Annotated in this window: 57 protein-coding genes (1 of these 57 running past the window's edge); 20 read left to right on the top strand and 37 right to left on the bottom strand. The window is 46.5% G+C overall.

Translation table 11 applies throughout. The features are described 5' to 3' along the window. From AACT23_RS03590 to AACT23_RS03530, 13 genes are all read right to left on the bottom strand, one after another. Positions 1-462, bottom strand: partial view of a ParB/RepB/Spo0J family partition protein gene (locus tag AACT23_RS03590; protein ID WP_017044113.1) — the 5' portion only. Its footprint begins 420 nt before the window's first position; only the first 462 of its 882 coding nucleotides appear in the window; its start codon is at positions 460-462; its stop codon lies off the left edge, out of view. A gap of 24 nt (positions 463-486) precedes the next feature. Beyond that, on the bottom strand, positions 487-1,260 hold the full coding sequence (locus tag AACT23_RS03585) for a ParA family protein (RefSeq protein WP_013855586.1): 774 nt from the start codon (positions 1,258-1,260) through the stop codon (positions 487-489). A 14-nt stretch (positions 1,261-1,274) separates the two neighbouring features. Next, positions 1,275-1,907 carry a 16S rRNA (guanine(527)-N(7))-methyltransferase RsmG gene (gene rsmG / locus AACT23_RS03580; protein WP_010319958.1) on the bottom strand — a complete coding sequence of 211 codons (633 nt, stop codon included), beginning with the start codon at positions 1,905-1,907 and terminating at the stop codon, positions 1,275-1,277. Continuing rightward, positions 1,904-3,802, bottom strand: coding sequence for a tRNA uridine-5-carboxymethylaminomethyl(34) synthesis enzyme MnmG (gene mnmG / locus AACT23_RS03575; protein WP_017047816.1), 1,899 nt, complete (start codon positions 3,800-3,802; stop codon positions 1,904-1,906). The genes rsmG and mnmG overlap by 4 nt, the downstream gene beginning before the upstream one ends. Before the next feature lie 481 nt (positions 3,803-4,283). Continuing rightward, on the bottom strand, positions 4,284-4,718 hold the full coding sequence (mioC, locus tag AACT23_RS03570) for an FMN-binding protein MioC (RefSeq protein WP_017044116.1): 435 nt from the start codon (positions 4,716-4,718) through the stop codon (positions 4,284-4,286). Positions 4,719-4,761: 43 nt separating this feature from the next. Further along, positions 4,762-6,123 carry a tRNA uridine-5-carboxymethylaminomethyl(34) synthesis GTPase MnmE gene (mnmE, locus tag AACT23_RS03565; protein ID WP_026028517.1) on the bottom strand — a complete coding sequence of 454 codons (1,362 nt, stop codon included), beginning with the start codon at positions 6,121-6,123 and terminating at the stop codon, positions 4,762-4,764. A 112-nt stretch (positions 6,124-6,235) separates the two neighbouring features. Continuing rightward, complete coding sequence (gene yidC, locus AACT23_RS03560) at positions 6,236-7,858, bottom strand: membrane protein insertase YidC (RefSeq protein WP_017046370.1); 1,623 nt, start codon at positions 7,856-7,858, stop codon at positions 6,236-6,238. Between the two features lie 2 nt (positions 7,859-7,860). Beyond that, entirely contained in the window at positions 7,861-8,121 is a 261-nt protein-coding gene (gene yidD, locus AACT23_RS03555; RefSeq protein WP_010319953.1) for a membrane protein insertion efficiency factor YidD, read from the bottom strand. Next, positions 8,088-8,444, bottom strand: a complete 357-nt coding sequence (gene rnpA / locus AACT23_RS03550) for a ribonuclease P protein component (protein WP_026027667.1) — start codon at positions 8,442-8,444, stop codon at positions 8,088-8,090. Before rnpA ends, yidD begins: the two co-directional genes overlap by 34 nt. Positions 8,445-8,456: 12 nt before the next feature. After that, the gene (rpmH, locus tag AACT23_RS03545) at positions 8,457-8,594 is read right to left on the bottom strand and encodes a 50S ribosomal protein L34 (protein WP_010319951.1); all 138 of its coding nucleotides are present in this window, start codon (positions 8,592-8,594) and stop codon (positions 8,457-8,459) included. A gap of 196 nt (positions 8,595-8,790) precedes the next feature. Then, the gene (locus tag AACT23_RS03540) at positions 8,791-9,540 is read right to left on the bottom strand and encodes an amino acid ABC transporter ATP-binding protein (RefSeq protein ID WP_013855580.1); all 750 of its coding nucleotides are present in this window, start codon (positions 9,538-9,540) and stop codon (positions 8,791-8,793) included. After that, the gene (locus AACT23_RS03535; protein WP_010319949.1) at positions 9,537-10,208 is read right to left on the bottom strand and encodes an amino acid ABC transporter permease; all 672 of its coding nucleotides are present in this window, start codon (positions 10,206-10,208) and stop codon (positions 9,537-9,539) included. The genes AACT23_RS03540 and AACT23_RS03535 overlap by 4 nt, the downstream gene beginning before the upstream one ends. Before the next feature lie 75 nt (positions 10,209-10,283). Next, a complete protein-coding gene (locus AACT23_RS03530) occupies positions 10,284-11,033 on the bottom strand; it encodes an amino acid ABC transporter substrate-binding protein (RefSeq protein WP_026027668.1) in 750 nt (249 codons plus the stop codon). 309 nt (positions 11,034-11,342) lie between these two features. Here AACT23_RS03530 and dnaA point away from each other — a divergent pair, with 309 nt between their 5' ends. The 6 genes from dnaA (at position 11,343) to AACT23_RS03500 (ending at position 19,196) form a co-directional block, all read left to right on the top strand. Next, positions 11,343-12,746: a chromosomal replication initiator protein DnaA gene (dnaA, locus tag AACT23_RS03525; protein ID WP_010319947.1), complete on the top strand. Its 1,404-nt coding sequence runs from the start codon at positions 11,343-11,345 to the stop codon at positions 12,744-12,746. A 73-nt stretch (positions 12,747-12,819) separates the two neighbouring features. After that, complete coding sequence (gene dnaN / locus AACT23_RS03520) at positions 12,820-13,920, top strand: DNA polymerase III subunit beta (protein ID WP_017046368.1); 1,101 nt, start codon at positions 12,820-12,822, stop codon at positions 13,918-13,920. Positions 13,921-13,929: 9 nt separating this feature from the next. Then, positions 13,930-15,009 carry a DNA replication/repair protein RecF gene (gene recF / locus AACT23_RS03515; RefSeq protein ID WP_019281696.1) on the top strand — a complete coding sequence of 360 codons (1,080 nt, stop codon included), beginning with the start codon at positions 13,930-13,932 and terminating at the stop codon, positions 15,007-15,009. A gap of 19 nt (positions 15,010-15,028) precedes the next feature. Continuing rightward, positions 15,029-17,446, top strand: a complete 2,418-nt coding sequence (gene gyrB / locus AACT23_RS03510) for a DNA topoisomerase (ATP-hydrolyzing) subunit B (protein ID WP_013855574.1) — start codon at positions 15,029-15,031, stop codon at positions 17,444-17,446. A 506-nt stretch (positions 17,447-17,952) separates the two neighbouring features. Beyond that, entirely contained in the window at positions 17,953-18,222 is a 270-nt protein-coding gene (locus tag AACT23_RS03505; protein ID WP_094127391.1) for a GreA/GreB family elongation factor, read from the top strand. A gap of 536 nt (positions 18,223-18,758) precedes the next feature. Continuing rightward, a complete protein-coding gene (locus tag AACT23_RS03500) occupies positions 18,759-19,196 on the top strand; it encodes an Hsp20 family protein (RefSeq protein ID WP_094127399.1) in 438 nt (145 codons plus the stop codon). Positions 19,197-19,264: 68 nt separating this feature from the next. Here the strand turns inward: AACT23_RS03500 and AACT23_RS03495 are convergent, their stop codons facing one another. The 3 genes from AACT23_RS03495 to glyQ form a co-directional block, all read right to left on the bottom strand. Beyond that, positions 19,265-20,512, bottom strand: coding sequence for a valine--pyruvate transaminase (locus AACT23_RS03495; protein WP_010319942.1), 1,248 nt, complete (start codon positions 20,510-20,512; stop codon positions 19,265-19,267). Positions 20,513-20,725: 213 nt separating this feature from the next. After that, complete coding sequence (gene glyS, locus AACT23_RS03490) at positions 20,726-22,807, bottom strand: glycine--tRNA ligase subunit beta (protein WP_094127389.1); 2,082 nt, start codon at positions 22,805-22,807, stop codon at positions 20,726-20,728. 1 nt (position 22,808) lies between these two features. Next, complete coding sequence (glyQ, locus tag AACT23_RS03485; protein WP_013855568.1) at positions 22,809-23,726, bottom strand: glycine--tRNA ligase subunit alpha; 918 nt, start codon at positions 23,724-23,726, stop codon at positions 22,809-22,811. A 414-nt stretch (positions 23,727-24,140) separates the two neighbouring features. Here glyQ and AACT23_RS03480 point away from each other — a divergent pair, with 414 nt between their 5' ends. Both AACT23_RS03480 and AACT23_RS03475 read left to right on the top strand, forming a co-directional pair. Beyond that, positions 24,141-24,695 carry a TMEM165/GDT1 family protein gene (locus AACT23_RS03480; RefSeq protein WP_017046363.1) on the top strand — a complete coding sequence of 185 codons (555 nt, stop codon included), beginning with the start codon at positions 24,141-24,143 and terminating at the stop codon, positions 24,693-24,695. 155 nt (positions 24,696-24,850) lie between these two features. Further along, positions 24,851-25,111: a hypothetical protein gene (locus AACT23_RS03475; RefSeq protein ID WP_010319938.1), complete on the top strand. Its 261-nt coding sequence runs from the start codon at positions 24,851-24,853 to the stop codon at positions 25,109-25,111. Positions 25,112-25,218: 107 nt separating this feature from the next. Here AACT23_RS03475 and tusA read toward each other — a convergent pair whose 3' ends face one another. After that, positions 25,219-25,467 (bottom strand): sulfurtransferase TusA, encoded by a 249-nt coding sequence (gene tusA, locus AACT23_RS03470; RefSeq protein ID WP_010319937.1) that lies wholly within the window; start codon positions 25,465-25,467, stop codon positions 25,219-25,221. A 133-nt stretch (positions 25,468-25,600) separates the two neighbouring features. Here tusA and AACT23_RS03465 point away from each other — a divergent pair, with 133 nt between their 5' ends. Further along, positions 25,601-25,786: a hypothetical protein gene (locus AACT23_RS03465; RefSeq protein WP_010319936.1), complete on the top strand. Its 186-nt coding sequence runs from the start codon at positions 25,601-25,603 to the stop codon at positions 25,784-25,786. 156 nt (positions 25,787-25,942) lie between these two features. Continuing rightward, positions 25,943-26,887 carry a LysR family transcriptional regulator gene (locus AACT23_RS03460; protein ID WP_094127387.1) on the top strand — a complete coding sequence of 315 codons (945 nt, stop codon included), beginning with the start codon at positions 25,943-25,945 and terminating at the stop codon, positions 26,885-26,887. Positions 26,888-26,933: 46 nt separating this feature from the next. On the opposite strand, the gene acuI is transcribed toward AACT23_RS03460, so the two are convergent. The 6 genes from acuI to ilvG form a co-directional block, all read right to left on the bottom strand. Continuing rightward, on the bottom strand, positions 26,934-27,914 hold the full coding sequence (gene acuI / locus AACT23_RS03455) for an acrylyl-CoA reductase (NADPH) (protein WP_094127385.1): 981 nt from the start codon (positions 27,912-27,914) through the stop codon (positions 26,934-26,936). 147 nt (positions 27,915-28,061) lie between these two features. Then, on the bottom strand, positions 28,062-29,600 hold the full coding sequence (gene ilvA, locus AACT23_RS03450) for a threonine ammonia-lyase, biosynthetic (protein ID WP_094127383.1): 1,539 nt from the start codon (positions 29,598-29,600) through the stop codon (positions 28,062-28,064). 3 nt (positions 29,601-29,603) lie between these two features. Further along, positions 29,604-31,445, bottom strand: a complete 1,842-nt coding sequence (gene ilvD / locus AACT23_RS03445) for a dihydroxy-acid dehydratase (protein ID WP_088731330.1) — start codon at positions 31,443-31,445, stop codon at positions 29,604-29,606. Between the two features lie 16 nt (positions 31,446-31,461). Further along, the gene (gene ilvE, locus AACT23_RS03440) at positions 31,462-32,400 is read right to left on the bottom strand and encodes a branched-chain-amino-acid transaminase (RefSeq protein WP_010319931.1); all 939 of its coding nucleotides are present in this window, start codon (positions 32,398-32,400) and stop codon (positions 31,462-31,464) included. Between the two features lie 12 nt (positions 32,401-32,412). Beyond that, complete coding sequence (gene ilvM, locus AACT23_RS03435) at positions 32,413-32,697, bottom strand: acetolactate synthase 2 small subunit (protein WP_010319930.1); 285 nt, start codon at positions 32,695-32,697, stop codon at positions 32,413-32,415. Beyond that, entirely contained in the window at positions 32,697-34,343 is a 1,647-nt protein-coding gene (ilvG, locus tag AACT23_RS03430) for an acetolactate synthase 2 catalytic subunit (RefSeq protein WP_094127381.1), read from the bottom strand. The genes ilvM and ilvG overlap by 1 nt, the downstream gene beginning before the upstream one ends. 477 nt (positions 34,344-34,820) lie before the next feature. Here ilvG and AACT23_RS03425 point away from each other — a divergent pair, with 477 nt between their 5' ends. Beyond that, positions 34,821-36,344, top strand: a complete 1,524-nt coding sequence (locus tag AACT23_RS03425; protein WP_094127379.1) for a YifB family Mg chelatase-like AAA ATPase — start codon at positions 34,821-34,823, stop codon at positions 36,342-36,344. Positions 36,345-36,349: 5 nt separating this feature from the next. Here AACT23_RS03425 and AACT23_RS03420 read toward each other — a convergent pair whose 3' ends face one another. The 5 genes from AACT23_RS03420 to AACT23_RS03400 all read right to left on the bottom strand — a co-directional run bounded on the left by AACT23_RS03420 (position 36,350) and on the right by AACT23_RS03400 (position 41,159). Continuing rightward, positions 36,350-37,309, bottom strand: coding sequence for a DUF2860 domain-containing protein (locus AACT23_RS03420; RefSeq protein ID WP_017048695.1), 960 nt, complete (start codon positions 37,307-37,309; stop codon positions 36,350-36,352). Between the two features lie 232 nt (positions 37,310-37,541). Beyond that, complete coding sequence (locus AACT23_RS03415) at positions 37,542-38,141, bottom strand: thiol:disulfide interchange protein DsbA/DsbL (RefSeq protein WP_026028316.1); 600 nt, start codon at positions 38,139-38,141, stop codon at positions 37,542-37,544. A gap of 30 nt (positions 38,142-38,171) precedes the next feature. Continuing rightward, on the bottom strand, positions 38,172-39,158 hold the full coding sequence (locus AACT23_RS03410; protein WP_026028515.1) for a serine/threonine protein kinase: 987 nt from the start codon (positions 39,156-39,158) through the stop codon (positions 38,172-38,174). A gap of 46 nt (positions 39,159-39,204) precedes the next feature. Beyond that, positions 39,205-40,623 (bottom strand): cytochrome c oxidase accessory protein CcoG, encoded by a 1,419-nt coding sequence (ccoG, locus tag AACT23_RS03405; protein ID WP_017046352.1) that lies wholly within the window; start codon positions 40,621-40,623, stop codon positions 39,205-39,207. A gap of 269 nt (positions 40,624-40,892) precedes the next feature. Continuing rightward, the gene (locus AACT23_RS03400) at positions 40,893-41,159 is read right to left on the bottom strand and encodes a YihD family protein (RefSeq protein WP_094127377.1); all 267 of its coding nucleotides are present in this window, start codon (positions 41,157-41,159) and stop codon (positions 40,893-40,895) included. Positions 41,160-41,868: 709 nt separating this feature from the next. On the opposite strand from AACT23_RS03400, the gene trhA reads away from it, so the two are divergent. Continuing rightward, on the top strand, positions 41,869-42,528 hold the full coding sequence (gene trhA, locus AACT23_RS03395; protein WP_094127375.1) for a PAQR family membrane homeostasis protein TrhA: 660 nt from the start codon (positions 41,869-41,871) through the stop codon (positions 42,526-42,528). On the opposite strand, the gene AACT23_RS03390 is transcribed toward trhA, so the two are convergent. The 6 genes from AACT23_RS03390 to def all read right to left on the bottom strand — a co-directional run bounded on the left by AACT23_RS03390 (position 42,525) and on the right by def (position 48,794). Beyond that, positions 42,525-43,070, bottom strand: a complete 546-nt coding sequence (locus AACT23_RS03390) for a DUF3157 family protein (RefSeq protein WP_094127373.1) — start codon at positions 43,068-43,070, stop codon at positions 42,525-42,527. The genes trhA and AACT23_RS03390 overlap by 4 nt on opposite strands. Before the next feature lies 1 nt (position 43,071). Then, positions 43,072-44,517, bottom strand: a complete 1,446-nt coding sequence (locus tag AACT23_RS03385; RefSeq protein ID WP_017043680.1) for a TrkH family potassium uptake protein — start codon at positions 44,515-44,517, stop codon at positions 43,072-43,074. 12 nt (positions 44,518-44,529) lie between these two features. Next, positions 44,530-45,906 (bottom strand): Trk system potassium transporter TrkA, encoded by a 1,377-nt coding sequence (gene trkA / locus AACT23_RS03380; protein WP_026027554.1) that lies wholly within the window; start codon positions 45,904-45,906, stop codon positions 44,530-44,532. Positions 45,907-45,980: 74 nt separating this feature from the next. Continuing rightward, positions 45,981-47,261 (bottom strand): 16S rRNA (cytosine(967)-C(5))-methyltransferase RsmB, encoded by a 1,281-nt coding sequence (gene rsmB, locus AACT23_RS03375; RefSeq protein WP_094127371.1) that lies wholly within the window; start codon positions 47,259-47,261, stop codon positions 45,981-45,983. 59 nt (positions 47,262-47,320) lie between these two features. Then, positions 47,321-48,268: a methionyl-tRNA formyltransferase gene (gene fmt / locus AACT23_RS03370; RefSeq protein WP_094127369.1), complete on the bottom strand. Its 948-nt coding sequence runs from the start codon at positions 48,266-48,268 to the stop codon at positions 47,321-47,323. Positions 48,269-48,284: 16 nt separating this feature from the next. Next, positions 48,285-48,794, bottom strand: a complete 510-nt coding sequence (gene def, locus AACT23_RS03365; RefSeq protein ID WP_038148727.1) for a peptide deformylase — start codon at positions 48,792-48,794, stop codon at positions 48,285-48,287. Positions 48,795-48,934: 140 nt separating this feature from the next. Between def and AACT23_RS03360 the strand changes: the two genes are divergently transcribed. The 4 genes from AACT23_RS03360 to AACT23_RS03345 are packed head-to-tail and all read left to right on the top strand — an operon-like array spanning position 48,935 to position 52,253. Continuing rightward, a complete protein-coding gene (locus AACT23_RS03360) occupies positions 48,935-50,065 on the top strand; it encodes a LysM peptidoglycan-binding domain-containing protein (RefSeq protein WP_094127367.1) in 1,131 nt (376 codons plus the stop codon). Then, entirely contained in the window at positions 50,065-51,174 is a 1,110-nt protein-coding gene (dprA, locus tag AACT23_RS03355) for a DNA-processing protein DprA (RefSeq protein WP_088728520.1), read from the top strand. Before AACT23_RS03360 ends, dprA begins: the two co-directional genes overlap by 1 nt. Positions 51,175-51,176: 2 nt before the next feature. After that, on the top strand, positions 51,177-51,653 hold the full coding sequence (locus AACT23_RS03350; RefSeq protein WP_013855530.1) for a DUF494 family protein: 477 nt from the start codon (positions 51,177-51,179) through the stop codon (positions 51,651-51,653). Between the two features lie 27 nt (positions 51,654-51,680). After that, a complete protein-coding gene (locus AACT23_RS03345) occupies positions 51,681-52,253 on the top strand; it encodes a DNA topoisomerase family protein (protein WP_176428631.1) in 573 nt (190 codons plus the stop codon). A gap of 57 nt (positions 52,254-52,310) precedes the next feature. On the opposite strand, the gene AACT23_RS03340 is transcribed toward AACT23_RS03345, so the two are convergent. After that, a complete protein-coding gene (locus tag AACT23_RS03340) occupies positions 52,311-53,465 on the bottom strand; it encodes a 5-(carboxyamino)imidazole ribonucleotide synthase (RefSeq protein WP_094127363.1) in 1,155 nt (384 codons plus the stop codon). Positions 53,466-53,469: 4 nt separating this feature from the next. Then, entirely contained in the window at positions 53,470-53,955 is a 486-nt protein-coding gene (gene purE, locus AACT23_RS03335; RefSeq protein ID WP_010319910.1) for a 5-(carboxyamino)imidazole ribonucleotide mutase, read from the bottom strand. 200 nt (positions 53,956-54,155) lie between these two features. On the opposite strand from purE, the gene AACT23_RS03330 reads away from it, so the two are divergent. From AACT23_RS03330 to AACT23_RS03315, 4 genes are all read left to right on the top strand, one after another. Next, a complete protein-coding gene (locus AACT23_RS03330) occupies positions 54,156-54,713 on the top strand; it encodes an L-threonylcarbamoyladenylate synthase (protein ID WP_017043689.1) in 558 nt (185 codons plus the stop codon). A gap of 20 nt (positions 54,714-54,733) precedes the next feature. Next, positions 54,734-55,648, top strand: a complete 915-nt coding sequence (gene hemF / locus AACT23_RS03325; RefSeq protein WP_010319908.1) for an oxygen-dependent coproporphyrinogen oxidase — start codon at positions 54,734-54,736, stop codon at positions 55,646-55,648. Between the two features lie 64 nt (positions 55,649-55,712). Next, a complete protein-coding gene (gene aroE, locus AACT23_RS03320) occupies positions 55,713-56,543 on the top strand; it encodes a shikimate dehydrogenase (RefSeq protein ID WP_017046340.1) in 831 nt (276 codons plus the stop codon). A gap of 2 nt (positions 56,544-56,545) precedes the next feature. After that, positions 56,546-56,812: a DUF1488 family protein gene (locus AACT23_RS03315; RefSeq protein ID WP_010319906.1), complete on the top strand. Its 267-nt coding sequence runs from the start codon at positions 56,546-56,548 to the stop codon at positions 56,810-56,812. On the opposite strand, the gene AACT23_RS03310 is transcribed toward AACT23_RS03315, so the two are convergent. After that, positions 56,813-57,361, bottom strand: a complete 549-nt coding sequence (locus AACT23_RS03310) for a gamma carbonic anhydrase family protein (protein ID WP_069212092.1) — start codon at positions 57,359-57,361, stop codon at positions 56,813-56,815. Positions 57,362-57,671 lie beyond the last annotated feature (310 nt).

Genomic DNA, 57,671 nt, shown 5'->3' with positions numbered 1-57,671 from the left:
AGTGAGCTTAAATTCGTCTTGCAACCGCTCTAAAGCTTGTGCTTCTTCAATCGCATTCAAATCTTCGCGTTGAATATTTTCTATCAGTGCCATCGCAATCGCAGCGCGATCTTGGACATTTTTGATCAAACAGGGCACTTGCTTTAAACCTGCTTGTTTTGCAGCGCGCCAACGGCGTTCACCTGCAATAATTTCATAGCCGCCAAGCTCTAAACGTCTTACCACGATCGGCTGGATAATACCTTGCGATTGGATAGACGCAGATAGCTCTTCCAACGCTTCTGCCGACATATCTTTACGTGGTTGATACATGCCAGGTTTCAAATTTGATACCGCGATATCCATTAATTCGCCATCAGAAGAGAGTGCTTGGCTATGTGAGGCGGCTTGCTCCTTTTCACGAGCAAGAGAACTGGTTGCGAGCAATGCATCCAATCCTTTTCCTAAACCACGTTTAGTCATGTAGACGAATTCCTTTAGTTGAGATTATGCGGGTATTTCTTCTCGACGAAGCATTTCGCCAGCTAAGGCGAGATACGCTTTTGCCCCAGCTGAATACTTGTCGTAGTACATTGCTGGCTTGCCATAACTTGGCGCTTCAGCAAGACGGACATTACGAGGAATAACGGTGCGATAGACTTTGTTTCCAAAGTGCTTTTTCAGTTGATCGGATACTTCATTGGCTAGGCGATTACGCGGATCGTACATCGTTCGAAGTAACCCTTCGATTTTCAGGTTTTCGTTGACTACCGCGGCTAACTTGCTGATGGTATCCATTAACGCCGTTAAACCTTCTAATGCAAAATACTCACATTGCATTGGCACTAACACAGAATCCGCTGCGGCCATGGCGTTGATTGTAAGAAGATTTAAAGAAGGAGGACAATCAATAAAGATGAAATCATAGTTATCACGAACTGGCGCGAGGGCATTTTTCAAACGCACTTCGCGAGCAAAGACTTCCATTAATTTGATTTCAGCGGCTGTCACGTCTCCGTTCGCCGCAATCAAATCGTAGTGTCCCGTTGTTTTGCGACACACGACTTCATCAAAAGGGGTGTCTTCGACCAACAATTCGTACGCGGTTGCATCTACTTGATACTTATCAACACCACTGGCCATCGTTGCATTGCCTTGTGGGTCGAGATCGATCACTAAAACTTTACGCTTAGTCGCCGCCATAGAGGCCGCTAAGTTAATGCACGTTGTTGTTTTTCCTACGCCACCTTTCTGGTTGGCGATTGCTACGATTTTGCCCACGGTATGCCTCGCTGTTATCCCTTGCGAGATAAGATTACAAGATGACGGTCACCTTCCAACTCAGGAACTTTCAAAGCTTTGACATCAGTCACAGAACACCACTCAGGTAGTGTGGCTATTTCCTCATCTGGCCGTTGTCCTTTCAGGGCTAAAAATCGGCCCGATGTTTCTTTTGGTAAATGGTGACACCATTCCACCATATCGAGCATTGAAGCAAACGCACGGCTCAGTACGCCATCAAATTTTACTTCAGGCTGAAACTCTTCGACTCGACTTTGAATCGTGGTCACATTTTTAATACCAAGCTCATGCAGAACTTGTTTAATAAAACGAATGCGCTTACCTAAACTATCGAGTAAGTAAAAGGTTTTATCAGGATTCATGATAGCGAGAGGTATACCAGGTAAACCAGGCCCAGTACCAACGTCGATAAAACGCTCACCCTGTAAGTGAGGACTTACCACTATACTATCTAAAATATGTTTCACCAACATATCCATAGGATCGCGCACTGAGGTGAGATTGTAGGCTTTGTTCCATTTATTCAGCAGTTCCACGTAACCGACTAATTGGCTACGTTGCTGCTCATTGACCTCGAGATCGGTTTGACCAATTAAATCATCGAGACGCGTTCTTAACTCGCTCATGCGGCGTCTTCCCCTTTCTTCAGTACACCTTGCTTTTTCAAATAAACCAATAAGATAGAAATAGCAGCAGGTGTAATACCAGAAATACGAGAGGCAATACCAACTGTTTCAGGCTTGGCATTGTTAAGCTTAAGGATCACTTCGTTGGACAAGCCTTTGACCTGTTTATAGTCAAGATCCAGCGGCAATTTAGTGTGCTCATGGCGCAATGATTTGTCGATCTCATCTTGCTGACGCTGAATATAACCATCGTATTTGATTTGAATTTCAACTTGCTCAGCCGCTTCACTATCGTTCAATGCTGGTGCAAATGACTCAAGCGACGTGAGCTGTTGATAGGTGATTTCAGGTCGACGTAGTAGATCTTCACCACTTGCTTCACGAGACATGGGTGTTTTGAGCAACGCATTCAGTGCATCAACACCAACGGAGTTCGGGTTCATCCACGTTTGTTTCAAACGTTGACGCTCGATTTCCATGTTTTCCATTTTTTGATTAAAACGCGCCCAGCGCACATCATCGACTAAACCTAACTCTCTGGCTTTTTCGGTTAAACGCAAATCGGCGTTATCTTCGCGTAGCAGTAAGCGATATTCAGCGCGAGAGGTAAACATGCGATAAGGTTCTTTGGTACCCATAGTGGAAAGATCATCGATCAACACGCCCATGTAAGCTTGATCACGGCGTGGACTCCAGCCTTCTTTTTCTTGGCTAAATAAGCTTGCATTCAAACCAGCCATTAACCCTTGCGCTGCCGCCTCTTCGTATCCGGTGGTGCCGTTGATTTGACCAGCAAAGAACAAACCACTGATGAATTTGGTTTCATAGGTTTGTTTTAAATCTTGTGGATTGAAAAAATCGTACTCTATGGCGTAACCCGGACGAACAATATGTGCGTTTTCAAACCCTTTCATTGAGCGAACGATCTGCACTTGTACATCAAACGGTAAGCTGGTGGAAATACCGTTAGGGTAGAGTTCTGTCGTGGTCAAACCTTCAGGCTCGATAAAAATTTGATGGCTATTTTTGTCGGCAAAACGCATAACTTTGTCTTCGATCGATGGGCAGTAGCGTGGGCCGATACCTTCGATGACACCTGCGTACATCGGACTACGATCAAGATTGGCACGGATCACATCATGCGTTTTATCGTTGGTATGCGTGATGTAGCATGGTATTTGACGTGGATGCTGTTCACGTTGTCCCATGAAGGAAAAAACAGGCGTTGGGTTATCACCGTGTTGTGTTTCTAACACTGAGAAGTCCACGCTACGGGCATCGATCCTTGGTGGCGTACCCGTTTTTAAACGATCGACTCGAAACGGCAGTTCACGTAAACGTTGCGCTAATGCGATCGATGGAGGATCTCCTGCGCGGCCTCCTGAGAAGTTTTCAAGACCAATGTGGATCTTTCCACCAAGGAAGGTGCCTACCGTCAATACTACCGCTTTGGCGTGGAATTTGAGGCCCATTTGAGTCACAACGCCCATTACACGATCATTTTCAACGATAAGATCATCGACCGCTTGTTGGAACAAAGTTAAGTTTGGCGTGTTTTCAAGCACATCACGCACATACGATTTGTAAAGCGCACGATCTGCTTGGGCTCGAGTCGCTCGAACCGCTGGCCCTTTTGAGGCATTGAGTGTTCTAAATTGAATACCTGCATGATCAATCGCTTGTGCCATTAGACCGCCCATGGCATCGACTTCTTTAACCAGATGTCCTTTACCAATTCCGCCAATCGCAGGATTGCACGACATCTGTCCTAGAGTCTCAATGTTATGGGTAAGCAATAGCGTACTTTGACCAGTACGAGCTGCAGCGAGAGCGGCTTCCGTTCCAGCATGGCCACCACCGACCACAATGACGTCAAATTTTTCGTGATAAAGCATGAACCGACCTCAGGTATTCAATGAAGCATGGACTGACAAAAGAGGCGTATTCTACCTGCTTTCCACTGGCTAGAAAATCGCTTTTCTGCTTTTTTAATCTGAGCTTGGTAAGTTAATAATATATAAGATCTATATAGAGATCTTTTATTAGATCTATTATTAGGATCGAGCATATCTGTGGATAACCGATAAATGATCAACAAGATCATGGTTTTTAAGAGGATCACAAGCTGTGATCCTGACATGATCTAATCGTGTATTAGCTGGGATCAAAAAGGCTAGTTATGCACAGGGTCGTAAAATTCATAAGTTATTAATTGGATAACTATAGGTTAATCACCGAATAACAGCATAGTTATACACATTAAAATATTTTAAATGGACTTAACTTTTCTATGGCGAGTATTGAGACAGTTATACACAGAGCTTAAGGGTACAAAAAAAGCGGCTCACAGGCCGCTTGGTGACTTTATGCCATTCGCTAGAATTGTTCGATGTGCTGTTTGAGCCATACTTCAGCGGCATCTTCAGGAACGGAATATTCTAATATATCTATGGTGAAACAGTCGCTAATTGGCGTTGCACCTATATCCTCAAGCAGTTGATATGCATGCTTACCTGCTGCGCAAAACGTGTCATAGCTTGAATCGCCAAGTGCTACCACGGCATATTTTAACTCGCTCGTATTCGGTGGTGTTGATTGCAAAGAAGCGATAAAAGGTTGGATATTGTCTGGGTAGTCACCCGCTCCATGCGTGGAGGTGACAATGAGCCAAGTCCCTTGTGAGGGTATATCACTTAAGTTGGGTTGGTTGTGGATAGTCGTAGTATAACCTTGCTCTTGCAGTAGATCGTTGAGATGATCGGCGACATATTCAGCGCCTCCTAAGGTGCTGCCAGTGATGATATGGATCATGAGATATTCCTATAATTAAGAGTGATCAAGCTTCTCACTGCGATCATTTGCCGATACAGAACGACGAAAAGATGCGCCCTAACAAGTCATCGGAGCTAAATTCGCCCGTTATCTCGTTTAGATGTTGCTGCGATAAACGCAGTTCTTCCGCTAAGATTTCACCAGCCATGTAGCCTTCGAGCTGCTGCTGACCAATCATGAGGTGCTGTGCGGCGCGCTCTAGCGCGTCCAAATGGCGTCGTCTGGCCATAAAGCCGCCTTCATTGCCCCCAGCAAAGCCCATGCACTCTTTGAGATGAGTACGCAGAGCATCAACTCCCTCTCCAGTTTTTGCCGACAGGCGGATTAAGGTTGGAGAATTAACATGACAGATACCGAGTGATTCTTTGGTTTGATCGACTTTGTTGCGGATCACCGTCATGCCGATGTTTTCAGGCAATCGATCGACAAAATCTGGCCAGATTTCTTTCGGATCGGTGGCATCTGTGGTGGTGCCATCAACCATAAAGAGCACACGATCTGCTTTTGCTATTTCATCCCAAGCACGCTCAATACCTATTCTTTCGACTTCGTCATTGGCATCACGTAGGCCAGCGGTATCGATGATATGCAGTGGCATGCCATCGATGTGGATGTGCTCTCTCAGTACGTCACGCGTGGTTCCTGCGATGTCGGTGACGATTGCTGAGTCTTTGCCTGATAAGGCATTAAGTAAACTTGATTTGCCCGCGTTAGGACGCCCTGCTATCACCACTTTCATCCCTTCGCGTAAAATGGCCCCTTGATTGGCCTCTTTGCGCACGGCGTCTAAGTTGTCGATGATATTTTGCAGATCTGCGGCAACTTTACCATCGGCAAGAAAATCGATCTCCTCTTCAGGAAAATCAATCGCTGCTTCAACGTAAATTCGCAGGTGGATTAGGGAATCGACCAAGGTGTGAATGCGTTTGGAAAATTGACCTTGCAATGAATGCAGAGCGGATTTGGCCGCTTCTTCAGAGCTGGCATCAATCAAATCGGCAATCGCTTCCGCTTGGGTTAAATCCATTTTGTCGTTTAAAAACGCACGCTCAGAAAATTCACCCGGGCGCGCTGCGCGCAAGCCACTGATAGCCAAAATGCGTTTGATCAGCATATCCATGACGACCGGGCCACCGTGTCCTTGTAGTTCGAGCACATCTTCGCCGGTAAAGGAGTGAGGGTTAGGAAAATAGATCGCGATGCCTTGGTCAAGTTCGGTGCCATTTTGATGCTTAAAAGGCAAGTATTCCGCATAACGAGGTTTCAGTGTTTTCCCGGTTACTTCAAGCGCGACTTGAGCGGCTTTCGGGCCTGAGACGCGAATAATCCCCACGCCACCTCGGCCTGGAGCGGTTGCTTGAGCAACAATGGTGTCTGTAGACATAAGGGTACCTAACATAGGGGTGTATGAGCGCAATTGTAATCAGCCAAAAACAAAAAGGCGACCAAAAGGTCGCCTTTGTTTCACTTGTCAGTGTGACTTCTTGCTGAAGTGGCTACTTAGAGTGTAAGCCTTTTTTCTCCAGCGCTTTGTAAATCAAGGTTTGCTGGATCAAAGTAACGATGTTCGATACCAACCAGTAAATCACTAAACCTGATGGGAAGAACAAGAAGAAGAACGTAAACATAACCGGCATAAAGGTCATGATCTTCTGTTGCATCGGATCAGTGACTGTCGTCGGGCTCATTTTCTGGATCATAAACATACTCACACCCATCAGCAGTGGCAAGATGTAGTATGGGTCTTGTGCTGAAAGGTCATGAATCCAACCAAAGAAAGGTGAATGACGCAGTTCAACCGATTCCATTAATGACCAGTAAAGCGCAATGAAGATAGGCATTTGCAGGAAGATAGGTAAACAACCACCGAGTGGGTTTACTTTCTCTTTCTTATACAGCTCCATCATTTCTTGGCTCATGCGTTGGCGGTCATCGCCGATGCGCTCACGCATTGCTTGCAGCTTCGGTTGCAGCATGCGCATTTTTGCCATAGAGGTGTATTGTGCTTTGGTCAGTGGGTACATAGCACCGCGAACAATGAAGGTTAAGCAGATGATTGCTACACCCCAGTTGCTAACGAAGCTTTGAATGAATGAAAGCAACATGTGTAGTGGTTTTGCAATAAACCATAACCAGCCGTAGTCGACAACTAGATCAAGATTTGGCGCAACTGCAGCCATCTCATCTTGTAGTTTTGGACCGACCCAAAGTGTGGCTAAGAATGTCGCTTTTTCACCGTTGGCGATGGTTTTATTTGGCATGCGAACACCAATATCACCTAAGTTGCCAATCACGCGAGTGTATAAGTTTGACCCTGCTGCATCACGTGGGATCCACGCGCTGGCAAAGTAGTGTTGGATCATCGCCGCCCAACCTTCACCGTTAACTAAAGGCAGTGACAAGTTACGATCTTGCATATCATCGAAACTGTATTTCTTATAACGTGTATCTTGTGTTGAGTAAGCACCGCCACGGTAAGTTGGCATAGCCAAGCTGCCACCAGCGTCCAATAAATTTTGGCGTAGGTGTGCATACATACCCAGTGTCGCGTTATTACCAGATTGGTTGACTACATCAAATTCAACATCCAAGGCGTAGCTGCCACGTTTAAGGATGAAGGTTTTGGTGTATTCAAGGCCATTGGCTTGATAAGTCATGGGAATGCGCAGTTCGTCTTGACCATCCGCTAGAGCAAAGGTGTCGGCGCTAACAGTATAGTTTGGACGATTGTTGCTGCTTAAATCGATCCCTTGCGGTCCCACTAAACCACTTTGCGCGATAAACTGGTGACCAGGAATGTCTTTAAGTAGCACAAATGGGTCTTCTGAATTGAGTTCAGCATCGTACTTATTCAGCTCGGCCTTCACTACATCACCACCTACCGTGTCAATTGACAGAGTCAGTACATCAGTCTTGACGGTGATGGTTTTTGCAGACGCATTGGTTACTGCTGGTGCTGGGTCTAACTCATCAGCCATAGATGGTGCAGTTAAAGTGCTGCTATTTTGTGCCTGCTCAACCGCTTGAGGTGCTGGGTTCTTTGCTACTTGCCATTGCTGGAAAAGTAAAAAAGAAACGAGTGCCAAGGCGATTAACAGGATATTACGTTGAGAATCCATCGTTAATTATCTCTGTCTTGTTTTTGGACTGGTGGCGGAACGGGGTCAAAACCCCCTTCGTTCAAAGGGTGGCATTTTAATAGACGTTTGCCTGATAACCAACACCCTTTTACAAAACCGTGAGCTTTCAACGCTTCTATCGCATAGTTTGAACAGGTTGGAGTAAAACGACAGCGTGGTCCAAGCAGAGGACTGATGATTCCTTGGTAAAGACGGACGAATCCTATTGCTAACCACGCGAAGGGCGAGACAGGCGATGCCATAATTTTTCAAATAGTTTGAACATTTCTTCATTGCTTAAATCTTGCGCGCTCTTTTTCGCAATCACAACAAAATCTTTGTTAGGAAGTTGATGCTGTTTATTACGGAAGCTTTCGCGAGCGAGGCGTTTGAAGCGATTACGGCCAACAGCAGTTTTTATCTGTTTTTTGGGGACGGCCAACCCTAACCTTGGGTGGGTAAGAGCGTTTTCGCGAGCAATGATAGTGAAATGGGGGGAGCCTGCGCTGTGCGCTTGCTGGAAGACTTTTTTATAATGTTCGGGAGTTAACAAACGTAACTCCCGATTGAACGCGTACGTATTCAAAATAATCGCGAATTATTTTGACAGGCGCGCGCGGCCTTTAGCACGACGTGCATTAATAACCTTACGGCCATTCTTAGTTGCCATGCGTGCACGGAAACCGTGAGTACGCTTGCGCTTTAGAACGGTAGGTTGAAAAGTGCGTTTAGACATGTGTAATTACCTTACTGATCAGTAGTTTTTAGGTTCAAATAAACCCGGCGTGGGCATATTTTCGCTTCTTTAATAGAAAGAAAGGAATCCGACGCCTCTCAACAAAGAGGCGGAATTGTAATCACTGTCACAATAAGTGTCAACGATTGGGTTCACTAAAATTCCGGTCGGGGGATTATACGCAGTCTCCTTTAAATCACAAGGATCCTTCGTCGATCCCCACCTGATTTAAAAATTTCTTGAGCTTAGGATCCTGTGGATTACCAAAGATATCCTGTGGAGAGCCTTGCTCTACAATTTGCCCATCGGCCATGAAGATCACGCGATCGGCTACCTCTTTTGCAAACTGCATCTCATGGGTAACCACCAGCATTGTTTGGTGATGAGTAGCTAATTTCTTCATTAAAGCAAGCACTTCGCCAACCCATTCAGGATCGAGTGCTGACGTAGGTTCATCAAATAGCAGCAATTCTGGTTGTAGCGCCATCGCACGACCGATCCCAACGCGCTGCTGCTGGCCACCAGAAAGCGCTGCGGGATAACTCTCTCCTTTATCCCCAAGACCGATGTCATCCAAAATCTGCTGTGCGCGGGTCAGGGCGAGATCTTTTTTCCAACCGTGCACCGTAATGAGCCCTTCGGCGACATTTTGCCTCGCTGTCATATGAGCAAACAGCGCGTAGTTTTGGAAAACAAAGCCTGTTTTTCTGCGCAGTGCTAATACATCTGCTTTGGTCTGTTGCTGGGTGTCGACGGTGACATCATCAATAGTAATGGAGCCTTGGTCTGCGCGTTCTAGGAAGTTGACGCAGCGCAGTAAGGTCGATTTACCTGTACCGCTTGAGCCAATAATGACGATGATTTCACCTTTTTCTATTGCTAAGCTGATGCCTTTGAGCACTTCAGTATCGCCAAAGCGCTTATGAATATTATCGAGTTTAATCATCGTACATACGCCTTATTGAGTCTCTCTTCAGCCCAAATTTGTACCCGAGTCAGTACCACCACTACGGCCCAGTAAATTAATGCAACGGCGAGGAAAGCTTCAAAGAAGCGAAAGCTTGACGAAGCTTCCATCTGCGCTCTGGCCATGATCTCAGCGACTCCTAATGTAAAAGCTAATGAGGTCGATTTGATCATATCAATGAAGTAATTCATTAATGATGGCAACGCTATACGCGTAGCTTGCGGCAAAATAATGCGGCGCATTGCTTGGCTTGTGGTCATACCCACAGACAAACTCGCTTCCATTTGGCTGCGATCAATACCCAAAATGGCGGCGCGAATACTTTCTGCCATATAAGCGGCGAAGTGAAGAGTTAGCCCGATCACCGCGGCGCTAAATGCATTTAAACCGACCATCCACGGTAACACTTGCGGCAGACCATAGTAGAGTAGAAATAGTTGTACCAGCAGGGGAGTACCGCGGAAAAAGCTGATGTACAGCTGGCTTAGCGGATCCAAAATGGGCACTTTGAACACACGAATATTGGCTAAAATGACCGACAGGATCAAAGCAAACACTAAGCCCCAAGTCGCCATCTCCATGGTGGTGCCTAAATACCTGAGCAGTATTGGCATCAGCTCAAGCATATAGTGAAAATCAAATCCCATCGGCTTACCTTTTTAAAACAAAAAAGGTGGAATGTGTGGTTCCACCTCAATCCTATCTTTTGATAATAGGGGAATTTACTTATTGGTGATATCGGCAGCAAACCATTTTTCAGAAATCGCACTCAGTGTGCCATCAGCGCGCATCGAGGCTAACGCTTGATTCACTTCAGCTTGCAGTTTTTGGCCTTGCTCGTTGTTAACAAACGGCCAAGCGTTTTCAATGGTTTCAAAAGGGTGACCAGCCAATTGTAACGGTAAGCCCGTTGTTTTAATCAATTCCAGAGCCGAAAGGCGATCCATCACAAACGCATCGGCACGGCCAAGAGCAACGTCATGTTCAATGCCAGTATCGTAAGTTTTGATGATAATTTTATTGTCTTTGTCAAAGCTGCGCAGTAGCTGCTCGAAGTTTGAGCCTAAATTGACCGCGACCGTTTTGCCGGCAAGATCGTCAATCCCTTTAATGCTGTCATTACCTTTGCGAACGGTAATTTGTGCACCGTCGATGACATACGGGTCAGCAAATAAGTATTTCGCTTTACGTGCTTCTGTGACGGTGATTTGGTTTGAAATGGTGTCAATTCGGCCAGTTTCAAGCAGGCCAAAGAGACCGGAGAAATTAGCAGTAACATATTTTACATCGTAATCATTGCGTTTACCTATCTCATCCCAAACATCCACTTCAAAGCCTTGCAGCTTGTCTTGTTTGACAAAAGTGAATGGAAAATAGCGCCCTGACATGCCGACTTTTATTTCCGTTGCCGCGTGTACGCTTGCAGCGGATAGTGCAATTGCAGTAATGGCGACTTTAACCCAGTTTTTCATCTTGAAACTCCTTATATTTATAGAGAGGGATGTTACTGGTAAAGCACTCAATAGAATAAATAACCAGTAGTTATTAACCATAACCGAACATAGTGACACAATTGGGGATAAGTATAGAGGATCCTTGTATATGTGGATCATCGTGTGGGTAAAGTGGTGCTAATTGTGAAGATCGACAAAAATCAAGCGCAAATTGTGTGAATAACTTCGATCTTATTCACTGGATCACGGATCAATCGCTGGCGATCTTGGTTATCAACAGGTAAAATCGCCAGTCTTTTCGATCATTTACTTAGGGTGAGGGCAACCGTGTCATCTTCGCTTTGGTTGCAATGTTTGCAACAGCTTCAAGAAGAGTTACCAGCAGCGGAATTCAGCATGTGGGTACGTCCGTTACAAGCGGAGCTCAATGACAATACTCTCACTTTATTCGCCCCAAACCGATTTGTGCTTGATTGGGTGCGCGATAAATACATCAACAGCATCAACCGACTACTGCAAGAGCATTGTGGCCACGATACCCCGAACCTGCGTTTTGAAGTGGGGAGTCGCCGGGTCAGCGCGCCTAAAGCTGCTCCCGTTCGTACTCAAGCGGATGTCGCGGCTGAATCTTCAGCTCCTGCACAGTTACAAGCGCGTAAACCAGTACATCGTACGTGGGAAAACGACACGGTTGTGGCAGACATTAATCACAGATCAAACGTTAACCCTAAACATAAGTTCAATAACTTCGTTGAAGGTAAATCGAACCAACTTGGTTTGGCTGCAGCGCGTCAAGTTTCCGATAACCCCGGCGCGGCCTATAACCCACTCTTCTTATACGGTGGTACAGGGCTAGGTAAAACACACTTATTGCACGCCGTTGGTAATGCGATTGTTGATAACAACCCGAATGCGAAAGTGATTTACATGCACTCAGAGCGTTTCGTGCAAGATATGGTGAAAGCGCTGCAAAATAATGCGATTGAAGAGTTCAAACGCTATTACCGCAGTGTCGATGCACTCTTGATCGATGATATTCAATTCTTTGCTAATAAAGAGCGTTCGCAAGAAGAGTTCTTTCATACCTTTAACGCATTGCTTGAAGGTAACCAACAAATCATTTTGACTTCCGACCGCTATCCGAAAGAGATCAATGGGGTGGAAGATCGCCTGAAATCTCGTTTTGGTTGGGGTTTGACGGTTGCGATTGAGCCACCAGAGCTTGAAACGCGTGTCGCGATTTTAATGAAGAAGGCAGAAGATCACCAAATTCATCTTGCCGATGAAGTTGCCTTTTTTATTGCCAAACGCTTACGTTCCAACGTGCGTGAATTGGAAGGTGCACTAAACCGTGTTATCGCCAACGCTAACTTTACCGGCCGTCCGATCACCATCGATTTTGTGCGTGAAGCGCTACGTGACTTATTAGCTTTGCAAGAAAAATTGGTCACCATTGATAACATTCAAAAGACCGTGGCGGAATACTACAAAATTAAAGTGGCGGATTTGCTTTCTAAACGTCGCTCTCGCTCGGTTGCTCGTCCACGCCAGTTGGCGATGGCACTGGCTAAAGAGCTGACTAACCACAGCTTGCCTGAAATTGGTGATGCATTTGGTGGCCGAGATCATACGACAGTGCTGCACGCTTGCCGTAAAATCCAGCAGTTACGTGAAGAGAGCCACGACATCAAAGAAGACTATTCGAATTTAATTCGTACCCTGTCTTCTTGATGCACAACCTTCTTATATCAGCTATTTTAACCCTCACATTTGGGGTCGCCCGATAACATCGTAAGAGCTAACTATGAAATTTACTATTGAACGTAGCCACTTCATTAAGCCACTTCAGCAAGTATCTGGAACATTAGGCGGACGTGCGACTTTGCCAATTCTTGGTAATTTGTTGCTCAAAGTGGAAGAGAACGAGCTGTCGATGACGGCGACCGATCTTGAAGTCGAACTGATTAGCCGTGTGACACTTGAAGGTGAGTGCGAAGCAGGAAGCATCACTGTCCCTGCGCGTAAATTTTTAGATATTTGTCGCGGCTTGCCCGATAGCGCCGTGATCACCGTGGTATTGGAAGGCGATCGCATTCAGATGCGTTCTGGCCGTAGCCGTTTCTCTCTGGCAACCTTACCTGCCAGTGACTTTCCTAATATTGAAGATTGGCAAAGTGAAGTGGAAGTGTCGCTCACTCAGGCAGAACTGCGCAGTTTAATTGAGAAAACCCAGTTTTCGATGGCTAACCAAGATGTGCGTTATTACCTGAACGGTATGCTATTTGAAATCGACGGTTCAACCTTGCGCTCTGTGGCAACCGATGGACACCGTATGGCGGTTTCGCAAACGGCACTCAGCGCGGATTTTGCCAATAAACAGATCATCGTGCCGCGTAAAGGGGTACAGGAACTGGTCAAGTTACTTGATGCGCCAGAACAGCCGGTTGTGCTGCAAATTGGTAGCTCAAATTTGCGCGCCCAAGTGAATAATTTCATCTTCACTTCTAAGCTGGTTGATGGCCGCTTCCCTGATTATCGCCGCGTTATGCCGCAGCAAACGACCAAAACCTTAGAAACGGGCTGTGATGAGTTACGTCAGGCATTTTCTCGTGCCGCGATTCTCTCAAATGAAAAGTTTCGCGGGGTACGGGTTAATCTTGCGGATAATGAAATGCGCATTACCGCCAACAACCCAGAGCAAGAAGAAGCGGAAGAGTTGTTGGATGTCACCTTTGAAGGCGACGCCATCGAAATCGGTTTTAACGTCAGCTATGTACTCGATGTACTGAATACATTACGTTGTGAACAGGTTCGTGTATCGATGTCTGACGCCAACGCCAGCGCGCTGATTGAAAATCGCGATGACGACAGCGCGATGTATGTCGTCATGCCGATCCGACTTTAAGTTTGCGCAATGCCGCTGACTCGTTTAATCGTCCAACAATTTCGTAATATTAAAGCCTGTGATATCCCATTATCATCAGGCTTTAACTTTCTTATTGGCCCTAATGGCAGCGGCAAAACCAGTGTACTGGAAGCGATTTACCTGCTGGGTCATGGTCGCTCGTTCAAAAGCGCCTTAACCGGACGCGTCATACAAAATGAGTGCCAGGAGCTGTTTGTGCATGGGCGTTTTTTGACCTCGGATCAATTTGAGCTACCGATTGGCATTAATAAGCAGCGTGACGGTTCAACAGAGGTTAAAATAGGCGGTCAATCTGGGCAAAAACTGGCGCAACTGGCACAAGTTTTACCTTTGCAATTGATTCATCCGGAAGGGTTTGATCTGCTCACCGATGGACCAAAACAACGACGTGCATTTATTGATTGGGGGGTATTTCATAGTGAACCTGCCTTTTATGATGCATGGGGGCGTTTTAAGCGCCTCAATAAGCAGCGCAATGCGTTGTTAAAAACGGCAACCCATTATCGTGAACTCAGTTATTGGGATCAGGAGATGGCGCGCTTGGCTGAACAAATCGATGCATGGCGCACACATTATGTGACGCAAATGAAGTGTGTTGCCGAGGCGTTGTGTCGCAGTTTTTTGCCAGAATTTGATGTGCAAATGAAGTATTATCGTGGTTGGGAAAAAGAGACGCCCTATCAACAAATCCTCGAGAAAAACTTCGAACGCGATCAATCGCTAGGCTACACATTCAGTGGCCCTAATAAAGCGGATTTAAAAATAAAGGTCAATGGAACACCGGTTGAAGATGTTCTATCACGCGGTCAGCTTAAATTAATGGTGTGTGCACTGCGCGTCGCACAAGGACAACACTTAACCGAGCTGACAGGTAAGCAATGCATCTATTTAATTGATGACTTTGCTTCCGAATTAGATAGCCATCGTCGTAAGCGTTTAGCGGATTGCTTAAAATCGACGGGGGCACAAGTTTTTGTAAGTTCTATTACGCAAGGCCAAGTTGCAGACATGATTGAGTCAAACAGCAAGATGTTTCATGTGGAACATGGCACAATAGGGCACGGATAAAATAGTGAGAGAGTAACTCATGTCGAATAATTACGATTCATCGAGTATTAAGGTACTGAAGGGTCTGGACGCGGTTCGTAAACGTCCAGGAATGTACATCGGCGACACGGATGATGGCACCGGTCTGCACCACATGGTTTTTGAGGTGGTGGATAACTCAATTGATGAAGCGTTGGCAGGTCACTGTAAAGACATCGTAGTGACTATTCACGAAGACAATTCAGTTTCAGTTAGCGATGATGGCCGTGGTATTCCTACCGACCTTCACGAAGAAGAACAAGTTTCTGCCGCGGAAGTTATTATGACGGTTCTGCATGCGGGCGGTAAATTTGATGACAACTCATACAAGGTTTCGGGTGGTCTGCACGGCGTCGGTGTGTCCGTTGTCAACGCGCTGTCTGAAAAAGTGCTACTGACTATCTACCGTAACGGCGCTATTCACACACAAACTTATTGTCACGGTGTGCCACAAGCGCCGTTGGCTGTGGTGGGTGAAACCGATAAAACTGGGACAACCCTGCGTTTTTGGCCAAGTGCTGAAACCTTTACCAACATTGAATTCCATTACGATATTTTAGCTAAGCGTCTGCGTGAGCTCTCTTTCCTAAACTCTGGTGTATCCATCAAACTGTTTGATGAACGCGAAGAAGACAAAAAAGACCACTTCAGATATGAAGGTGGTATTAAAGCGTTTGTTGGCCATTTAAACCGCAATAAAACGCCGATCCATGAAAAAGTATTCCATTTCAGCTCTGAGCGTGACGATGGGATTACCGTGGAAGTGGCGATGCAGTGGAACGATGGTTTCCAAGAAAACATTTACTGCTTTACCAACAATATTCCTCAACGTGATGGTGGTGCCCACTTAGCGGGTTTCCGTGGGGCGTTAACTCGTACCCTAAACACCTTCATGGATAAAGAAGGCTTCTCGAAAAAAGCGCAAGCGGCGACCTCGGGTGATGATGCTCGTGAAGGCTTAACCGCGGTGGTTTCAGTGAAAGTGCCGGATCCTAAGTTCTCTAGCCAAACTAAAGATAAATTGGTTTCATCCGAGGTGAAATCTGCGGTTGAGTCAGCAATGGGTGAGAAATTGGCGGAGTTTTTGGCTGAAAACCCAAGTGAAGCCAAAATGGTCTGTTCAAAAATCATTGATGCGGCTCGTGCTCGTGAAGCGGCGCGTAAAGCGCGTGAAATGACACGTCGTAAAGGTGCGTTAGATCTTGCCGGTTTGCCGGGTAAACTCGCCGATTGCCAAGAAAAAGATCCTGCACTATCTGAACTGTACATAGTGGAAGGGGACTCTGCTGGCGGTTCTGCCAAGCAGGGACGTAACCGTAAAAACCAAGCGATTTTGCCGCTGAAAGGTAAAATTCTTAACGTTGAAAAAGCACGTTTTGACAAAATGCTTTCTTCGCAAGAAGTCGCAACGCTTATCACCGCATTAGGCTGTGGCATTGGCCGTGATGAATATAACCCAGACAAACTGCGTTATCACAACATCATCATCATGACCGATGCGGACGTCGACGGTTCGCACATCCGTACGCTACTGTTGACCTTCTTCTATCGTCAAATGCCTGAGCTGATTGAGCGTGGCTACATCTACATTGCTCAACCGCCTTTGTATAAAGTGAAAAAAGGCAAGCAAGAGCAGTACATCAAAGATGAAGATGCGATGAACCAATACCAAGTTGCTTTGGCATTGGATGGTGCCTCACTGCATGTTAACCCTCAAGCGCCAGCATTAGCAGGCGAAGCGTTAGAAACCTTGGTTAAGCAATACAATGTCGCCATTAAGCTGGTGGAGCGCATGAGCCGCCGCTACCCTTACGCCTTGATCCATGAATTCATCTATATGCCGCGTATCATTGTTGATCAATGCGCTGATTCTGCAGTAGTAGAAGCGTGGGGCAAACAGCTGGTAGAGCAGTTAAATGCGAAAGAAGTTGGCGCAAGCCAATACAGCATTGAAACTGAGCACAATGCAGAGCTTGGTATTTATCAGCCTAAGATTGTAGTGCGCACTCATGGTGTAACGCACCAACATCTATTAAGTGCTGATTTGCTCAATTCGAAAGAGTACAGCAAGCTGGCGGACCTTTCTGAAGCACTTTATGGCTTAGTTGAAGAAGGGGCTTACATTCAACGTGGCGAGCGTATTCAACCTGTCGATAACTTTGTTGATGCGTTGAACTGGTTAATTAAAGAGTCTCGTCGTGGCCTAAGCCTACAACGCTACAAAGGTCTAGGTGAAATGAACCCAGATCAGCTGTGGGAAACGACGATGGATCCTGAATCTCGCCGTATGCTGCAAGTCACGATTGAAGATGCTGTTGGTGCTGATGAACTGTTTACCACCTTGATGGGTGATCAAGTTGAGCCGCGTCGCGCATTCATCGAAGAGAACGCCTTAAAAGTTGCCAACCTCGATGTCTAAGTCGTTGCTATAAAGCAAATCCCAAAAACACCGTTTCGCAAGAGCGGTGTTTTTTTATGGTCAACACAAAGTCACCCAACGTGGGAGCAACCATTTTTAGCATCAACACTTTCTACTTATCTTAGGTTGTCTTCAAGGATAAAAGGTCATAAACGTTTTTTTATTGGGATTTTCTCTCAATAAAAAAAAGTATCTACTATTTTATTTTATTCCATGTTTTTAGAGGTTTTTATGAGCTTGAATTATATTTTTTGGCCGATATAGTATTCATTAATTACTTTTTAGGAGATGTGGGTTTGTTATTTATCTTACAGTAATAAATCCGAAGGTCTAACTTTCGGATATTATCTAATCTATTTTTGGAATTATTGTAAGGAGTAATAAATATCAACTTATTTAAACGTTGGCTTGTTTTTTTTAAAAGTAAAATAATAACAAGCTTATTTGTTACCTATCAGTCTCCACTGATTTTACTGACTCTTTTCGAGAGAATAGAAGCAGAATCATTGGCCAGATCTACGGCAGAGCGCCGAGTCAACGTTGGAGATAGGGTCAGCTTTGTTGATACAGAAAAGTGTCAACCTTATCAAATTATTATAGTGCTTGGTGAGCGGAACAACCCTAATGATGGTCTCGTATCACTTTACTCTTATTTAGGCGCTTCTATTTTTGGATTACGTGAACAAGAGTGTTTTAAATTATATATTTTAGGAAAAGAGCGAGAATATAAAGTGGTTAATATTCTTCCTGAAAAGTCACTAACGTGTGTAAATTAAATTTCTTCGTTAAAATAAGGAGATTACTATGAGTAAGAAAGATATGAAAAAAGCGCAACTTAGCCTAAAAGAAAAGCGGAAATTAAAGCAAGAAAAAATGGAAGAAAGCAGTGTAATTAAAGAAAGGAAAAAACGCGGAAAATAAAATAAGTTTTCATCGGTTAAAGTGCAAAATAAAGCCTAATGATATCGTTAGGCTTTTTTATGTCTCTGTATTGACTCTATATCCTGCTAATGAAGGCTTTGTAACTCTACGGAGTATCAGTTTGATTCGATGTCCTCTTTCTAGTTTCTGCTCGCTTTAGCGAGGACTAAAAAATTTTTCAAAAAATCCTTGAAAAGAATTTTAGTGCCCCTATATCTATCAATGAAGAGGATGCCGTAAGGACCTCTGGAATGGCGACACAGGTTTGCTCTCTTAAGAGGAGCCTTGTGTTGTGATCATTAAATGTGTTGTTAGCTCCATGTTGAAAGAATGGCTGCTAACGGCTTAGCGTCTATGCGCTAAGGCTATTGCTTATGATGAGGATAGTATGATGAGAACAGTAGATTTCACTCCTTTATACCGCAACGCAATTGGTTTTGACCGTATATTAAACATGATGGAATCCAGTTCAGCGAAGAATAGCTCTGCGGGTTACCCTCCGTACAATATTGAACAGCAAGACGACAATAAATATCGCATCACGATGGCGGTAGCTGGTTTTTCTGAAGAGCAGATTGAGATTACTCAACAAGAAAATACGCTGATTGTGCGTGGTGAACGTAAACCCGAAGAGAATAAAAACTACGTCTACCAAGGTATTGCTGAGCGCGATTTTGAACGTAAATTCCAATTGGCCGACTATGTCAAAGTGCTCGGAGCCACAATGGAAAATGGCTTGCTACACGTGGATCTTGAACGTGAAACACCTGAAGCGATGCAACCACGTAAAATTGCGATTAATGGTAAAAACTTAATTGAGAACAATTAAGTTACTGGCCACATTAAAGTAGTGAAAGAGCGCCTTTTGGCGCTCTTTTTCATGGCAGAAAGGATGAATTACTGTTGATACGCTAATGCCACTTCTTGAGCAATAATTTGAATGCCCTTTTGCATGGCTTCATCATCTTGCACGTAGTTCATGCGCAGACACTGATGCGCGTGTTGCCAATCGTCTTGTTGACCAATAAAGAAATATTCACCCGGTACAATCAATACTCCTCTGGCTTTTAGACGTTGGTAAAGTTCCATCGTGGTTATAGGGAGCTCATCAAACCAGAGCCATAAAAAGATCGCCCCTTCTGGTTTATGGATACGAAAGCGCGGGTCGCTAATGGCTTGCTTGAGTAACTCGACTGCTCTTTGTGATTTCTGCTGGTAGAAGGGCTTGATCACATCGCGACTGAGCCTTAATAGATCGCCTTTTTCAATCATGTGATGAGCAATGGCTGGGCCGATGCTGCCTGGCGCTAAGCTAATGATGCCATTCATGTTGGTTAATGCTTGGGTAATGGTTTCGTTGGCAATGACGATACCGCAGCGCACACCGGGTAAACCCAGTTTCGAAAGGCTCATGCATAAAATGGTGTTGTCATTCCAAAAGGGTTCAATCTCTTCAAAAATGATGTTGGGAAATGGAACGCCGTATGCATTGTCGATAATCAGTGGGATATTGTTCTCTCTAGCCAGCTTATCGAGCTTGTGGATCTCTTGTTCTGTGAGCACATTTCCCGTCGGATTGGTTGGACGGGAAGCACAAATGGCGGCTACCGACGAATCCACGCTCAAGGTTTCGAAATCCACGTGGTATTTGAATAAGCCATTGTCGAGTAGTTCTATTTCTGGGCGATAGGAGACAAAAATATCTTCATCTATCCCGGCATCACCATAACCAATATATTCAGGCGCTAATGGCAGTAAAATTTTCTTATGTGAACCGTCAGCTTGCTGGCCAGCAAACAGATTAAATAGATAGAAAAATCCACTCTGGCTGCCATTGGTTAAGCTAATGTTCTTTTCACTGATTTCCCAGCCATAGGTTTCTTTAAGCAGTTTTGCGAGAGATTTAACGAACAGATCTTTACCTTGTGGGCCATCATAGTTGGCGAGGGCAGCGATCAGTTCACCACTGCTAAGCATGTCAGCACTGGTTTGATGAAAGTAGTCAATCATGGCGGGAATGGCGGCTGGGTTACCACCGCCGAGCATAATGGCTCCGGGGGTACGTAGGCCATCATTGAGATCGTCCATTAACTGGGTAATACCGGAATACTGATTAAATTTTTCACCAAATTTCGAAAACTGCATTGCTGACTGCCTAATTCATTCTTGTATTTGCTTGCATAAAGGGGCATGAAACGATGCCATGCCCATCGAGTAATCCTTGAACATACCCCAATGTTTTTGCGAGTCAAAGCACTATTTTTCGCCAAATAACACACTGCGGTCAGATAAAACAAAAAGCCCAGCGGATGGCCGCTGGGCTTTGATAGATTAATTTGTGTGCCGAAATATCAGCGACTACTTTTGCAGCAGTGAAATATCAGCAATTTGTAGGAACAGATTACGCAAGTTGTTGAGCAGCGTTAAACGGTTTTGTTTTAATGCTTCATCGTCTGCCATCACCATGACATTATCAAAGAAAGCATCAACAGGTTCACGTAGTGCTGCCAGCTTGCTCAGTGCTTGTTGGTAATCACCGGTAGCGAAAGCAGGTTCTAGTGCTTCGGTCATCACTTCCACTTCTTCCGCTAAGGCTTTTTCGGCCGCTTCTTGAAGAAGTGTTAGGTTGATTTCTGCAGCCAGTTCACAGTCAAATTTCGCTAAAATGTTACCGACACGCTTGTTTGCCGCCGCTAGGGCTTCAGCCGCTTCCAGTTCACGGAAGTGGGAAACCGCTTTAACACGTTTGTCAAAATCAGCGGGTTTGGTTGGACGACGAGCAAGTACCGCTTGGATGATGTCGACGCTAAAACCTTCATCTTGATACCAAGCACGGAAACGGCCAAGCATAAACTCAATTACATCGTGCTCAACGTTGTCGTTGGTAAGGCGATCACCAAACAGAGATTTCGCTTTTGCTACGAGGTCAACTAAGTCCAAGTTATAGCCGTATTCAACGATGATGCGCAGTACACCCAGTGATGCGCGACGCAGAGCAAAGGGATCCGAGCCTTTTGGCGCTTGGCCAATACCGAAGATGCCGACTATGGTGTCTAGCTTGTCTGCGATTGCCACAGCGGCGGAAACGCCATTGGTTGGCAGAGCATCGCCAGCAAAGCGTGGCATGTACTGTTCGTTTAGTGCAACGGCGACTTCTTCTGCTTCTCCGTCATGGCGAGCATAATGCATACCCATCACGCCTTGCGTGTCGGTAAATTCAAACACCATTGAGGTCATCAAATCGCATTTAGCCAGTAAGCCCGCACGTTTTGATTTTTCTACATCCGCGCCAATCTGTTCTGCAATGTAACCAGCCAGTTCAGTAATACGGTCAGTTTTATCTTTAATCGTACCCAACTGCTGCTGGAAAATCGCGGTTTCTAGTCGTGGTAGACGATCGACTAATTTGCTTTTGAGATCGGTATTAAAGAAGAATTCTGCGTCCGCTAAGCGTGGACGAACGACTTTCTCGTTGCCTTCAATAACATGGCGAGGCTCTTTCGACTCGATGTTAGAGACGAAAATAAAGTTAGGCAGCAATTGCTTATTCGCATCGCTCATCTGATGAGAATAAACCGGGAAGTATTTTTGGTCACCTTTCATGGTGTAAACCAAAGCTTCTGACGGTACTTTAAGGAATTTTTCTTCAAATTTTGCCGTCAGCACCACTGGCCATTCAACCAGTGAGGTCACTTCTTCAACCAAGTCATCGTCAAGATCGGCAACACCGCCAACCTGTAGCGCTGCTTTTTGTGCATCCGCAATAATTATCGCTTTACGCGCATCGTAATCGGCGATCACTTTACCGCGCTGTTCTAAAATCGCTGGGTATTGTTCTGCTGAATCGATGGTGAACTCTTTTTCGCCCATAAAGCGGTGACCACGAATGGTGCGCGCAGAAGCTACGCCTAAGATCTCACCTTCGATCAGTTCATCGCCCATCAAAATAGTCAGAGTTTTTACTGGGCGGATAAATTGTGTTTCTTTATCACCCCAGCGCATGGGTTTGGCGATAGGTAAGTTTGCTAACGCTTTGGCGGCAAGTTCAACCACAATAGCTTTGGCATCTTGGCCTTTGACTTCCTGTTTGAACAGTAGCCATTCACCTTGTTCTGTTGTTAGGCGATCCGCTTGCTCAACAGTAATGCCGTTACCACGCGCCCAGCCTTGTGCTGCTTTGGTTGGATTGCCATCGGCATCAAAAGCAACAGAAATAGCGGGGCCACGTTTTTCGACCACTTTATCCGCTTGACCTTGGGCCAAGTTGGTCACTTTCAGTGCTAAACGGCGAGGGGTTGCAAACCATTTGATGCCTTCGTGTGCCAGTTCAGCGGTTTTCAATTCTGCGGCAAAGTTAGCCGCAAACGCTTCAGCCAAAGTGCGAAGTTGTTTTGGTGGTAGCTCTTCTGTACCTAATTCAATTAGAAATTCTTTTGCCATCTTATTTGTCCTCACCCTTTTTACACATAGGGAAGCCGAGTGCTTCACGAGATGCGTAGTACGCTTCTGCAACCGCTTTGGTCAGGTTACGGATGCGTAGGATGTAACGTTGACGTTCTGTCACCGAAATCGCTTTACGCGCGTCCAATAGGTTAAAGGCATGGCCCGCTTTCAAAATACGCTCATAGGCAGGAAGTGGCAGCGGTTTTTCTAGTTCAAGTAGATGCTTACACTCTTTTTCGCACTGGTCGAAGAAAGTGAAAAGAAAATCGACATCCGCGTGTTCGAAGTTGTAAGTGGATTGTTCGACTTCATTTTGATGGTAAATGTCACCATAGGTGACTTTACCTAATGGGCCATCTGTCCAGACTAAGTCATACACTGAATCCACGCCTTGAATATACATGGCGAGACGTTCAATACCGTAAGTGATTTCGCCGGTGACAGGCTTGCACTCAAGGCCACCGACTTGTTGGAAGTAAGTAAATTGAGTTACTTCCATGCCGTTTAGCCACACTTCCCAGCCAAGACCCCAAGCACCTAAGGTTGGGTTTTCCCAGTTATCTTCCACGAAACGAATATCGTGTACTAGTGGGTCAACACCGAGCACCTCTAAAGACCCCAGATACAACTCTTGAATGTTGTCTGGTGAAGGTTTGATGATGACTTGGAATTGGTAATAGTGTTGCAGGCGGTTTGGGTTTTCACCATAACGACCGTCCGTTGGGCGACGAGAGGGTTGAACATACGCCGTTGCAATGGGCTCTGGGCCTAAAGCTCGCAGGCATGTCATTGGGTGAGAGGTTCCTGCACCAACTTCCATGTCTAATGGTTGAACAATGGTACAGCCTTGTTGGGCCCAATAATCCTGCAGCGCGAGGATCATACCCTGAAAGGTTTTGATATCGTATTTTTGCATAGTCAGGTTCGCGCGATTCTTCTGTCTGAATGGATGAAAATAACGAACAAGTATACCCAGATATTCGCTCAGCGAGTAGGGGTAATCTTGCTTAATTAATGGTCGAAAATCCGTTTTGGTCGAATTTATCGCATAGATTGTGCCAAATTCCTGCACATGAACGATTTTGACTTATTTCTAACTTGAGATTTTCACTCGGCCTGATTAGAATTGCGCCGTCTTTGGGGAGTAGCTTACCAGTGAGATTTCTTATCTTAACGGTTCGTTCGTCAACATAATTGGTGCCAAATCACCGTGGCGTTCGAGGCTAAAGTCATTTTAGCTTAGCAAGACCTTAGACAAACATCACAAACCGGGGCGGGGAGTGGCGTTTGTCTATGGTTATTATAATTATCCCGCCCCATTGAGCCTGTCGTGAGCGTATTAGCTATTTCAATTACTACCGTCGCCTTAGCTGAAATTGGCGATAAAACCCAACTGCTTTCTCTGCTGCTAGCCAGTCGTTATCGTAAACCTTTGCCTATTATTGCCGCCATTTTTGTCGCAACGATGGTTAACCATGCACTCGCTGCTTGGCTGGGCGTGGTCGTTGCCGATTACCTGTCACCAGAAATCCTTAAATGGGTGTTGGTCGCCAGCTTCCTTGCCATGGCGGGTTGGGTATTAATTCCAGACAAACTCGACGGTGATGAAAAGATTACCAATCGAGGTCCTTTTGTCGCCAGTTTTATTGCTTTTTTTGTCGCTGAAATTGGCGATAAAACCCAAATAGCAACGTCTATTCTTGGTGCACAATATGCGGATGCTCTATTGTGGGTGGTGCTCGGAACGACAATTGGTATGTTGCTGGCTAACGTACCTGTGGTGCTGATTGGTAAATTATCCGCCGATAAAATGCCGCTAGGACTTATTCGTAAAATCACGGCGGTACTCTTTTTGATATTAGCGATCGGCGCGGCGATTTGGTAATTCCAATCGATTAGATGATTGGGCGAGTGAGCGTGACACAATTTATTACTCAACTTGTCGCCCAACGTCTACGGTTGCGTGATGAGTGACAAATTTATGCCATACTGGTCATGTTACTGTAGTGCTAGATGATGCAAGTCTAAGAGGGAATGCATATGCTGACACGTTATATGGGAATGACCGCCAAGAGCCAAAGTTACTTGTTTACGTTCGGTTTTGTGCTGACGTTGTTGGGTATGGCGTTGACGGAAATGTGGCTACCCATGGTGGCCGGCGCAATCATATTGTGTGGCTTAATGGTGGAATCTTGGATCCGAGTCGCGCACATTATCCCGATGCACGATGAAATTCGAACCCTGCAAAAGCAGATCACAAAACTGCAATCAGAGATCCGCACCATCGAGTTTAATGAGTAGTGTGCAGCGCAATGAATCAATGAATCAATGAATCAATGAATCAATAGCAAAAGGCGGCCTTTTTGAGGTCGCCTTTTCTTTTGCGTACGCATCACTTAGATCAAGGCTTAACTCAATCCTTTCTTAATCAAATAGAGATAGGGCAATGTGTCCACTTTCTCCGCAATTAACTGATGATCCATAAAGCGGCAAAAACTGGGAATGTCTCGAGTGGTTGACGGGTCATCGGCTTTCACTAGTAAAATTTCGCCATCTTGCATGGTTCGAATGGTTTTTCTGACCATCATTACAGGCTCGGGACAGCGCAATCCTTCGGCTTCGAGTGTTTGTGTGGCAAGTGCCGGATCAAATGTCATATTCAAACCTAATCGATGTTATCGCAAGGCGTAGATAATACTGGCGAGGAAAAAATATTCAATAACCACTTGGCAAAGTGATCTTTTTGTTTTAACTTACTTAACAAGTTGATAACAATTTAGTGAGGCACTTATGTTAACAGCGCTTGATAGGTTAACCATTTATTCGGTTCTCTGCTTTATCTCATTTTGTGCCTTAGTGATGCGAACGCCTGCAGAAACGTCATGGATGCCACTTTTTGGTGTCAGTGCGTCACTGGTTGGGATCTGGCTTGAGATGCATCTTTGGAAAGGCATCTCAGAAGAGCAGAATCACTAATCCATCACATATTGATCAACGCATTGCACTAATACGACACGTAACACATTCCGACACTATCCCCATTTTCTTGGGCTTCCCCGCTGAAAGGCGGGATTTTTTTTGCCTAACGCGTACACTGAGCCTATTTACCAATGACAAAAGTGGGGTTATTGCATGGAGTTGGAAGATATCTATCGTCGTGATCTGAATTTATTGATTGCACTGAGAGTGTTGATAGAAGAGAGCAGTGTCAGTAAAGCGGCCCAGCGTTTAAATCTTAGCCAGTCAGCCATGAGCCGTGTATTAGGTCGGTTACGTGATCTGCTCAATGATCCTCTTTTTACGCGCCAAGGTCAGCATCTCATTCCGACTGAAAAAGCGTTGGAGCTTAATCGTGCATTAGGCGAGCCATTGGAGTCTCTACGTCAAATCCTTTCACCTGTTGAATTTGACCCCCAGCAATGTGCACAAACCTTCACCATTGCCACGACAGATTACGCAATGCAGACCATCTTACCGTTTGCTTTACCAAGGATATATCAAGAGGCACCAAACGTGTCGTTTGAGTTTTTACCTTTGCAGCATGATAGGTTGGCCGATCAACTGACTTATGAAGGAGCTGATTTAGCGATTTGTCGCCCAACGTCGCCAGTAGCACCATTGATGAGTGAGGTGCTTGGGCGAGTCGGTGTGCTTTGTTTGCTCTCCCAACACCATCCGTTGGCGAATCGGCAGATCTCTTTAGCGGATTACCTGACATACCCTCATGCGATGATTGCGATCAGTGATGGTGTTAATGCCTTAATTGAACAAGCATTAAGTGGGCAGCCTAAACGGAAAATGGTGCTCAGAGCCTATCATTTAGAAGCTGCGCTAGCGATTGTTGATACCATGCCATTGATTATTACGGTGCCTGCGGATCTGGCCTATTTAGTGGCAGAGCGTTACGCATTGGTGGTGAAGCCGTTACCGTTTCAGTTTACGCCGTTTGACTACTCTATGATTTGGCACTCGCGATGTGAGCATTCTCCTGCCCAAGAATGGTTAAGGCAGATCGTCAAACAAGAGTGCAGCCGGTTGATTGCTAAGCGTATTGAAGAGATGCAGTTAGAGGGATAAAAATCATCAAGCTTTGAGTAAGACCAAAGCTTGATGAATGAATGTTTTAAAGCTTAATCACCACGCGACCAGTCACTTGACCATTGGTGATCGTTTCAGCGTACTGCGCTGTTTGTTCGAGGGTGATTTCCTCACACGCTTGCTCAAAGTAGCTTGCAGGTAGCAGTTTCGCTAAGCTTTCCCATGCTGCCATGCGTTTTTCTAGCGGGCAAGAGACGGAGTCGACACCTTGCAGGCGTACATTGCGCAAAATGAACGGCATGACGGTGGTGGGTAAATCAAAACCACCCGCTAAACCACACGCGGCAACTGTGCTGTTGTAGTCCATTTGGGCTAACACTTTGGCTAACATTTTGCTGCCTACTGTATCGACCGCGCCAGCCCAAATCTGTTTTTCCAGCGGACGAGCTGGCTCTTCAAATTCGCTGCGATCAATAATGCGGCTTGCTCCTAGTTTTTCTAGCAGTGGACCATTTTGTTCAACACGACCAGTTACCGCAGCAACTGTATAACCTAGCTTAGCTAATAGTGTTACAGCAACTGAACCCACGCCGCCACTGGCACCCGTCACCAATATATCACCCTTTTCCGGTTTAATACCCGCATCTAAAATGGCTTGCACGCAAAGCATGGCAGTAAAGCCAGCAGTGCCAATCATCATCGCTTTTTTGCTATCAAGACCGTGCGCGAGTGGTACTAACCAATCGGCTTTCAAGCGTGCTTTTTGCGCCATACCACCCCAATGGTTTTCACCCACTCCCCAACCGGTTAGTACAACTTTGTCACCGGTTTGGTAGCGAGTATCTTGGGATTCAAGTACGGTTCCCGCAAGATCAATGCCCGGTACCATAGGGAAATTGCGAATGATTTTGCCTTTACCTGTAATGGCTAAACCATCTTTGTAATTCAATGATGAGTAATCGACCGCGACTAAAACTTCACCTTGCGGTAATTGTGATTCGTCGATTTGTTCAATGGTGGCAACTGTGTTTTTTTCTTGTTGATTAAGGATTAACGCTTTAAACATTCGGATCTCCAGATTGGCACAGCAAGCATAAGATGTCGCTAAGTGTAGTACTGAATTAACTATGACTAAAATGAAACTTTAGCATTGGTTCTATGCGTATTATGCATCACTCATAAAAAATGCCAGTCGTGGGACTGGCATTGAGCTTTAGGATAAGAAGAACTGGTATGAAGGATTGTCCGTCTCATCTTTGCATTGGTAACCCAATTCTCTAAGGTGAGCGGAGAAGCGGTTTAAATCGCTCTCTTCGAGTTCAAAACCACACAATACGCGGCCATAATCGGCGCCATGATTGCGGTAATTAAACAAGCTAATGTTCCAGTGTGTGCCAAGCGTGCTGAGAAATTTCAGCAGAGCGCCCGGATATTCCGGAAATTCGAAGCTGTATAATCGCTCTTTTAGCGGCTTAGAGGGTTTGCCTCCAATCATATAACGGACATGCAGCTTGGCCATTTCATCATCCGATAGATCCACCACAGGGTAGCCACTTTGGCGTAAATCGTGAATGATGTTGTCGAGCTCTTCTTGCCCACTTAACAGGCGTACACCGACGAAAATGTTGGCCAGCTTGTCATCGTTATAGCGATAGTTGAACTCGGTGACCGCGCGACCGCCAATGATATTACAAAACTCAAAAAACGCGCCTTGACGTTCAGGTATGGTCACCGCCAAAAGCCCTTCACGTTTTTCGCCTAGCTCACATCGCTCCGACACGTAACGCAAGCCGTGGAAATTGGTGTTAGCCCCTGAAAGTACGGTGCCTAACTGTTTATCCACCAGCTTATGTTTTTCCGCGAATTTCTTCAGACCAGCCAGAGCAAGCGCTCCAGAAGGTTCGGCAATCGCACGCGTGTCTTCGAAGATATCTTTAACCGCCGAGCAGATTTCATCGCTTGATACCGTGATGTGGCCATCAATGTATTGCTGACACAAACGGAAGGTTTCATCACCAATACGTTTTACCGCGACACCGTCGGCAAACATGCTGACTTGGTCAAGCACCACGGGTTTACCTGCCTCGAGTGCTGCTTTTAAACAAGCAGAATCTTCAGGTTCAACCGCAATGACTTTGATTTCTGGCATCAGCTGTTTGATGAGCACCGCGACCCCAGCGGCTAAACCGCCACCGCCGACTGGTACAAAAATGTAATCAAGGTGGCCATTTTGTTGCAGCATTTCCATGCCAATAGTGCCTTGCCCTGCAATGACCAGTGGGTGATCGAACGGTGGGACAAACGTATAACCTTGCTCGTGAGCCAAGCGTTCCGCTTCGGCTTTGGCTTCATCAAAGTTGTTGCCATGCAAAATCACCAAACCGCCAAAACCGCGCACCGCTTCGACTTTGATATCAGGGGTAGTTTTAGGCATCACAATGGTGGTTTTAATGCCTAATTTTGTTCCCGATAGAGCCATTCCCTGCGCGTGGTTGCCTGCTGACGCAGCAATCACCCCTGCTTGTTTTTGCACCTCAGATAAACTCGACACCATATTATAAGCGCCGCGTAATTTAAAAGAGTGCACAGGCTGGCGATCTTCACGCTTGAGCTGAACGCGATTTTTGATGCGCGCCGATAAGCGGGGCATATCCTGCAGTGGCGTCACCGTTGCGACGTCATACACGGGGGCGCGCAGGATCTGGCGCAGATAATCTGCGCCAGTTTGAGTTGCGTTACCTGAGTCGCTCATCCGCTAGCCCTCGAGCTTAGATTTGTCTCGAACAGCCCCTTTATCAGCGCTGGTGGCCATACTTGCGTAGGCTTTCAATGCCAAAGAGACTTCACGCTGGCGATTGACAGGTTTCCAACCGAGCTGGTCTTGTTTTACGCGGCGCTCAGCCAGTTCAGCTTCTGAAACGTTGAGCGTAATGGAGCGGTTTGGAATATCGATGGCGATAATATCCCCAGAATTCACCAAACCTATCGTTCCGCCGTTCGCAGCTTCTGGAGAAACGTGACCAATTGATAAACCGGAAGTCCCCCCAGAGAAACGACCGTCAGTCAGTAGCGCGCACTCTTTGCCTAGCCCCATTGATTTGAGGTACGTGGTTGGGTAAAGCATTTCTTGCATACCCGGGCCGCCTTTCGGGCCTTCATAGCGGATGACGACAACATCACCAGCCTTCACTTTACCACCTAAAATACCTTCAACGGCACTTTCTTGGCTTTCAAAGACCACGGCTGGGCCTGCAAATTTCAGGCTACCTTCATCAACCCCTGCTGTCTTGACAATACAGCCGTCAACGGCAATGTTGCCTGATAGCACGGCTAGGCCACCATCTTGGCTAAAAGCATGCTCTTTGGTACGAATACAGCCTTCTTTGCGATCGTCATCGAGGCGATCCCAGCGACACTGTTGTGAGAAGGCTTTAGTGGTACGAATGCCCGCAGGACCGGCACGGAAAAAGGTTAAGACGTCTTCGTCGTCCGTTTGCATGATGTCGTATTGAGCCAACTGCTCTTTCATCGATAAACCCAACACGGTGCGAGTTTGATTGTTGATGAGACCGGCGCGATCCAATTCACCAAGAATCGCCATCACGCCACCCGCGCGGTGTACATCTTCCATGTGATATTTTTGAGTCGATGGCGCGACTTTACACAGATGAGGTACGCGGCGTGACATGCGGTCGATATCACCCATGTCAAAATCGATTTCACCTTCTTGAGCGCCTGCTAATAGGTGCAATACTGTGTTGGTTGAGCCGCCCATAGCAATATCGAGCGCCATCGCATTTTCGAACGCGGCTTTGTTGGCAATATTACGCGGTAAGGCGGATGCATCATCTTGCTCGTAATAACGCTTGGTTAATTCAACAATGCGTTTACCTGCGTTGATGAAGAGCGCCTCACGATCGGCATGCGTGGCCAACATCGAACCATTACCTGGTTGAGAAAGCCCCAACGCTTCGGTGAGACAGTTCATCGAGTTGGCGGTAAACATGCCAGAACAAGAACCACAGGTTGGGCAGGCCGAGCGTTCAATTTGTTCACTTTGTGCATCGGAGACTTTAGGGTCAGCGCCTTGGATCATCGCATCGACTAAATCGAGTTTGATGATTTGATCAGAAAGCTTGGTTTTACCCGCTTCCATTGGCCCGCCAGAAACAAAGATGACGGGAATATTAATGCGCAGTGCCGCCATCATCATCCCAGGGGTGATTTTGTCGCAGTTGGAAATGCAGACCATCGCATCAGCGCAGTGCGCATTAACCATGTACTCGACAGAGTCTGCGATCAACTCGCGTGAGGGCAGTGAGTACAGCATGCCTCCATGTCCCATGGCGATACCATCATCTACCGCGATGGTATTAAATTCTTTGGCGATGCCGCCGGCTTTTTCGATTTCACCCGCAACCAATTGCCCCATATCTTTGAGGTGCACGTGGCCCGGTACGAATTGAGTGAACGAGTTAACCACCGCAATAATCGGCTTACCGAAATCTTCATCTTTGACGCCAGTGGCGCGCCATAATGCGCGCGCTCCAGCCATATTACGTCCGTGTGTCGTCGTTGCGGATCTATACTTTGGCATTGTCTATCGTCCTCTATTACTTCGGTTGTGGGTACACGTAATCCAACCAGCCCCACTTGTCTTCAGTGGTGCCGTTAAATAGGCCAAAGTAAGCTTCTTGCATCACTTTCGTGATTGGCCCACGTTTGCCCTCTCCAACCGTAATTTGGTCTACGCTCCGTACAGGGACGATTTCGGCGGCGGTGCCAGTCATAAAAATTTCGTCAGCAAGATAGAGAGCTTCACGCGCAATGTTCACTTCACGCACTTCGTAACCCATTTCTTTAGCCAGCGTCATGATCGAATCACGCGTGATACCCGGCAAGATGGAGCTGGTGGTTGGTGGCGTGAGCAGCACACCGTTTTTGATGACGAAAATGTTTTCGCCTGCACCTTCAGATAAATAACCATCCACGCTTAAGGCGATACCTTCGGCATAGCCATGACGACGAGCTTCACCACCGACAAGCAGAGACGATAAATAGTTACCACCCGCTTTGGCTGCGGTTGGTATGGTGTTTGGCGCAGCGCGATGCCAGCTAGAAACCATCGCATCCACACCATTTTCTAGCGCTTCATCACCTAAGTAAGCACCCCAAGGGAAGGCGGCAATGATTAACTCCATTTCAGTATTCACTGGTGGGCAAACGCCAAGGCCAACGTTGCCAACAAAGCCAAGTGGGCGAATGTAGGCTGAATCCAGTTTATTGACGCGCAATGTTTCACGTGTCGCTTCCATGATCTCTTCTATCGTATAGGGGATAGGGAAACGGTAAATTTTTGCTGAATCTTTTAGGCGTTGAGCGTGCTCTTTATGACGGAAGACGATTGGACCTTTAGGAGTGTTATAACAACGCACACCTTCAAACACCGAAGTGCCGTAGTGCATCGCGTGTGTCAGTACATGAACGTTTGCATTTGCCCACGGAACCATTTCACCGTTGAACCAAATGTAATCTGCAGTTTTTGTTGCCATTTATTGCCTTCCTTATGCACAAATCTTTTGTTGTAAATTGTTATTCGGTAGTTCGTTATTTTTTATTGGGGTGACATCGACACTGCGAATATCCCATAATTTTTCAATTTGATTGATCAGTGTGCTGATGGGGCGATCACTATCAACAATGATTTCAACACTGGCGACTTTGCTGGCGTGGTTTTGCGTTGCGGCCACTTGTTTTATCACAAATCCACGATGGCGAATCACGCGCAGAACACGCTCTAATAGCACCGGTTTATCATCGGCTTTGATGTCTAATAGGTATCTATCCATTAGGTGTTCTCCAACATATCACTATTTGAGGCGCCCGGTGGTACAAGCGGCCATACGTTTTCTTCTTCATCAATCAAAACGTGAAGCAGATAAGCTGTTTTGCTGGCCAGCATTTCTTTAAGTGCTGGTTCAACTTCTTCTTTTTTGGTGATGGTTTTGCCAGGAATATCGAACGCCTTAGCTAGCATCACGAAATCTGGGTTGTCATCCAAAATCGTTTCACTATGGCGGCCATCAAAGAACAGCGATTGCCATTGGCGCACCATACCCAAACGATGGTTGTTCAGTAGTACCATCTTGACCGGGATTTGGCGGCGCTTGAGCGTACCAAGTTCTTGAACATTCATCATGAACGAGCCATCCCCGGAAATGAGAATGGATTGATCATCTGGGCGAGCAACGGCAGCACCCATTGAGGCGGGCAACCCAAAGCCCATAGTTCCAAGGCCAGCTGAGGTGATGAAGTTCTGTGGAGCACGCGGCTGAATGTGCTGCGCGGCCCACATTTGATGTTGGCCAACGTCGGTTGAGACGATGGCTGAATCGGGCATCATGTCGGACAGTTGTTTGAGTAACAATGGTGCAAAAATGAGATCGCCCGGGTGGTCATAGCGCCACTTAAAGCCACTGCGCAAACTTTCACTGTGGTGAACCCACGGTGCGATATCGCGCGTCAGTTCCAGTTGTGGAAGAATGAGATTGATGTCACCACGTAGTGACGCATTGGCGATACGGAGTTTATTAAACTCGGCCGCATCGATATCGATATGAATCACTTTGGCGTGTGGTGCAAAAGTATCCAGTTTTCCCGTTACTCGGTCATCAAAGCGCGCTCCAACCACAATCAGCAAATCACACTCTTGAACGACCAAGTTTGCCGCCTTAGTCCCGTGCATACCAAGCATGCCAAGGTAATGCGGATCATGACGCTCAATCGTGCCCAAGCCTTTTAAAGTGCTTACTGATGGCATCGGATTGAGGCGTAAAAACTCGCGTACGGAATCGGTCGCTTTGGCCAGTTGAACGCCACCGCCAACATACAATACAGGACGAAAGCTTTGTGAAAGCAGTTGTTGCGCTGCGTGAAGCTGCTCTTGGCTGGCAACTGGCATGGCTGGCGCAGTGAACGCAGGTAGCTCAGTCACGGGGGTTTTTGCCAGTTGTACATCTTTAGCGATATCCACAATCACCGGGCCGGGGCGACCCGCTTTCGCTACCTCAAAGGCTTCGGCAAGGGTGGGTGCGAGATCGTGGATATCGGTAACGAGGTAGCTGTGTTTGGTGCAAGAGAGTGACATACCAATCACGTCCATCTCTTGAAAAGCATCGGTACCAATGTGCGAGCTTGCGACTTGGCCGGTGATGGCGACGAGGGGGATTGAGTCAAGAAATGCATCGGCAAGACCGGTGACCAAATTGGTCGCTCCGGGTCCTGAGGTGGCCATGCACACCGCGACATCTTGTGTCGAGCGCGCCATGCCAATCGCCGCCATGGCTGCACCTTGTTCGTGGCGACAGAGGATGTGTTCTACACCGCCATCGTATAATGCATCATAGATTGGCATAATAGCGCCGCCGGGATAACCAAAAACGGTTTTGATTCCCTGCTGCTTTAATGCGGCTACAACCAGTTGTGCTCCTGTCATCGTAACCCTCCCAAACTGTGTATGGCACAGTAAACCATGTTGTGTTTGCACTTCATGTGCGCTCCCATTCTTCCTGTCATATCGGGTTGGATAATCGCCAACCAGTATGAACTTTTTAGTTTAATAGTTGTAAAAAAACCCCCGGACTTTTCAGTGCGGGGGTCTTTTGAATCTGGTGGTTATTTTGCGCCCACTAGCCCCCGCGCGGAATCAATAATGACCACGATAATCAGGCTTAGCAGTAGGTTAATGTGAGCGTTCAAATTCATCACTTAATTCTTAAAATAGTTGGCGTAATATCTTACGAAATTGTTTGCGTCTCTAGTGGTAACACACAATTCCGTTAAATGACAAGCAAAAACTCATTCTTTTTTCACATTCTTTCAGCATCACAACAAGCTATATAACAATCTCTCGTGTGCAAATAAGGGCGCAGAAACAGAACGAACACTTTTTAAACAACCACAAAGGAATGAAATGGGACTCGCAATTATTCACAGCCGAGCCAGTGTTGGCGTGCAAGCACCGACAGTGACAGTTGAAGTACATATTAGCAATGGTATGCCCGGTTTTACGTTGGTCGGCTTGCCTGAAACGACGGTCAAAGAGTCTCGTGATCGCGTGCGCAGCGCTATCATTAATTCCCGCTTTGAGTTTCCCGCCAAGCGTATTACGGTCAATCTAGCCCCTGCGGATCTCCCCAAAGAGGGTGGTCGATTTGATTTACCGATCGCGTTGGGTATTTTGGCGGCCTCACAGCAGATAGCGCTAACGAAGTTAGATGGGTATGAGTTTATTGGTGAATTAGCCTTATCTGGTGAGTTGCGTCCTGTTAAAGGTGTATTACCCGCCGCTTTAGCTGCGAATCGAGCCAAGCGCTGTTTGGTGGTGCCTCATGGTAATGGTGATCAAGCCGCGTTAGTGGCAAAGGATCAGCATAAATCGGCGCAAACGCTGCTTGAGGTGTGTGCTGATTTGTGTGGCCAGCAAACCCTCTCTCTTTTTCAAACCGAACCTAAACCGTGCCAAGCGAAAAATACTCGCGATCTGCAAGATATCATTGGTCAACAGCAAGGAAAGCGAGCGTTAGAAATCGCAGCCGCGGGCAACCATAATCTGCTTTTTCTCGGTCCACCCGGAACGGGTAAAACCATGCTTGCCTCTCGGTTGTGTGATTTATTACCAGAAATGAATGAGGATGAAGCGATGGAAACCGCTTCGGTTGCTTCTCTGACTCCACAAGACATTAACCAGCACAACTGGAAGCAAAGGCCATTTCGCTCGCCTCATCATTCCAGTTCAATGGCGGCGCTGGTCGGTGGCGGTTCTATTCCGAGGCCGGGGGAAATTTCTTTGGCACACAATGGGTTATTGTTTCTTGATGAAATGCCGGAATTTGAACGAAAAGTGCTCGACTCATTGCGTGAGCCATTAGAGTCAGGTGAAATTATTATTTCAAGAGCGCAAGGCAAAACGCGTTTTCCAGCTCGCTTTCAATTAGTGGGAGCGTTGAACCCCAGCCCAACCGGCTATTACGAAGGCACGCAAGCCAGAGCCAATCCGCAGAGTATTTTGCGCTATTTGGGACGCTTATCGGGGCCATTGCTTGATCGCTTTGACATGTCGATAGAAATCCCCTCGCTTCCCAAAGGAATGCTGGCAAATGGCGGCGAAAGAGGTGAAGCAACGGCTGTGGTTAAAGAAAGAGTGCTGATTGCTCGTGAACGGATGGTGATTCGTAATGGTAAGGTTAATGCTTTGTTGGGGAGCCGAGAAATTGAACAGTATTGCCCTTTAACTAAAGCTGACGCCGAATTTTTGGAAAATGCACTGCACCGCCTAGGGCTCTCCATCCGCGCGTATCATCGCATTATCAAAGTGGCGCGTACGATTGCTGATTTAGAAGGGGCCGAGCAGATTGCTAAGCCCCATCTAGCGGAAGCACTCGGCTATCGAGCGATGGACCGCTTGTTGAAACAACTGACCGCACAAGCGGTGTAATGAACTTAAAATTGGTAATTTAACCCTAGCGCTGTAAAGAGAGACGATTCGTCGTAAAACGAGAGGTTTGAGCTCGATTGGTTATAACCAGCTAAAGCGATTAATGACCAATCATCCCAATCCATAAATTGACTGTATTCGTACGCGAAGAATAGGCTCAGTTCATCGTCATTACGCACAGTGTGATTAAACAGTGAATTTCCACCTTGATAGTCGCGCTTGGTATAACCAGCGGTCAGCGCCAGTTTATGGCGATTGATAAACGTGAAGTAGGAGAGATCGGCGGCGTAAGAGTGATGAGTATTGGCGTCGCCATCCGCTTGGTGGTTGATATAAGTGATGGAGGGCTGTAACAAACTGGTTGGGCTCAGAGAGTAACGGTACTGCCCTTTTAGGTAGTAACTTTTACCATCACGAGCCAGTTCAGGGCTTGGAAACTGATCGTTGTCGATCTCTTTGGTCGCGTAAGCGACATCGATAGTCCATGGGCTGCCTTGAATACTATTGAATGTTAATCGGTAGGCATTTCCTGACTCATCGGTTTCTTGGCGCTGACTGTTTAGTTGGTAAGGGTTAGCCCAGGTTTTTCCAGACATCACTGTCGGCAAAAAAGCCACATCAACCACGGTACCTGTCTCCATCTCATATTGATACCCCAGCTGAAGCGCTAAAGTGCCGACGGCAATATCATCACGTGAGGTGCCTAGATAAACCTGTTGTTGACGTTTGTCCCCGAAGGTGTAAGCAAGGTTACCCAAAGGCCCAACGGCAAAGTTTGACTGCCGACTACTCTTTGTTTCGAGTGATGTAATACGCTCATCTCCACCCGTATCAAACGATGATTGGGAAGATGCAAAAATAGTATTAATGGCAATCTCACCACTTAAACCTGTTTCTGGAGCCAGTTCGGCAGATACATGAAAAGCCAGAGCGCTAACAAGCGTCATGGACAGGTATTTATTCATTAGGAGTTTCCATACTTTGATTCAATAGTGGTTAAGTATATGAATAAACTTGGATGACGACACGATAAAACTAATCTGACCGTTTTATGAATGAAGGGTGAGCCTTGTCTTAGGCATACACAGTTTTGTACTGCGATGGCTTGTGTTTCAAGATTGGTTGTATGAGAAAGCGCTGCAAGGTTGAACTTGATTAAGTAAAAATGAGGAGCCGTTGCTCCTCATTTTTGAATGATTACTTGGTCAGTAGGTAATTGACCAGTTCGAAGTATTCATTGGTCGATTTAACACCTTGTCCTTGCACCAAATAATGATTGTTAACCACGACCGCAGGCACACCTGAAAGGCCGCTTTCTTGGAACTGTTTGTCAAAGCGGCGCACCATTGAATCGACGGCAAAACCATTAAAGGCGGCATCAAATTTTGCTGCATCAATACCTTCGTCTAGGAAGATTTGGCGTAGATCCGCATCATCTCTTGGTGGTTTACGCATCGTGTGGATGCGGTTAAACATCACGGGCACCATTTTGTCTTCAACTTTGAGGGCAAGCATGGTGGCGTAAGCTTTACTCATTGATTTACCCATCGAGCCACCCATAAAAGAAACATGGTTTTTCTGCAGAGTAACCCCTTGTGGGAGCTGCTTTTTCAGTTGGGCGATGATCGGCTCAAAGGTATTGCAGTGTGGGCAGTAAAAGGAGAAAAACTCCGTCACGGTTGGATTTTTAGAGGGTTCAAGATCAAGCACTTTATAATGCTCACCTTCTTTAAATTGGGCTGCATGAGCCGATAAGCTCAGCAGTAAGGTTGCAACCAGTGCAAAAAGCTTCTTCATTGTGTACTCCATTTATTGCTTCAAGGTGACTTACCATTGTGGCATTAGTGAGAGCGTAGGCTCGTCTAATGCTGCTATTTGTTCTTTAAACGCAAGCACTTGGCTTTCCCAATATTTAGGGTCATTAAACCAAGGGAAGGCGAGTGGAAAAGCAGGGTCCTGCCATCGTTTGGCCAACCATGCCATGTAATGCACCATTCGTAGACCGCGTAACGGTTCAATTAGTTTCAATTCGGCTGGATTAAAATCGTGAAACTCTTGATACGACTCTAAGATAATGTCCAACTGCATTCGCTTATCTTGCAATTCGCCATTGAGTAGCATCCACAAATCCTGTACTGCTGGTCCATTGCGAGCATCGTCTAAATCGACAAACATAGGCCCATCTCGCCACAAAATATTGCCTGGATGGCAATCACCATGCAAGCGGATGGCCGCGGATTTTGCTGGCCATTGCTGTTCAATTTTGTTGATCAATAACGATAAGTCACTGAAAAAGGTATTTTGCAAGTGCTGAGGTATGAAGGACGCATTTTCCAATAGCTGTTTGGGTTGATAAAGATACTCATCTAAGCTGATGGTCGGGCGATGAACAAATGTACGAGTGGCACTGATGTGATGAATGCGTCCAAGAAACCGGCCCACGCCTTCTAATTGGTCCATATTGTCCACTTCAAACTGCCGCCCACCCACACTGTTAAATAGCGCGAAATGATAGCCCTGATAGTGATGTAAGGTTGCACCGTTGATGAGCAATGGCTCAGCAATCGGAATTTCCGCCGCGTACAGCTCGCGTGTGAAATCGTGCTCCTCTTGAATTTGCTCAACACTCCAGCGCTGAGGTCGATAGAATTTCACCACATAGCGTTGGCGTTCTTCATCGATGAATTGATAAACGCGGTTTTCGTAACTGTTGAGTGCCAGAAATCCTGATTCAGCACGAATGCCGATGCTTTCTAAGGCATACCACATGGTATCAGGGGTGAGTGCATCAAAATGGAAAGAAGCTTTGGTCATGATTAAAAAGGGCCCATTACTGAGCCCTTTTCCATTCGTTACGAAGTTAGAGTTTATTAATAAACCGGCTCTCAACTTCTATCGTGAATTGGTTACTGTCCGTGAGTATAAACTGAATCGTCGCTATAGGAGAGCTGAGTTTGTCAGGAGCGACGCCAAGGCTGGTTGGTAGGTTCAATACCTCTCCTGGTTTGACTTGAATGGTTTGTTTACCATACCAAGAGACGTCCGATAGCCCTTTCACGTCAAGCTTATACTCTTGCGTTTGCTGAGTTTTGTTGATGACTTTCAAGGTGTAAGTGTTCTCAATTTCACCATTGCTGTTGGTTTTAAATAGCTGGTTTCTATCACGCAATACACTTAAGCCGACCGGATCAACACTGGCTACTTGAGCGATGAATAAGCCAAACATCACCAGCAGTACCGTGCCATAACCGAGTAATTTAGGCCTGAGTATTTTGGTGTGGTGGCCGGAGAGGCGGTGCTCCGTGGTATAGCTGATGAGCCCTTTTTCATAGCCCATACGTTCCATCGTGGTATCGCACGCATCAATACAAGCGCCGCAGTTAATGCATTCGTACTGCAAGCCATCACGAATATCGATGCCAGTCGGACACACTTGTACGCACAAATCACAATCAATGCAGTCACCTAAACCGAGTGCTTTGTGATCGGCTTTACGAGCGCGTGGCCCGCGAGTTTCACCGCGTTTGCTGTCATAGCCAACAATAAAGGTATCTTTGTCAAACATCGCAGACTGAAAGCGAGCATAAGGACACATATGGATGCAGACGATCGAACGCATCCAGCCTGCATTTCCGTAAGTACAAAGGGTGAAAAAGAGTACCCAGAAGACGGGCCAGAAACTTTCATCGAGTGTGAAAAAGTTCACCACGAGTTCGCGTACCGGGACGAAATAGCCGACAAAAGTAAAACCAGTACCGAGTGCAATCGCCAGCCAAGCAATGTGTTTGATGGCTTTTCTTATAGCAAGATTAGCTGTGAGTTTTCCTGAGTCCTGCTTGCGGCGTTTATTGGCGGCGCCTTCGAGTTTTTCTTCAAACCAAATGTAGATAAATGTCCACACAGTTTGCGGGCACAGATAGCCACACCAGACACGGCCAAGAAAAGTGGTAATAAAAAACAGGCCGAATGCCGCAATCATAAACAACAGGGCAAGTAGAGTTAGGTCTTGTGGGTAAAGTGTGGTGCCGAAAAAGTTAAATTGCTGGTGGCCGATGTCGAGCAAAATCGCTTGGCGATCACCGTAAGAGATCCACGGTACTAAAGTAAAAAGCAGCAGTAAAAACCAGCCACCATAGCGGCGGAGTTGTTGATAAGTACCTTTACTTTCGCGCACATAAATACGGTTGCTGGGGTTAAAACGGTCACCGTTGCCTTTGTGAGTTTTGGGGTTGAATATTTTAGGAGTCACATCCTTTATATCGATTTTGTCCTGACTCATGAAATGATCCTTGTTGGGCTGTAAGGTGTGATTTCTTTTAGTTCACACTCTGCGACATTGCTGTTTTCTCTTTGGGTACAATACCAAGATGAGAAATTATCATTGTTCAATCTTTATTTATTAAGCGGCAAGTATAACGCCAATAACAATTTTATTTCTTTAACACTATCAACCTTTAACAATAAAGCCTCAACTCGTGAGGCTTATCGCTAATAATAAAAAAGCGACCTAATAAGGTCGCTATCTTGATCACTATCACAGGGGCTACATCATTTTATGATGCCACGCGCGCGTAAAATGGCTGTTTTAAAATCATCTTCCTGATCTTTCTTCAGGCCAGGAATCATTTCGTCTTTGGCGCTGTTGCGCATTTTTAGATGGTAGATCAATACATCATCCGTGAGTGTTTCTAAAGGTCCTTTATAACCCGCTTCTTGAGCCAGTTTGGTGATGAATTGCACTAAGTTGAGCTGCTGATCTTTTTGCCATTCAGGCGCAAGTAGTTCAATTAGTTCTTCAATTCGATGACATTGCATTCTCTTTTCCCCAATTTTTATAAGTATTTTGAGTAAAGGTACCAAATTGCGGATTGAAGTCCAATTGAGCGCAAAGAAAAAGCGCAGGGTTTAGCTGCGCTTTTTAATTATGCTGCCTGAACAACATTAGTTGTGCTCGATGCAGTAAGGGCATTTTTTTCAACTAAAGTCATTGCTGGAGCGACTTTTTTTGCAGTCGGAGCAGCAGCAAAACCACTACGACGACGCATTGCACTACGGTTTGTGTGCGAAAACCTGACAGCTGTTGGGCGCATTCATTAACCTAACGGTCAGGCACATCCATTGCCAATCTAATGGCCTGAATCACCATGAGTTGAGCTTCATAATTGAAGGGTGGCTCTTCTGGCTCTCGCCAATCCAAATAATGATTCAGGAATAACGATATGCTTTCATATCGTAGTTAGATTAGCACCAAGTTTTGAATTGATCGATAGTTGAACGATTGTTGAGATGAATATTCTTGCAAATAAAGCTTAAAATTGTGTGAGATGCTTGGTTGAGTTTGTCATCTGATCGGCATTACATCGCGTTTTGTTAAATAGGAGGTACCTATGTCGTTTACAAAAAACTCGCGATTTATCGCTCTCCTTGATACCCGTTTCGTTACGAAATCTGCATTTAGGCTTACAACTGTAAGCTGAAGTGTGTAATACTAAGCCCACATTTTGTTGCTTTTGGTATGGTGTTTATGTCTGCTGTTGACAATGACGGCTATGGTGCTGGTGAAGAACGGGCGAATGCACTGAGTCATGGTTTGGGGCTATTGTTTAGTTTTGTTGGTTTAGTCTTGCTGCTGATCAAGGCAACAAGTGCGCAGGCCGATGCATTGACTTATATCAGCATGAGTCTCTATGGTGGCAGCATGATAGCGTTATTCCTTGCTTCAACGCTGTATCACTCCGTTGCGACACCGAAAGCCAAACGCTGGCTAAAAACGTTCGACCACTGTGCCATTTATCTACTGATTGCCGGAAGTTACACCCCCTTTTTGTTGGTTAGCCTTCGCACTCCTTTGGCGATAGGTCTTATGGTGGTGATCTGGCTGCTGGCGCTGCTCGGTATCGTCATGAAAATTGCCTTTGTCTACCGTTTTAAAAAGTTCTCACTAGTGACTTATTTGGCGATGGGGTGGTTATCCTTGGTTGTGATCTACCAACTGGCCCTCAATATCGAGGTCGGTGGTTTGGTGCTACTTGCTGTTGGTGGTTTGGTCTATTCGCTCGGGGTGATTTTTTATGTAGCGAAACGCATTCCCTATAACCATGCTATTTGGCATTTATTCGTGCTAGGTGGCAGTGCTTGTCACTTTTTTGCGGTTTACCTTTTTGTTCACCCAGTAAGTGCTTAACGCATTTCAACCCGCTCAATGTTGGCCGAAATTTGATAGCCTTGCTGGCGATCAACTTGAAGGGTAATCGGCTTTCCTTGCGCTTGAGTTTGTGGGCGTAAATAGCTATCAGCCATCCGTTTAATGGATTGCCAAATGGGTAACTGCTGAGTGAGCAGTGGTTGACCTTGCTCGTCATAAAGAGTGATGCTGAGCACTACCGCAATGACAGATTGCGAGCTTTGATTGGTGATGGCTGTTGGGATAACGAGTGTATCTCCTTGGTAGTAAGCCGCGCCGAGTACTACTTCCACTCCAGAATCTGACAGTTGTAAAATCGGTTTTTCACTCTCCATCTCAAAGGTGGTTGCTCGGGCTTTTTGAGCAATAGGGGCCGCGTGAATGACGGTTTCCGGCGACATTGATTGCGGTTCAACATATTGCCATGTGAAATCATCATTGAGTTTCACCTGGCGGCCATCTTCTAAGGTCAGAACTTGCGCGCAAGATACGGCGCTTGCTGTCATGCTTAACAGCATCATTATCACAGGTATTGTCTTCATCTTAACGTCGCCAAAATGCAGGGAAAAACAGAACGATAATCGTCAAAATTTCTAAACGCCCCATCAACATCCCTAAGCTCAGAACCCACTTTGCTGCGTCAGGCAGTGGTGCGAAGTTGCCCGTTGGACCAATCACCGAGCCCATTCCGGGACCAACGTTGGCCACTGCTGTGATGGAACCTGAAATGCTGGTGACAGGGTCAAGGCCCATTGCACTGAGCGCGCCTGCGATAGCAATGACAGTGATAAAAAAGGTCAAACCAAAAGCGACGACTGAGCGGACAATATCATCATTAACTGGACGATGATTATAGCGCTGTACGAAGATGCCTGATGGATGGACCAACTTCATAATTTGTTTATTGAGCAGCGTCATCGCAATTTGGAAGCGGAACACTTTAATCCCACCAGAGGTTGAGCCGGAACAAGCTCCTGCTGCCATTAAGAAGATGAACAGCGTGCTTGGCAGTGCGCCCCAGGCGGTGAAATCTTCCAAACCAAAACCAGTAGTCGTGACCACTGAAACGATATTAAACATCGCCACTCGCAGGGCGTCCAACCAGTAGTAGCCTAGTTTGAGATTCAGCCACAACGCAATGATGAGACTGGCAATTAGGAAAAGATAAGCAAATCCGCGAACTTGTGCGTCTTTTATGATCACTTTGATATTTTGTTTTCGGGCCGCAGCGACAAACAGCAGAAAGGGCAAGCCCCCCAAAAACATAAACAGCGTTGCTACCCAATGTGCACCGTTTGAGAAGTGGTTCATCGAACCGTCGGAGGTGGAATATCCACCAGTCGACAAGGTGGTGAATGAGTGGTTGATCGCTTCAAAAAGCGTCATGCCAGTGAGGATATAGCCAATCAAGCACAGTAAGGTCAGTACCAAATAGACCAGCACAATATTTTTCGCGACAGTTTTGGCGCGTGGGCTACTTTTATCGGACCAATCAGACGATTCGGTTTGGAACAATTTCATCCCACCCACATTGAGCATTGGTAATACCGCTACCGCCATTACGATAAACCCAACCCCACCAAGCCATTGCAGAATAGAACGCCACAACAAGATGCTGGGCGGCATATTATCAAGGCCACTGAGCACGGTTGAACCTGTAGTGGTTAACCCTGACATGGTTTCAAAGTAGGCGTCGGTAAAGCTGATGTGGTTGATAAAGACGAAAGGGAGCGCCGCGAAAGCGCTGGCAACCGTCCACACTAAGCTGGTGATGAGAAACATATCGCGCACGCTGAGCTTAAAGTGCGCGGTACGCCCCAAGCTTAAGCAGATAAAGGCGACAATATGAGTGATGATGACCGCTTGAGCAAAATCAAGGAAGCCACCCGTACCGGTAAAAAAAGCAACCAGTGTCGGCACATACATAAATAGGGCGAGCTTAGACAGCACGAGTCCTATAACGAATGAAATGGGGCGTAAATTCAGCATGACGCCAATGACCTATAGGAAAAATGGGCTAGGTTGGAACAAGGCTTCCACATCGGGCACGTACTTTTTATCCACTAAGAACATCACCACGTGATCATCTTGCTCGATAATAGTGCGGTCATGGGCGATTAACACTTCTTCACCACGCACAATCGCGCCAATGGTCGTCCCCGGTGGCAGTTTAATATCACCCACTGCGCGTCCCACCACTTTAGAGGTGTTTTGGTCGCCATGTGCAATTGCTTCAATCGCTTCTGCCGCGCCACGGCGTAGCGAAGAGACGTTAACGATATCGGCACGACGTACGTGAGTCAGCAGTGCGGAAATGGTGGCTTGTTGGGGTGAAATCGCGACATCAATCACGCCGCCTTGTACGAGGTCGACATACGCGCCACGCTGGATAAGTACCATCACTTTTTTCGCACCCATACGCTTGGCGAGCATGGCGGACATGATGTTGGTTTCATCTTCGTTGGTGAGCGCAATAAATACATCGACTTGGTCGATGTTCTCTTCGGCTAGCAGCTCTTGGTCCGCCGCATCACCACAAAATACTATGGTGTTTTCTAACTCTTCCGATAACTGCTCTGCACGTGGGTAATTACGCTCAATCAGTTTAACGCTGTAGCTGTGCTCTAAACGTTTGGCTAAGCTTGCCCCAATGTTACCCCCGCCAACAATCATGATACGGCGATAGGTTTTTTCCAGCCGCTGTAGTTCACTCATGACCGAGCGAATATGATTACTGGCTGCCACGAAGAACACTTCATCGTCAGCTTCAATAATGGTAGTGCCTTGTGGGCGAATCGGCCGACCTTGGCGGAAAATAGCCGCGACGCGGGTATCAATGTGCGGCATGTGTTCACGTAGCGCTGAAAGAGCATTACCCACCAATGGCCCGCCGTAGTAAGCTTTCACAGCCACTAGACTTACTTTCTCTTCGGCAAAACTCACTACTTGCAGTGCGCCAGGGTATTGGATCAACCGTTCAATATAGCTCGTCACTAGCTCTTCAGGAGCGATGAGGTGATCCACCGGGATCGCGCCTGACTGAAACAAAGTCTCTTTTTCAAGCAGATATTCAGGAGAACGAATACGCGCAATTCGGTTGGGCGTATTAAACAAAGAGAACGCCACCTGGCATGCCGCCATGTTGGTTTCGTCGGTATTAGTGACTGCAACCAGCATGTCCGCGTCCTGTGCGCCCGCTTCACGCAGTACATCAGGGTGGCTGGCGTGGCCATGAATCACCCGCAAATCGTACTTGTCTTGCAGCTCGCGCAAGCGGTCACTATTTTTGTCGACAATGGTGATGTCATTGTTCTCGCCGACCAAGTTTTCGGCCAGTGTACCACCGACCTGACCTGCACCAAGAATAATGATTTTCATACTCTGTTCTCTTTCTACCTGCCGAATATCGGCCACTGAAAAGGCAGCAATAATGCTGCCAATGTGCGTCGAATTTACGCTTGTTTGGTTAATACTGCGTAGTAAAAACCGTCCATATCTTCTTCTCCGGGGAGTATCTGACGCCCCGGCTGCTCACGTTCGGAACCCACTAATTGAGCGTTATGAGTTCGTTCTAAGAAGGCTTTGACCTGCAAGCTGTTTTCTTGTGGAGTGATCGAGCAGGTTGCGTAAACCATAGTGCCACCGACTTTTAATTGCTTCCACATTGCGTCCAGTATTTCGCTTTGTAATTGAGCCAATGCCTCAATATCGCTACCACGACGTAGCCATTTGATGTCTGGATGACGGCGAATAACCCCAGTGGCAGAGCAAGGTGCATCTAATAAAATTCGGTCAAACTGTTCGCCATGCCACCACTCTTCAGGATAACGAGCATCACCGCAGATCACATCAGCGCGAAGTTGCAGGCGTTCCAAGTTGTCATAGACGCGTTCAAGGCGGGTTGCATCGCTGTCAATCGCAACCACTTCAGTATCGTGTCTGTGCTCCAGGATGTGCGCGGTTTTACCCCCTGGGGCGGCGCAGCAATCTAAAATCAGCTCGCCTGCTTTAGGTTGAAGGTAGTCAATCGCTAGCTGCGCAGCGGCATCTTGCACCGATACCCAACCACGGTCAAAACCGGGTAAAAGCGTTACATCGCAAGGTGCAGCGAGTTTTATTGCGTCGGCGGCGTGAGAGTGCACGCTGCACTCGATATTTTCGCTAGCTAATAGTGCAAGATATTCATCACGAGTGTGGTGCTGACGGTTGACGCGCAACCACATTGGCGCTTTTTGATTGTTGGCTTGCACAACCGTTTCCCACTGTTCTGGGTACGCTTGTTGTAACAGTTTAAGTAGCCAACTTGGGTGGCCATATTTGCCTGCGTTGTGGCTAACGGCGATAGCGTCCAGTGCTTCTTGATCGCGCAAGTAGCTGCGCAATACGGCGTTGATTAGCCCACCTAAATTTTCACCGCGCAATGTTTTGGTGCCTTCAACCGTCTCGGCTACTGCGGCGTGAGCGGGAATGCGCATAAAGCTCAATTGGTAGATACCAACTAAAATAAGATGGTGAAAAACCCGCTTTTTCCCTTTCAGTGGGTTGTCCATTAGCTCATTGGCAATTGATTCCAAACGAGGCAAATAACGCAAAGCCCCGTAGCAGATCTCTTGCAACAGAGCATGGTCTCTTGGGCGGATAGTTTTTTGCGCCGCAGGAAGTGCGTGAGAAAGTGAGTGGCCTTTATCAACCACTTGAAACAACACGTTAGCCGCAGCTGCGCGAACATTCATAGAAGTACCGATTTTAAATAAATGAAAATCAATGAGGGCATCTCTGCCCTCGTTAAGGTTTAGCTAAGCTGTGTGCCGACTTCAAACCAGCTTGCGCGCGAATTGAGAATGTCTTGCACTGGCATCGCTTTTTTGCCCGGCACCTGCAACTGCTCAAGCACCAGTAAGCCGTTGCCGGTTGCCACATAAATACCCGATTTATTGGCTCGAACAATCGTGCCTGCAGGGTGGTCGCTGGTTTGTGCTTCAACGCGACTTTGCCATACTTTAATGCTGTTCTCTGCCACATCAAAATGGCTCATTGGCCATGGATTGAAAGCGCGCACGCAGCGTTCAATAAAAGCAGCATCCGCTGACCAATCGATTTTGGCTTCTTCTTTGCTAAGTTTTTGTGCGTAGTTAGCCAATGTATCATCTTGTTGAGTGGCAATCGCTTTGCCACTGGCGATATCGGCGATGCATTCTACCAACGCTTGTGGGCCTAACTCGGCCAGTTTGTCATACATAGAAGCGCTGGTGTCTGTTGCCTCAATCGGCAGCTTAGCAATTTTGAGCATATCGCCCGTATCTAGGCCGACATCCATTTGCATGATGGTTACACCCGTTTCACTGTCTCCCGCCCAGATCGAGCGTTGGATCGGTGCGGCACCACGCCACCGTGGCAGAATGGAACCGTGTACGTTAATACAGCCAAGCCTTGGCATATCAAGTACGGCCTTCGGTAGCAGTAATCCGTAGGCGACCACTACCATTAAATCCGCGTTGAGATCGGCGAGCGCTTGCTTGGCTTCGTCGCTCTTAAAGTTCTCTGGTTGATACACAGCAATATTGTGCTCAACGGCCATCTGTTTCACTGGACTGGCGGTCAGTTTTTTACCGCGTCCTGCCGGGCTATCTGGTTTAGTGTACACCGCGATAACCTCATGCTCCGAAGACAACAACGCCGCCAAATGACGGGCGGCGAAGTCCGGAGTACCTGCAAACACAATGCGTAATGATTGGCTCAAGGTAACCTCACTTAAGTTAGTTTTTTTCGTTATAGCGTTTGATTTTCTCTAGCTTATCTCTAATACGCTTACGCTTTAATGGCGAAAGGTAATCCACAAACAGTTTGCCTTGTAAGTGATCAAGCTCGTGTTGAACACAAATGGCTAAAAGGTCATCCGCTTCAAATGAGAATTCGTTGCCATCACGATCTAACGCTTTGACTGTGACTTCTGCTGCGCGAGGAACAAGGGCGCGTGAGCCCGGGACCGACAGACAGCCTTCTTCAATGCCATCTTCACCGCGTTTCTCTAAGATTTCAGGGTTAATCAGAACCATTGGCTGGTCGCGACTCTCTGAAATATCGATCACAACGATGCGTTGGTGAATATCGACTTGCGTTGCAGCAAGGCCGATACCGTCCTCGTCGTACATAGTCTCAATCATGTCATCGACGATTTTTTGGATCTCAGGTGTCACTTTCTCTACCGGTTTTGCCACGGTACGAAGACGATCATCTGGGAATGTTAATACTTGTAATACAGACATATACACTCGAAATATTGAACTGTGCCGAAACAGCTTAAAGCTTGTTGGCTCAATTCTAGACATTTTATGACCCAAATGACAGCATCCAAATGTTAATAATCTGATTCATCCTTACTTATTTCGGCCAAGGAACAGAGGTCATGTCACGATTTATTCGTTATTTAGTGTGTGTGTTTTTACCGTTGTCATTGGTCGTTAATGTGTTGGCGGCGGAAGATATGGCGCTCACCGTCAAAGCAAATGCCCCGCAGACATACACGGTCGTCAAAGGAGATACCTTGTGGGATATTTCTGCGCTCTATCTTGATAACCCGTGGTTGTGGCCACGTTTATGGCAAATTAACCCAGAGATCGATAACCCGCATTTGATTTATCCCGGCGATAAGCTGACCTTAGTCTGGCGTAACGGACAACCGGTGTTGAGTTTAAAACCTATGGTCAAGTTGAGTCCGAAAGTGCGTGTGCTTGAGAAAAAAGCGGTTCCGACGGTGCAAGAGGGATTAGTGTTGCCGTATCTGCATACGGATCGCTTATTGGATAAGCAAACATTACAAGAAAGCCAGCGTGTGCTCGGTGCCAGCGACGGTAAACAATATCTGACGGCGCAAGATACGCTCTACATAAGCGGGCAACAGACTCACCCCAAATGGGGTATTTATCGTGAAATCGCTGAGTTTTCTCGTCATGATGCTGCCGCGAAAAATAAAACTATGGTTGCTTTGCGTTTGATTGCTTCTGGTGAATTAGTCTCCGCCGATGAGGCTTTTAGCGGGCTAACCATCACCGCACAGCAACAAGAGATAAGAGTCAATGATATTGCCCTGCCTGAAGTGGGTGTCGAAACCTTAACGCTTTCAACCACTTTTTTCCCATCGCCATCGCGACTACAAGCTGAAACGCATATCCTAGGATCGTTGGAGGGTAGTGAGTATTCGGCGCAGAATCAGGTAGTTGTGATCGATAAAGGCCTTGCAGATCAACTGCGTCAAGGGACGATGTTTGATTTGATTCAAGCTGGTTCTAAAGTGTCTGGAAAAAAAGGACAGCACCAACAGAGCCTTGATGAAACCCTGCAATTACCAAGCAGCTTGGTGGGCAGTTTGATGGTCATTCGACCTTATGAATATTTTAGCTTGGCTTTGATTACCGATAGCCGCGTGCCGATTGGTAAAAGTGTAATCGCGGTTTCGCCGCTCAAACTAGAGCTAACAATCGAGCCAAATGAACAAACCGATACGGATTCGATGGTTAAGGATGATACTGCAAGCTGATGGAGCAGAACGAATTAGCGGCGTGGCTAGCATTCAGCTTTGTGCCCAAATTGGGTGGCAAGAAACTTTCTCGTCTTGCTAGCGTCGCTTCTCTTGCTCATTTAATTGACTATTCCGAGCGGGAGTTAGCCGCGTTGGGTCTAGTTCAAGAGCAAATCCGTTATCTGCGCGAGACAGCTCCTCAAGAAGTTGAAGAATGCCTAAGTTGGCAGCAAGCTAATGAGTCTCATCATATCCTTACTCCATTTTGCGATGGTTATCCTTCTTTACTAAAAGAAATTGCTACCGCACCTCCGGTTTTATTTGTCAAAGGACGAATAACAGCACTCTCTGATCCGCAAATGGCGATCGTCGGCAGTCGTAATGCGAGCCCTGATGGCCAACGAGTTGCTCATCAGTTTGCGCGAGAATTTGTGCAACAGGGCTTACTTGTCACCAGTGGTTTGGCATTAGGTATTGATGGACATGCTCATGACGGTGCGTTGCAAGCGGGTGGTGAGACGATAGCCGTGCTCGGTTCGGGCCTTGAATCTATTTACCCAGCGCGACATAAAAAATTAGCGCAACGGGTGATGGAAAGCGGAGCATTAGTCTCGGAATTTCGTCCCAAAGCCAAACCAAGGCCAGATAACTTTCCGCGGCGAAATCGCATTATCAGCGGGTTAGCGGTTGGTGTTTTAGTGGTGGAAGCGGCGGAGAAAAGTGGCTCGTTGATCACGGCGCGCTATGCGGCTGAGCAAGGGCGAGATGTGTTTGTTATTCCGGGCTCCATTGCTAACCCAAATTGCCACGGTAGTAATCAACTTATTCGTTGTGGGGCGTGCTTGGTGCAAAACAGTGAACAAGTATTATCTGAAATCGGCACCTTAGTAGACTGGTCATTGCGCCAAAAGCAGCCTCAACCTGATTTATTTTCTGCACAGAGCGATCAGCAATTGCCATTTGCTGAACTGTTAGCTAACGTAGGAGTAGAGGCTACGCCTGTTGATATTCTTGCGAGCAGGACCCATATACCTGTCCATGAAGTCATGATGCAGCTTTTAGAACTTGAGCTTTCAGGTCATGTTGTTGCCGTTTCTGGCGGCTATATTCGTAAGGGGAAGGGTTAGCTATGATGATGGATATATTGATGTATCTATTTGAAACCTACGTCCATAGCGATGTAGATTTGCAAGTCGATCAAGATGAGCTTGAAGATGAATTGCTTCGAGCCGGTTTTCACCAGAAAGATATCTATAAGGCCCTGAATTGGTTAGAAGAGCTTGCGGCATTGCAACAAACCGATGCTCATTCAGCGATGGCAACCAGTGCTGCGACTTCGATGCGGATGTACACAGCACAAGAGATGGACAGGCTGGATCTTGAAAGCCGAGGTTTTTTATTGTTCCTTGAACAAGTGAAAGTATTAACTCCTGAAATTCGTGAAATGGTGATTGATCGAGTGATGGGTTTAGAAACCAATGAATTTGAATTGGATGACTTAAAGTGGATCATTTTGATGGTGCTATTTAATGTACCGGGAAATGAAAATGCTTACACGCTTATGGAAGAGCTGCTATACACCAAAGATCAAGGTATTTTGCATTGATTGCAGCCGTTCGTTTAGTTGAGCATTATGAGTCGTAAAACCGAGTCCCCCCTTTTTTCAGCGCATGGACAAGCGCTGCAGCATGAGCCTTGTCCGCAATGTGGTGGCCAATTACAGCTTCGTCAGGGTAAGCATGGGCTGTTTTTCGGCTGTAACCATTATCCCAATTGTGACTATATTAAACCGCTGCAGCAAAATGATGGTCATATCGTTAAGGAGTTGGGTGTGCCATGCCCAGAGTGTGGCCATGAATTAGTGTTACGCCAAGGTCGTTATGGCATGTTTATCGGGTGTAGTCATTATCCGCATTGCCACCATATCCAAGATACAGATTCCCCTGCAGACAATGTTCCTCAGTCAAAACAGCTTTGTCCTGAATGTTTGAAAGGCCATTTAGTGGAGCGAAAAACGCGCCATGGTAAAACTTTTCATGCTTGCGATAATTACCCTAAATGCAAGTTTGCCGTTAATCAGCAACCTGTTGCCGGTAAATGCGAAAAATGTGGGTTTGGATTATTGATAGAGAAAAAACTCGCCAGTGGTATCAAGCTGCAATGTGCTGATCGAAAATGTGGTCATATTCAATCCGCCACAGAGTAAAGTGACGGCATATGAAAATGGCACATTGAACGTGCCATTTTTTATCCGTATTTATCGTCAATTAGGTTTGTTTTCGAGCGTCGGCTTGATCGCTTGAACAAAATGGTGCAAGGCTGGATACGTTGTCGCATCAAGCACTTCAGCCAAGCGACAGAGCGTTCGTTGCAACTGCGCGTTGTAATCTGCACTGACATTAATATGGCCCATTTTGCGCCCAGCACGTTTCTCTTTGCCATACCAATGAATGTGGCAGCCTTCAATCGCCATCACGGCTTCTGGTAAATTGTCCTCACCCAAAATATTAATCATCGCGGTTGGGCGAAGTAACTTCGTGCTGCCTAAAGGTAAGCCACATACTGCGCGAAGGTGATTCTCAAATTGACAGGTTTCTGCGCCTTGCTGTGTCCAGTGACCAGAGTTATGGACTCGTGGTGCAATTTCATTCACCAACAATGTTCCCTGCACATCAAAAAACTCGAGCGCTAGCACACCGACATAATTGAGACGAGCGGCAACCGAGGTAAACATCGACAGTGCTTGCTCTTGCAAGGCTGGGTCATCTATCGCCGTTGATAAACTCAGTACACCGTTAATGTGCACATTTTCTGCCAGCGGGTAAACCGCGATGCTGCCATCTTTGGCACGCGCGCCGACTAACGAGACTTCACGATCAAAGGGAACAAACTGCTCTGCCACTATCGCTTGAGTCGGAGTAGCTTGGATACAGGCTTCCATTTCTGGCCAAATGAGCTCTGCTTGTGAAGCTTCTTTTAAACGCCATTGACCCTTTCCGTCATAGCCACCCAGTGCACTTTTTAGAACCATGGGCAGGCCGATGTTGGTTATCGCGGCATCTAAATCTTCACGAGTATTAATCACAAAGTATTGGGCATTTTTTGCGTTGGCTTCATCGAGTAGCGCTTTTTCAAGACGGCGATCGCCTCCGGCTTTAATGGCTTCGACGCTAGGAAGAAACTTACCACTTTGCTCACAAACAGTGAGGATTTCATGGGGAATATGCTCAAATTCAGCGGTAATGACATCCGCTTGTTTGATCGCATTGTCTAAACCATGACCAGTGATGTGTAATGTCAAAGGATGGACGATGTTACCGCTGCCCACATCAAAAGCGGAGATTTGAATGTTCAGAGGAGCGCCAGCCAACGCCATCATGCGTGCCAGTTGCCCAGCGCCCAAGACTAAAACGTGCATAGTATCAATCCTCTGCAGGGTTAGGGTGGCTCAACACCGCTTCAGTTTGTGCTAAACGAAATGCTTCCACTTTTGCCATGACGGCCTCATCACTGGTGCCGATGATTTGCGCGGCAAGCAGCCCAGCATTTGCCGCGCCTGCTTCTCCAATAGCTAAGGTGCCCACCGCAATCCCTTTTGGCATTTGCACAATCGAGAGTAAAGAGTCCATCCCTTTGAGTGCCTTTGACTGAACGGGAACGCCAAGTACCGGTAAGCTAGTAAACGCTGCCGTCATGCCCGGCAGGTGTGCGGCTCCGCCTGCGCCAGCTATGATGACTTTAAGGCCGCGTTCTCTTGCGCTGGTGGCGTAATCGGCAAGAAGTTGAGGTGTGCGGTGAGCAGAGACAACTTTGGTTTCGTATGCCACACCAAATTGATCCAACATGTCAGCAGCTAGCTTCATTGTGGGCCAATCGGATTTTGAACCCATGATAATTCCGACTTTCATCTCAAACTCCTTAATACTTCTAAAAATGGGGTGAGCGGGATAATTTGCGCGCATTATACGAGTATTTTTTCCTTAGGAAAACGTTTGCGTCAGCTTAGTTGTGCAATTGATACATTTTATAAACAAATAGCTTTAGCCAGTTTTCAACGAAGTTTGTACACTTAGCCGCACTGTATTAAAGAAACCGATGGACAGTTTTTGTGAATAACTTTGAACACACTTTGCAGGCTCTACGTGACGGTGAAGTAATTGCCTACCCAACGGAAGGCGTGTTTGGGGTTGGGTGTGACCCAGATAACCCGCAAGCCATTCAGAAGCTCTTAGCGCTCAAGCAGCGTCCTGTGGAAAAGGGGTTGATTTTAATTGCGGCCTCTTACGAACAATTGCTTCCTTATATTGATGAGAGCCAGTTGACATCAGAGCAGCTTGCACGAGTACATGCCACCTGGCCTGGCCCTGTGACATGGATAATGCCGACCAGTGATAAAGTCTCTACTTGGGTGAGTGGGCAATTTGATTCGATAGCCGTACGTGTGACAGATCATCCTTTAGTGCAAAAGCTATGCAATGCGTTTGGAAAACCATTAACCTCGACCAGTGCGAATTTAAGTGGTCTTGCACCTTGCCTGACAACGGAAGAAGTTGAATCGCAACTGGGTGAGCAACTGGTTGCGATTTTAGATGGTCAAACCGGTGGTCGAAATAAGCCCAGTGAAATTCGTGACGCGAAAACCTCACAAGTATTAAGACAGGGTTAACCCTGCTAAGGAAGCAAGCGATGCCAACCATTGATAAGCAAGCCGTCAAACAATTTTTGCTTGAGCTGCAAGATTCCATTTGCCAGCAACTTGAACAAGCGGATGGCCAAGCACTGTTTGAAGAAGATGCATGGCATCGCGAACCGAGTGAGCGTTTGGGAGGCGGTGGGCGAACTCGAGTGATGAAAGAAGGCCGTGTTTTTGAACAAGGCGGCGTGAATTTCTCACATGTGCAAGGGCAGCAAATGCCCGCTTCAGCGACCGCGCATCGCCCTGAATTAGCTGGGCGTCATTTTGAGGCGATGGGGGTTTCTTTGGTGATGCATCCAAACAATCCCTATGTTCCGACTTCTCATGCCAATGTTCGTTTCTTCATCGCTGAAAAAGAAGGCGAAGATCCTATCTGGTGGTTTGGCGGAGGATTTGACTTAACGCCTTTCTATCCGTTTGAAGAAGATGCTCAATCATGGCATGCCACAGCGAAAGCCCTGTGTGTTCCTTTTGGTGAAAAAGTGTATGCCGAACATAAATCGTGGTGCGATGAGTATTTCTTCCTCCCTCATCGCAATGAAACGCGCGGTATTGGTGGCCTATTTTTCGATGATTTAAACGCTTGGGGATTTGAGCGCTGTTTTGCTTATATGCAAGCTGTCGGTAAAGGATACACCGCTGCGTATTTGCCGATTGTTGAACGTCGTCAAGCGATGGAGTACGGTGACAGAGAGCGCCAGTTTCAACTTTATCGCCGTGGTCGCTATGTAGAGTTCAACTTAGTGTATGATCGCGGCACATTGTTTGGTTTGCAAAGTGGCGGTCGAACGGAATCGATTTTAATGTCGATGCCGCCATTAGCTCGTTGGCAATATCGTTATCAAGCGGAAGAGGGCAGCGCAGAAGCGAAATTAAACACCTTCTTGCTGCCGAGGGAGTGGTGACCGCGGTACATTTTCAATGATAGGGGTGCCGAGGTGGCCCTGTTAATTATCGAGAGGCAAGGATATGGCTCATCACATTGATCAATATGCAGTATTTGGTAATCCAATCGGACACAGTAAATCGCCGATGATCCACACACTTTTTGCACGGCAAACCAGTCAGGAAATGCACTATACCGCTCAACTCGCGGCTCTAGATGGCTTTAAACAAGCGGCTGAAACCTTTTTTGCCTCCGGTGGTCGAGGGTGCAATATTACCGTGCCTTTTAAAGAAGAAGCGTATCAGTTTGCGGATCGATTAACCGAGCGAGCTCAACTTGCAGGCGCGGTCAATACACTGAAAAAATTAGATGATGGCGAAATCATCGGTGATAACACTGATGGTGAAGGGCTGGTTCAAGATCTGCTTCAGTACCAAGTGCCACTACGAGACGCTTCCATTTTAGTGATTGGTGCTGGCGGCGCGGCGCGCGGCGTGATTAAGCCCTTACTCGATCAGCACCCTACAAGTATCGTGATTACCAACCGCACCTTTGCAAAAGCTGAGCAGCTCGCCACGCTTTTTAGTCCCTTTGGCGCGGTAAAAGCAATCGCGTTGGAAGAGATTAATCAACATTTTGACCTCATCATTAACTCGACCTCGGCTAGTTTAGATGGTGAATTGCCAAATATCGCTCCGACGATCTTCAGTAAGAGCAGTGTGGCCTATGACATGATGTATGGCAAAGGATTAACAACATTCAATCAGTGGGCATTAAGTCATCATTGCGCTCATGCTTATGATGGTTTGGGGATGTTGGTTGGGCAAGCTGCGGAGAGCTTTATGCTATGGCGCGGACTCAGGCCGGGTTCTCGACAAATATTGAGAGAACTGAGAAAAAATCTAGAAGGCTAATCATGAACCAAGCGATTTTATTTCCTGACCGACAAACGTGGCACTCGGCAAGCCAAAGCGTACTTTTTCCTGCTCAACACGCGGGAGCTCTGCTCGAGTGTACGGTACACAAGTCAGTACTGAGCCATCTGTCTGGTGAAATGATTACTAACGGTGAGCAAGCTATTCAAGTTTTTGAACAATGGCGATTTGACCTTGAAGAGCTTGCTGAAAGCTTGATTGAAGATGAAGCGTTCAATTTAGATGGACAAATAGAGATTAAAGCTTAGTTAATGGCTTTCTTTGACACTCGTAAGATAGTCATTTTTGTTCTGCACATAGTTGTCGGAAGATTTAAGCAAAAAAGCTCGCTCTTTATCTGTTAGCGGGCGGATCTGTTTCACTGGGGATCCTACATAAAGATAGCCGCTGGCCAATACCTTGTTTGGTGGCACTAAACTGCCAGCTCCAACCATCACCTCCGATTCAACGACTACGCCATCGAGCACAATTGCTCCCATGCCAATTAAGACTCGATCATGGATTACGCAACCATGCAGCATCACTTTATGGCCAATTGTGACGTCATCGCCAATAATAAGTGGAAAACCATCCGGGTTTTCGGTGTTTTTATGAGTCACGTGCAGTACGCTGCCATCTTGAATGTTGCTACGTTGGCCAATGTGAATATGGTTTACATCGCCTCTGGCTGCAACCAATGGCCATATGCTGGAATCATCGCCTAAAACAATATCGCCAACCAACACCGAGCTACTATCTATATAGACGCGCTGTCCGATTTGTGGGGATATTCCTTTATAACTACGAATTGATGACATGCTCGTCTCCTTTAATAACTGACGCCATAAGATAAATTAAACAGAAATAGCGTCAAAACAACTCTTTTTGAATAAAAATTATCCCAACGAACAGAAAATCAAAAAAAACAGCAAAAAGGGGTTGCCAACGTGACGGCGATCTCTATAATGCCGCCTCACTGACACGGCACAGCCAGTAAGGGTTCAAGCCCAATTAGCCAGCCAATCAGTAGGTCAAATCGGTAAGACGAAATAATTTAATAAAGTGTTTGACACTTTTCATTATCTCGCTAGAATGGCCGCCTCTTCAAAGGAAGCCTCGGCAAGCCAG

It is taken from the genome of Vibrio sp. V09_P4A23P171 (genome assembly GCF_963875615.1).
Classification (GTDB): domain Bacteria; phylum Pseudomonadota; class Gammaproteobacteria; order Enterobacterales; family Vibrionaceae; genus Vibrio; species Vibrio anguillarum.
The sequence above is the reverse complement of the archived record's forward strand: the minus strand, read 5'-3'. Positions and strand labels throughout refer to the sequence as shown.

What these genes read in the sequence shown, in the direction of transcription:
- rsmG (WP_010319958.1), bottom strand. Translation starts at nt 1,907, where the DNA reads ATGAGCGAGTTAAGAACGCGTCTCGATGATTTAATTGGTCAAACCGAT.
- mnmG (WP_017047816.1), bottom strand. Translation starts at nt 3,802, where the DNA reads ATGCTTTATCACGAAAAATTTGACGTCATTGTGGTCGGTGGTGGCCAT.
- mioC (WP_017044116.1), bottom strand. Translation starts at nt 4,718, where the DNA reads ATGATCCATATCATCACTGGCAGCACCTTAGGAGGCGCTGAATATGTC.
- mnmE (WP_026028517.1), bottom strand. Translation starts at nt 6,123, where the DNA reads ATGTCTACAGACACCATTGTTGCTCAAGCAACCGCTCCAGGCCGAGGT.
- yidC (WP_017046370.1), bottom strand. Translation starts at nt 7,858, where the DNA reads ATGGATTCTCAACGTAATATCCTGTTAATCGCCTTGGCACTCGTTTCT.
- yidD (WP_010319953.1), bottom strand. Translation starts at nt 8,121, where the DNA reads ATGGCATCGCCTGTCTCGCCCTTCGCGTGGTTAGCAATAGGATTCGTC.
- rpmH (WP_010319951.1), bottom strand. Translation starts at nt 8,594, where the DNA reads ATGTCTAAACGCACTTTTCAACCTACCGTTCTAAAGCGCAAGCGTACT.
- AACT23_RS03540 (WP_013855580.1), bottom strand. Translation starts at nt 9,540, where the DNA reads ATGATTAAACTCGATAATATTCATAAGCGCTTTGGCGATACTGAAGTG.
- AACT23_RS03535 (WP_010319949.1), bottom strand. Translation starts at nt 10,208, where the DNA reads ATGGGATTTGATTTTCACTATATGCTTGAGCTGATGCCAATACTGCTC.
- AACT23_RS03530 (WP_026027668.1), bottom strand. Translation starts at nt 11,033, where the DNA reads ATGAAAAACTGGGTTAAAGTCGCCATTACTGCAATTGCACTATCCGCT.
- dnaN (WP_017046368.1), top strand. Translation starts at nt 12,820, where the DNA reads ATGAAATTTACTATTGAACGTAGCCACTTCATTAAGCCACTTCAGCAA.
- recF (WP_019281696.1), top strand. Translation starts at nt 13,930, where the DNA reads ATGCCGCTGACTCGTTTAATCGTCCAACAATTTCGTAATATTAAAGCC.
- gyrB (WP_013855574.1), top strand. Translation starts at nt 15,029, where the DNA reads ATGTCGAATAATTACGATTCATCGAGTATTAAGGTACTGAAGGGTCTG.
- AACT23_RS03500 (WP_094127399.1), top strand. Translation starts at nt 18,759, where the DNA reads ATGAGAACAGTAGATTTCACTCCTTTATACCGCAACGCAATTGGTTTT.
- AACT23_RS03495 (WP_010319942.1), bottom strand. Translation starts at nt 20,512, where the DNA reads ATGCAGTTTTCGAAATTTGGTGAAAAATTTAATCAGTATTCCGGTATT.
- glyS (WP_094127389.1), bottom strand. Translation starts at nt 22,807, where the DNA reads ATGGCAAAAGAATTTCTAATTGAATTAGGTACAGAAGAGCTACCACCA.
- glyQ (WP_013855568.1), bottom strand. Translation starts at nt 23,726, where the DNA reads ATGCAAAAATACGATATCAAAACCTTTCAGGGTATGATCCTCGCGCTG.
- AACT23_RS03475 (WP_010319938.1), top strand. Translation starts at nt 24,851, where the DNA reads ATGCTGACACGTTATATGGGAATGACCGCCAAGAGCCAAAGTTACTTG.
- tusA (WP_010319937.1), bottom strand. Translation starts at nt 25,467, where the DNA reads ATGACATTTGATCCGGCACTTGCCACACAAACACTCGAAGCCGAAGGA.
- AACT23_RS03465 (WP_010319936.1), top strand. Translation starts at nt 25,601, where the DNA reads ATGTTAACAGCGCTTGATAGGTTAACCATTTATTCGGTTCTCTGCTTT.
- AACT23_RS03460 (WP_094127387.1), top strand. Translation starts at nt 25,943, where the DNA reads ATGGAGTTGGAAGATATCTATCGTCGTGATCTGAATTTATTGATTGCA.
- acuI (WP_094127385.1), bottom strand. Translation starts at nt 27,914, where the DNA reads ATGTTTAAAGCGTTAATCCTTAATCAACAAGAAAAAAACACAGTTGCC.
- ilvA (WP_094127383.1), bottom strand. Translation starts at nt 29,600, where the DNA reads ATGAGCGACTCAGGTAACGCAACTCAAACTGGCGCAGATTATCTGCGC.
- ilvD (WP_088731330.1), bottom strand. Translation starts at nt 31,445, where the DNA reads ATGCCAAAGTATAGATCCGCAACGACGACACACGGACGTAATATGGCT.
- ilvE (WP_010319931.1), bottom strand. Translation starts at nt 32,400, where the DNA reads ATGGCAACAAAAACTGCAGATTACATTTGGTTCAACGGTGAAATGGTT.
- ilvM (WP_010319930.1), bottom strand. Translation starts at nt 32,697, where the DNA reads ATGGATAGATACCTATTAGACATCAAAGCCGATGATAAACCGGTGCTA.
- ilvG (WP_094127381.1), bottom strand. Translation starts at nt 34,343, where the DNA reads ATGACAGGAGCACAACTGGTTGTAGCCGCATTAAAGCAGCAGGGAATC.
- AACT23_RS03425 (WP_094127379.1), top strand. Translation starts at nt 34,821, where the DNA reads ATGGGACTCGCAATTATTCACAGCCGAGCCAGTGTTGGCGTGCAAGCA.
- AACT23_RS03420 (WP_017048695.1), bottom strand. Translation starts at nt 37,309, where the DNA reads ATGAATAAATACCTGTCCATGACGCTTGTTAGCGCTCTGGCTTTTCAT.
- AACT23_RS03415 (WP_026028316.1), bottom strand. Translation starts at nt 38,141, where the DNA reads ATGAAGAAGCTTTTTGCACTGGTTGCAACCTTACTGCTGAGCTTATCG.
- AACT23_RS03410 (WP_026028515.1), bottom strand. Translation starts at nt 39,158, where the DNA reads ATGACCAAAGCTTCTTTCCATTTTGATGCACTCACCCCTGATACCATG.
- ccoG (WP_017046352.1), bottom strand. Translation starts at nt 40,623, where the DNA reads ATGAGTCAGGACAAAATCGATATAAAGGATGTGACTCCTAAAATATTC.
- AACT23_RS03400 (WP_094127377.1), bottom strand. Translation starts at nt 41,159, where the DNA reads ATGCAATGTCATCGAATTGAAGAACTAATTGAACTACTTGCGCCTGAA.
- trhA (WP_094127375.1), top strand. Translation starts at nt 41,869, where the DNA reads ATGTCTGCTGTTGACAATGACGGCTATGGTGCTGGTGAAGAACGGGCG.
- AACT23_RS03390 (WP_094127373.1), bottom strand. Translation starts at nt 43,070, where the DNA reads ATGAAGACAATACCTGTGATAATGATGCTGTTAAGCATGACAGCAAGC.
- AACT23_RS03385 (WP_017043680.1), bottom strand. Translation starts at nt 44,517, where the DNA reads ATGCTGAATTTACGCCCCATTTCATTCGTTATAGGACTCGTGCTGTCT.
- trkA (WP_026027554.1), bottom strand. Translation starts at nt 45,906, where the DNA reads ATGAAAATCATTATTCTTGGTGCAGGTCAGGTCGGTGGTACACTGGCC.
- rsmB (WP_094127371.1), bottom strand. Translation starts at nt 47,261, where the DNA reads ATGAATGTTCGCGCAGCTGCGGCTAACGTGTTGTTTCAAGTGGTTGAT.
- def (WP_038148727.1), bottom strand. Translation starts at nt 48,794, where the DNA reads ATGTCTGTATTACAAGTATTAACATTCCCAGATGATCGTCTTCGTACC.
- AACT23_RS03360 (WP_094127367.1), top strand. Translation starts at nt 48,935, where the DNA reads ATGTCACGATTTATTCGTTATTTAGTGTGTGTGTTTTTACCGTTGTCA.
- dprA (WP_088728520.1), top strand. Translation starts at nt 50,065, where the DNA reads ATGGAGCAGAACGAATTAGCGGCGTGGCTAGCATTCAGCTTTGTGCCC.
- AACT23_RS03350 (WP_013855530.1), top strand. Translation starts at nt 51,177, where the DNA reads ATGATGATGGATATATTGATGTATCTATTTGAAACCTACGTCCATAGC.
- AACT23_RS03345 (WP_176428631.1), top strand. Translation starts at nt 51,681, where the DNA reads ATGAGTCGTAAAACCGAGTCCCCCCTTTTTTCAGCGCATGGACAAGCG.
- AACT23_RS03340 (WP_094127363.1), bottom strand. Translation starts at nt 53,465, where the DNA reads ATGCACGTTTTAGTCTTGGGCGCTGGGCAACTGGCACGCATGATGGCG.
- purE (WP_010319910.1), bottom strand. Translation starts at nt 53,955, where the DNA reads ATGAAAGTCGGAATTATCATGGGTTCAAAATCCGATTGGCCCACAATG.
- hemF (WP_010319908.1), top strand. Translation starts at nt 54,734, where the DNA reads ATGCCAACCATTGATAAGCAAGCCGTCAAACAATTTTTGCTTGAGCTG.
- aroE (WP_017046340.1), top strand. Translation starts at nt 55,713, where the DNA reads ATGGCTCATCACATTGATCAATATGCAGTATTTGGTAATCCAATCGGA.
- AACT23_RS03315 (WP_010319906.1), top strand. Translation starts at nt 56,546, where the DNA reads ATGAACCAAGCGATTTTATTTCCTGACCGACAAACGTGGCACTCGGCA.
- AACT23_RS03310 (WP_069212092.1), bottom strand. Translation starts at nt 57,361, where the DNA reads ATGTCATCAATTCGTAGTTATAAAGGAATATCCCCACAAATCGGACAG.